Raw genomic sequence first — 57,671 nt, 5'->3', positions numbered from 1 at the left:
TTCACCCCGAGGACCTCGGTGCGGTACGCGCCCACCTTGGCGTGCTCCCCGATCCGCGACAGCAGCGCGCCGAGGTTCTGCGCGTCGAGGCCCGGGTCCAGGATCTGGCCCATGCTCTCCACCGTCGTCGCGGCGGACTTCGGGTCGCCCGGGATCTTGCGCAGGACGGCGTAGAGCACCCGGCCGGTGCGCTCCAGCTGCTTGGTCTCCGGTTCCCCCGGTGCGCGGTGGGTGGCGTAGGCGACGGCCATCGCGCCGGTGAGGCTCTGCTTGGGGCCCTGGCCGACGGCCGGGGTCTTGGCCTGGTCGTCGGCCGGGACCGCGGTGTCGGTGTCCGTCTCGATGCCGCCGACCAGCTCGACGAGGCGTTCCAGGAAGGGGGTGTCCAGGCGCCAGGTTCCGCCGATGTGGGTGCCGAGCACCGTGTCGAGGGATTCGCGGGTGCCGAGGGCGCCCTCCTCGACCGCCTTGCCGAGGGCGGTGCCGGTGCCGTCCTGCTTCGGGACGGCGAGGGTATTGGGCAGCAGGACGGTGGCGCCCCGGCGGGTGGTGACGTTGTCCACGAGGAGGGCGGTGGAGGTGCCGCCGCGCTTGGTGTTGTGCAGGTGGACGACGATCATGTCGCGTTTCTGTTCGCCGGCGGCCGCGGCGGCGGTCTTCTCCCCGCCCGGGCCGTCGAAGAACGGGAGCCTGCCCGCGTACCAGAGGTACCCGATGCCGCCGACGACGAACAGGGCGAGGGCGACGGTCAGCGCGACCACCCGGTTGCGGCCCTTGCGGCGGGCCTCCTCGCGGCGTTCGGTGCGGCTCTCGGTGAAGGCGAGCCAGTCGATGACGTCCTCGGAGTCCTCGTCCGGCTGGTCGATGAAGGCGAACTGCTCGGTGCGGTAGTCCGGGGCCCCGGCGTCCGGCTCGCGGCGCGGCTCGGGGACCTGAGCCGCCTCGTGCCCCGGCCGCGGCTGCTGCTGTGACTGTGGCTGCGGCTGGGCCTGGGCCGGGAACGGGGGCTGGGCCTGGAACTGCGGCTCGGGGGCGGTCTGCTGCGGGATCCACTGCTGCGCCTGCTGGGTGTCGTACCCGTAGCCGGGGGCCTGCGGGTACTGCTGCCCCTGCTGGTAGGCCTGCTGCGGCTGCCCGCCGTAGTCGTACGGCTGCTGGTGCTGCTGCGCGTACGGCTGCTCGTACTGCTGTTGCCCGTACACGGGAGCGGGCGGAGGGGCGGGCCGCGCGGAGGCCGGCCCGTACACGGGCCTGCCGTACGGGTCGTAGCCGATGAGCTGCTGCTCCTGGGCGGCGTACGGGTCGTACGGATCCTGTGGGTCGTTCACCGCGGGCCCCTCTCTTCCGGAAGCTCAGGCTCCCCGGTACAGCTCACGCTTGTCGATGTAGCGCACCACACCGTCGGGAACGAGATACCAGACCGGATCGCCCTGGGCGACCCGCGCGCGGCAGTCCGTGGAGGAGATGGCCAGCGCGGGCACCTCGACCAGGGAGACGCCGCCCTCGGGCAGCCCGTCGTCGGTGAGCACGTGGCCGGGGCGGGTCACTCCGATGAAGTGCGCGAGGGCGAAGAGCTCCTCGGCGTTCCGCCAGGTCAGGATCTGCGCGAGGGCATCGGCGCCGGTGATGAAGAACAGGTCGGCGTCGTCGTTGAGCGCGCTCAGGTCCCGCAGGGTGTCGATCGTGTACGTCGGGCCGCCGCGGTCGATGTCGATGCGGCTCACCGAGAACTGGGGGTTGGACGCCGTCGCGATGACCGTCATGAGGTAGCGGTCCTCGGCGGGGGACACGGCCCGCTGCGACTTCTGCCACGGTTCGCCGGTCGGTACGAACATCACCTCGTCGAGGTGGAACAGCGCGGCCACTTCACTGGCGGCCACCAGGTGTCCGTGGTGGATCGGGTCGAATGTCCCGCCCATCACGCCGAGCCGGCGCTTGACCGGGCCCGTAGGCATTTCCTGCTCTCCCATGAGCGCAGAGCCTACTGGCCCGGTGCCACGTCCACGGAAGGGCTTAGCGGTCGCGGTTCAGGCGCGTGGTCACCCAGAGCATCAGCAGCAGGATGACGAGCGCAGCGCCACCGGTCAGGTACGGGTTCAGGCTGTCGTGGTTGCCGCCGTGCTCGGCGCCCCCCGATGCGAGAACGACCATGTTGTGGGTGGTGGTGGAGAGGCTCATCAGGCAGGTACCTATCGAGTCGGGGAGCTGTGGAGACTTCGCTCACATCGTATGCGGGGCCCCTGGGCACGCTCACGCCGACTCAGGCGTTGGAGAGGATGGACACCGGACAGACAGGCCGATCGAGGGGGAGGCGCTATGACGGACACAGGATTCGAGAAGGCACCGGCACGCGCTCGCAGGAGGTTCCCCGGAATCTCCTCACGGGCGTACGAGCACCCCGCCGACCGTTCCGCGCTGGTGGCGCTGCGGAAGCTGAGCGGGTTCGACACGGTGTTCAAGACGCTCAGCGGGCTGCTTCCGGAGCGCAGTCTGCGGCTGCTGTTCCTGTCGGAGTCGGTGCGGGTGGGCGAGACGCAGTTCGCGCACCTGCACGAGATGCTCCGCGACGCGTGTTACATCCTGGACCTGGAGAAGGTCCCGCAGATGTACGTGCAGCAGGACCCGAAGCCCAATGCCATGTGCATCGGGCTGGACGAGCCGATCATCGTGGTGACGACGGGCCTGGTGGAGCTCCTCGACGAGGAGGAGATGCGGGCGGTCGTGGGCCACGAGGTGGGTCACGCGCTGTCCGGGCACGCGGTGTACCGCACGATCCTGCTGTTCCTGACGGGGCTGGCGCTGAAGGTGGCGTGGATCCCGCTGGGCAACGTGGCGATCATGGCGCTGGTCACCGCGCTGCGCGAGTGGTTCCGCAAGTCGGAGCTGTCCGCGGACCGGGCCGGTCTGCTGGTGGGGCAGGACGTGAACGCCTCGATGCGCGGTCTCATGAAGATCGCGGGCGGCAACCACCTCCACGAGATGAACGTCGACGCGTTCTTGGAGCAGGCGGACGAGTACGAGAAGAGCGGTGACCTGCGCGACTCCGTGCTGAAGATCCTCAACGTGCTGCCGCGGACGCACCCCTTCACGACGGTGCGGGCGGCCGAGCTGAAGAAGTGGTCCCAGAACCGGGACTACCAGCGGATCATGGACGGCCACTACCCGCGGCGGGAGGACGACAAGGACACCTCGGTGTCCGACTCCTTCCGGCAGTCCGCGACGCACTACGCGGACTCGGTGCGCACGAGCAAGGATCCGCTGATGAAGCTGGTCGGCGACATCGCCGGCGGTGCGGGTGACCTGGGCGGCAAGCTCCGCGACAAGTTCACCGGGGCGGGCGCCGGTTCGGGCAGCGGCGGCGCCGAGGGCAAGGGCTCCGGGGGCGCTACGGAACGGGGCTGACGGAGGCCGCCGCGCCCGGCGGGGCGGGCGTGACGGGTGCCGGGGCGGTCGGCGGCGCGGGCGCCGTGGCCGTGGGCGTGCCCGTCGGCGCGAGTACGCCGCACAGCCCGGCCGTGCGGCGGGGCTGACCGCTGGCGTACGGGTCGCTCGCGGGCGGGCCCACCGTGGTGGGCGGTGTCCCGGCCGTCAGGGGGCGGAAGCCCGTCGCGGGGTCGGTGGCGCAGTCCTGCGGGCCGGCCATCACGTAGGCGGAGGTCAGCTCGGTGCGGCGGGCCGTGAGGTCGTCCTTGTCGAAGCGCATGCGCAGCTCGCGCCGGACGGTGAAGAGCGAGGCCCCGTCGGCGGCCGAGGGGTGGGCCACCGGGCGCACGGCGTACACGAAAGTGTGGTCGGTGGTCACTTCCAGTACCTCCGGGGTGACCTCCCTGAAGGCGAGGGTGCCTTTGACCCGGACCCTGGAGTCGGCCACGAGGACCACGGCGGGGTCGAAGCGGACCAGCCAGCCGGTGGCGGCGTGCCGGCCGTCTCCGGAGGGCGCGGCCATGCTCTCGTCGAACTGGGTGAGCTGTCCGGGGTCGAGCAGGACCCGTACGGGCCGTGAGGCGGCCCCGGAGAGCACGTCGGGGTCCAGTGAGGACTGGACGAGGTAGTCCTTGGCGATGGACAGCGCGGCGACGACCTGTCCCTCGGTGAAGTGGTGGGTGCGGCGCAGGGCCGGAAGGGTGATTCCGGCCGCGCCGATCCGGTAGGTGTCCGCCGGGCTCTTCTCGTAGAGGTCGGCCGGTTTCCCGCCGGGCACGGTCTCGCTCGGGGCGAGGGGTACGACGACGGCGGCCAGTGGCTCGGCGGTGCCGCCGGGCGGGGGCACGTACGGGTTGCGCAGGCCCATGTAGACGGCGACCGCGAAGGCGGTGGCGATGAGCAGGACGAGGAGCATGCCCTGGCGGGCCCCGCGGCCGGGGGTGCCCGTGCCGTGGCCGGAGGAGGTGCCGCCGGCCGACCAGAGGGAGCGGCTGCGGACTGCGCGGGCGTGCTCGCCCATGCGTTCCTCGGCGGAGTACTCCTGGAGGCGGGCAGCACGGACGAAGTCCTCGTCGAACACCACGGACCGGTACTCGTCCGGACGCAGCTCGTCGTCACCCTCGCCGATGCCGTCGGGGGTGCCGCCTGGTGGATCTCCTGGAACGGCCATCGCTTCTCCCCGCTGTCCCCGCTTCAGAGAAGCCCCCGGCTCCGGTTCGCGCGAGCGGGGTCGTACCTTCAGGGTTGGCGGCCGACCGGGTACGTAAACGCGCCGACGCCTCCGACTTCCCTGAGCGGAGTACTGGCGGGCGCCGGGGCGGGTTCCGCCTCGCCGGAGGCGCTGCGGTAGACGGCGCTGAAGGCGAGGGCGACCATGCCGAGTCCCATGACGAAGGCGAGCACCCAGGCGACCGGGCGCAGCCAGGGCGAGCGGCCGCGGTAGGGGCGCAGGCTGCCGCCGTAGGCGCCGTACGGGCCCTCGGCGTAGCCGTAGCCGTAGTGGCCGGGCTCCCAGCCGGGGTCGTCGAGCCCGTACCCGTCGGGATGGCCGTAGCCGTAGTCGTCGTCGCCGTTCCAGCCGCCGGCCACGCGGGCGGCCTCGGCGTCGGCGCGGGCCCGGTCGGCGGCCCGCTGGCGCTCGGCGGCGCTCGGTTCATGGATCTCGGCGTTCCGGACGAAGGCCTCGTCGAACACCACGGAGGCGAAGTCCTGATCCGCGCCTCCGCGGTCGTCGTCGGGCTCCCCGTCGTCCGGGAACGGCTTGCCCCCCACGTCGTCCGGCACGGCTACAGCGTAGACCTGGGGGGCCGCTTTGGGCAGGGTGTAAGCCGAGATCCGGCCACCCCGTGTTCGTGGGGCGGTTACCGGATGTGACCGTCGCCGGTGACGATGTACTTGGTGGAGGTCAGCTCGGGAAGGCCCATGGGGCCCCTGGCGTGCAGCTTCTGGGTGGAGATGCCGATCTCGGCGCCGAAGCCGAACTGGCCACCGTCCGTGAAGCGGGTGGAGGCGTTCACGGCGACCGTGGTCGAGTCGACCAGCTGGGTGAAGCGCCGTGCCGCGGCCTGGGAGGTGGTGACGATCGCCTCGGTGTGGCCGGAGGTCCAGCGGCGGATGTGGGCGACGGCGTCGTCGAGGGAGTCCACGACGGCGGCGGCGATGTCGTAGGACAGGTACTCGGCGGCCCAGTCCTCGTCGGTGGCGGGCAGGGCGGTGGCCTTGGTGCCCTCGGCGGCGGCCAGGACCCGCGGGTCGCCGTGGACGGTCACGCCGGCGTCGGCGAGGGCGTCGAGGGCGCGCGGGAGGAAGGCGGCGGCGATGTCGCGGTGCACGAGGAGGGTCTCGGCGGAGTTGCAGACGGAGGGCCGCTGCGCCTTGGAGTTGACGAGGATGTCCACGGCCATGCCGAGGTCCGCCTGGGCGTCGACGTAGACGTGGCAGTTGCCGGTACCGGTCTCGATGACCGGGACGGTGGACTCCTCGACGACGGTCTTGATGAGGGAGGCGCCGCCGCGCGGGATGAGGACGTCGACGAGGCCGCGGGCGCGCATCAGCTCGCGGACGGAGTCGCGGGACTCGCCGGGGACGAGCTGGATCGCGTCGGCGGGCAGGCCTGCGCTCTCGACGGCGTCCCGCAGGATGGCGACGAGGGCGGTGTTGGAGGCGTAGGCGGAGGAGCTGCCGCGCAGGAGGACGGCGTTGCCGGACTTCAGGCAGAGGGCGGCGGCGTCGACGGTGACGTTGGGGCGGGCCTCGTAGATGATGCCGACGACGCCGAGGGGGACGCGGATCTGGCGGAGGTCGATGCCGTTGGGGAGGGTGGAGCCACGGACGACCTCGCCGACGGGGTCGGGGAGGGCGGCGACGTCCCGCACGTCGGAGGCGATGGCCTTGACCCGGTCCGGGGTGAGGGTGAGGCGGTCGATGACCGTCTCGCTCGTGCCGGCCTCGCGCGCCTTGGCCGTGTCCACGGCGTTGGCGGTGACGATCTCGGCCGTACGGGCCTCCAGCGCGTCCGCGATGGCCAGCAGGGCCGTGTCCTTGGCGGACCGCGGGAGGGGGGCGATGGCGGCGGCGGCCGTGCGGGACCGCTGCGCGGTGGCGAGGACGGGCGAGGTGGCGGTGGCGTCGTCGAGCGTGGTCATGCGGCCAGGGTAAGCCCCGGCCCGGCGGGCCCCGAAGGGGTTCCACCCCGCGAGACGGCTGCCGCGGGGTGGGTGTGCGGGGCCGTGCCGCTGGCCAGGGCGTGCCGCTGCGGGTGGCCGTACCCCTGGCCAGGGCCGTGGCGCTGCGGGTGGCCGTACCCGTGGCCGTGGCGCGCTGCTGCGGGGTGCCGTGCCGCCGGCCGCTGCCGTGGCGCTGCGGGTGGCCGTGGCGCTGCGGCCGTGCCGCGCTGGGAGGCGTACCCCTGCGGGTGATTCGTACCGCTGCGCGGGGCTGTGCCGCCGCCCGGAGGCCGTGTGCGTCGTGAGCGGGTGGTCGCCGGTGCCGCTGCGCGGAGCTGCTCCCCGCCCCGCCCTTTCTCCGTTTCCCGGGCTCCGCCCGGACCCCGTGGGCCCGGGGCTTCGCCCCAGACCCTTCCGGGGCTCCGCCCCGGACCCCGCGCCTCAAACGCCGGCGAGGCTGGATTTCCCCTGACCGCGCCGAACGCCCCGGCGGGCTGGACCCACGCCCGCGCCGAGCGCCCCGCGGGCTGGCCCGGCCGGCCGGGTTTCCCCCGCACGGCCCAGCGCCGCGCGGCCTGACCCGGCCTGCCGGGTCCCCTGTCAGCGCCGAACGCCCGGCGGGCTGGGTTTCCCCGCACGGGCCGAGCAGGCGCGCGGGCTGGCCCCGCCGGCTGGCCCGGCCGGCCGGGTTTCCCCCGCACGGGCCCAGCGCCGCGCGGGCTGGCCCGCGGGGGGCTGGGTTTCGCCCACCCGCGCCGGGCGCCCGGGGGGCTGGGGCCCCGCTCGGGATGAGCGCCGCGTGGGGTGACCCCTGCCGGGGGCCGGGCTCGCCTGGAGGTTAGTACGGGTGTACTCCTACCGGGTGGGCCGGGGGTGGGCCGTAGCCCTCTGCCACGCGTTGGTGGTAGGTGGCGCGGTCGATGACCTCCAGGCCGACGATCTCCCACGGCGGCAGCTGCGCGGAGGAGCGGTGTTCGCCCCAGAGCCGCAGGGCGACGGCCGCCGCGTCGTGGAGGTCGCGGGCCTCTTCCCAGTACCGGATCTCCGCGTGGTCGTCGGCGTACCGGCTGGTCAGCAGGAAGGGGTGGTCGTGCGCGAGCTGTTCCAGCCCGCGCCGGACCTCCGAGAGGGGCGCGGGCTTGCCGGAGACGCTCAGGGTGATGTGCCACAGACGGGACTCGTCCCGGTCCCCGCGGCCGTCGTCCCCGTTTCCGTGCCCGGTCCCCTGCCCGTGGCCGTCCCCGGTGCCGACGCTGGTCAGCGCTCGTCTCACCAGCCGCCTCCTGTCTGCGCTACGCGTGTCCGCCCCTCACAGTTGACCAGTCCCCGGCCCCCCGCGCGGCGGTTTTGCCGAACCTCAGCCCTGGAGCAGCACCAGATCGTCACGGTGTACGACCTCCCGCTCGTACGCGGGTCCGAGCTCCCGGGCAAGCTCGCGGGTGGAGCGGCCGAGGAGCTGCGGGAGTTCCTTGGCGTCGAAGTTGACCAGTCCCCTGGCGACGGCGCGGCCGTCGGCGGAGCGCAGTTCCACGGGGTCCCCGGCGACGAACTCGCCCTCGACGGCGGCGATCCCGGCGGGCAGCAGGGAGCTGCCGCGTTCGGTGACGGCGCGGACCGCGCCGTCGTCCAGGACGAGGTGGCCCTGCGGGGTCGAGGCGTGCTGGAGCCACAGGAGCCGGTCGGCGGAGCGGCGGCCGGTGGCGTGGAAGTGCGTGCCGGTCGGGCCGCCGGACAGGGCGTCGGCGGCCTGGCTGGCGGAGGTCAGGACGACGGGGATGCCCGCGGCCGCGGCGATGCGGGCGGCTTCGACCTTGGTGACCATGCCGCCGGTGCCGACCCCGGCCTTCCCGGCGCTGCCGATGGAGACGTGGGCGATGTCCTGCGGTCCGTGGACCTCGTCGATGCGGGTGGTGCCGGGCTGCGAGGGGTCGCCGTCGTAGAGGCCGTCGACGTCGGAGAGGAGCACCAGCAGGTCGGCGCGGACCAGGTGGGCGACGAGGGCGGCCAGCCGGTCGTTGTCACCGAAGCGGATCTCGTCCGTGGCGACGGTGTCGTTCTCGTTGACGACGGGCAGCGCGCCCATGGCCAGCAGCTGGTCCAGGGTCCGGTAGGCGTTGCGGTAGTGCGCGCGGCGGCTGGTGTCGTCGGTGGTGAGCAGGACCTGGCCGACGCGGATGCCGTAGCGGGCGAAGGAGGCGGTGTACCGGGCGACGAGCAGGCCCTGGCCGACGCTGGCGGCGGCCTGCTGCCGGGCGAGGTCCTTGGGGCGGCGGCGCAGTCCGAGGGGTGAGAGTCCGGCGGCGATGGCTCCGGAGGAGACGAGGACGATCTCCTTCTCGCCGCCGCTGCGGGCCTTGGCCAGTACGTCGACCAGTGCGTCCACCCGGTCGGCGTCGAGTCCGCCCGCCGCGGTGGTCAGGGAGGAGGAGCCGACCTTGACCACGATCCTGCGGGCGTCCCGCACGCCCTGCCTTGCCGCTGACACGTCTTTCCCCTTGCCCCTTGCCGACCGGCCGGCCGGAGATCCGGCCGGACCTCCTCAATCTACGGGGTGGCCGGGAGCGCGCGCTCGGCGGTTTCAGACCCTGGACCGCCCGGCGGTTTCAGACCCTGGACGACGACGGCTGCGGTTCGGGCTCCGCCGCCCCGGCGGCCGCGCCGGGGACGAGGATCTTGCGGGACAGCAGGAAGGTGAAGGGGATGGCGACGACGGCGGCGACGAGCGGTGCGATCCGGGTGTCGAGGCCGGCCCAGGTGACCAGGGCGTAGAGGCCGACGGACTGGATCACGTAGTTGGTGACGTTCGTCAGCGGGAAGAGCAGGAACTTCTTCCAGGTGGGCCGGGTGCGGTAGGTGAAGTAGGTGTTCATGAAGAACGACCCGATCATCGACAGCACGAAGGCCAGGGTGTAGGCGGCGAAGTACGGCATCCACGGGTGGAGCAGCAGGTACAGGGCGAAGAAGGTGCCGGTGTTGACGCCGCCCACCAGGGCGAACCGGAATATCTGGCCGAGCTGGTCCTTCTTGGTCATCAGCGGCTGCGCTCCGCGATCACTGCGTCGGACACTCCGGGCACTCCTTCGGCGCCGTGCGCTTCCTTGACGAGGAAGTGGGGGCGGCGCTTGGTCTCGTAGTAGATGCGTCCGATGTACTCGCCGATCAGGCCCAGCATGATCATCTGGACGCCTCCGATTCCGGCGATCATCGCGACAATGGTGACGTAGCCCGGGGAGTCGATGCCGTTGGTGATCGCCATGATGGTGATCCACAGGGCGTACAGGCCGGTCAGGCCGACCAGCGACACGCCGAGCCAGATCCCGATCCGCAGCGGGCGGTTGTTGAAGGAGATCAGCCCGTCCATGCCGTAGTTCAGCAGGGAACCGAACTTCCACTTCGTCTCGCCGGCCTCGCGCTGGGCGTTGCGGTAGTCGAAGTGGACGGTGTCGAAGCCGATCCAGGAGAAGAGGCCCTTGGAGAAGCGGTTGTACTCGGGCAGCGCGAGGAGGGCGTCCACGGCCGGCCGGGACAGCATGCGGAAGTCTCCGACGCCGTCGGCGAGCTCGACGTCGACCCAGCGGTTGACGCCCCGGTAGTAGAGGCGGCTGAGGGCCGAGCGGAGCTTCTTGTCGCCCTCGCGGGTGCGGCGGGCGATGATCTGGTCGTGGCCCTGCCGGTAGTGCTCCAGCATGGTGGCGATCAGCTCCGGCGGGTGCTGGAGGTCCGCGTCCATGATGACGACGGCGTCGCCGGTGGCCTCGCGCAGCCCGGCGAGCATGCCGGCCTCCTTGCCGAAGTTCCGGCTGAAGGAGACGTACCGCGTCCGGTCCGCGTGTTCGGAGGCGATCTTGCGGAGCTTTCCGAGGGTGCCGTCCCGACTGCCGTCGTCGACGTAGCAGACCTCGTACTCGACGGGCAGGGCGTCCAGGACCCGGCGGATCTCCACGTCGAAGCTGTCGATCACCGCTTCTTCGTTGTAGCAAGGGACAACTACCGACAGCTTGGTCATGAGCACTTCCTGCTGGGTCCGAACGGGTGATTGTCGGCGACCGGACCCGCCACTCACCTCTTCCTTAGAAGTATGCACGCCGGTGGCCGGCCTGCCCGAGTCGCGTGCGGCACACGGTAGCTTTGACGGGATAAGCGGAATGGAACGAAGGGATCGAGGTGCACGTGCCTGACGTCTCCGTGGTCGTCATCGTCTACAACGACGCAGAGCGTCTGCCGACAGCCGTCCAGTCGGTTTTGGACCAGACCCTGCGCGGGGTCGAAGTCGTGATCGTGGACGACTGCAGCAAGGACGGGTCGTTCTCGGTCGCCAAGGAGCTCGAAGCGGCGCACCCGGGACGGGTGCGCGCCTTCCAGCTGCCCGAGAACAGCGGCGGCTGCGGCGCGCCCCGCAACCACGGCATCAAGCAGGCCACGGGCACGTACGTCATGTTCCTGGACAGTGACGACGTGCTGGAGCGCAACGCCTGCCGGAACATGCTGGCCGCCGCCGAGCGGACCGGCTCCGACCTGGTGTCGGGCCTGTGCGTGCGCGTGCACCTCGACAACCGGTGGAACAAGACCACCGAGTGGTACCCGTGGATCTACGCGCGGACCCGCACGCTGGAGTCGATCACCGAGTACCCGGACCTGCTGGTCTACGACACCCTCTCCACGAACAAGTGCTACCGGCGCGCGTTCCTGCTGGAGCAGGGCCTGGAGTTCCCGGTCGGCATCCACTACGAGGACCTGCTGTTCTCCGCGCAGGCCTACGTGGCCGCCCGCCGGATCACCCTGATCCCCAACCGCGTCTACTTCTGGAACGTGGTCGAGAAGGCCTCGGCGAAGTCGATCAGCAACCGGCGGCACGAGATCGCGAACTTCGTCCACCGGATGGAGATCCACCGCCGCGTCGACGAGCTGCTGGCCTCCAAGGGCCACACCGCGATCAAGTCCGCGAAGGACGCCAAGTTCCTCAAGCACGACCTGGTGCTGCACCTGCGCGACCTGCCGCTCCTCGGCGACGCCTACCGCCAGCAGTTCGCCCGGCTCGCGAACGGCTACCTCGCGGGCATCGACCCGGCCGCGTACGAGAACGTCACCCACCTCCAGGCCATCTGCGCCTACCTGCTGGGCAAGGAGGACTGGGACAACCTCCTGCCCGCCGCCGACGCCATGACCAACAAGGGCCGGCTGTCCTCCCCGCTCGCGGAGCGCGACGGCCGTGTCTACTGGTGTGCGCGGCACCTCGACGACGCCGAGGGCCGCCGCATACTGGACGTCACCGAGCAGGGCTTCCACACCACCCCGCTCGCCTCGCTGTCCCTCGGCAACCGGCTGTCCTCGTACGAGGACGACGGACGCGGCACGGTCACCCTGTCCGGCTCCGTCGTGAACCCCCTGGGCCGCATCGAGCCCGGTACCGAGCTGAAGGCGACGCTCGAATTCCGGGCCCGCCGCCAGATCGGGGTGCGCTCCTTCAGCTTCCCGGTGGCAACCGTGCGCCACGCCGGTGACACGATCGAGTGGTCCACCACGGCCGACATCGGCAGCACCGTCCGCCCGCTCGGCATCATCGACGCCGTCTGGGACGTCCGCCTGAAGCTGACGGCGGGCGCCGACCGGATGACCACCCGCGTCTCCGTCGGCGGCGTCGACCTGGACTCGGCCGCCCGGCTGCGCGTACGCCCCCGCCTGACCCGGCTGGTCTCCGACCGCTTCGAGCCGGAGATGACCAAGAAGGGCAACCTCTCCTACGTCCTGACCGCCGAGGGTCCCGCCGCCGTCCGCACCCAGACGCTGATCAGCAGCGCCATGCACGGCAAGGCCGCCGGAGTCGTCAAGCGCGGCCTGCGCCGCGCGCTGAAGGCCCGCCGCAACCTCGGCTCGGGCGAGCAGAAGGTGAAGGTCTACCACGAGGTCTTCTCGAAGCTGCCCGTCAAGAAGGGCACGGTCGTCTTCGAGAGCCACATGGGCAAGCAGTACAGCGACAGCCCCCGGGCCATCTACGAGGAGCTGGTCCGCCAGGGCGCGCCCTTCGAGGCGATCTGGTCGTACGCGGGCGGCAAGCCCACCGGCTTCCCCAAGGAGGCCACCCTGGTGCGGCGCTGGAGCTGGCCGTACCTGCGCGCGCTCGCGCAGGCCGAGTACTGGGTCGACAACCAGGGCTTCCCGCTGGCGCTGGCCAAGCGCCCGGGGACCACGTACATCCAGACGTGGCACGGCTCCGCGCTGAAGCGGATGGGCTTCCACGAACCGCGCACCAAGGCGCAGGGCAAGGCCGGACAGGACCGTTTCCAGGCGGCCGTCGACCGCTTCGACCACTTCCTGATCCGCTCCGAGCACGACACCCGCACCCTCGCCAAGGGCTTCCGGCTGCGCGACGAGGTACTGCTGCGCACCGGCTACCCGCGCAACGACGCGCTGGTCGAGGCGCACCGCGCCGAGGCGCAGAGCGGGGAGCGGGTCCGCGGGCCGCTCGCCGCCGAGCTGGGCATCGACCCGGACAAGAAGGTGCTGCTGTACGCGCCGACCTTCCGGGCGAACGCGGACGGCACGGTGGAGAACTTCGAGTTCCCCTTCGACGTGGAGGAGTTCGCCGACCGGCTCGGGGACCGCTTCACGCTGCTGGTGCGCACGCACTACCTCAACAGCGTCTCGCTGCCGCCGTCGGTCGCGGGCCGGGTCGTCGACGTGTCCCGGCACCACGACGTGACGCCGCTGCTGGCCCTCGCCGACGGGCTGATCACCGACTACTCGTCCGTGATGTTCGACTACGCGGTACTGGACCGGCCGATGCTGTTCTTCGCGTACGACTACGACGCGTACCGCACGGACATCCGCGGCACGTACTTCGACCTGAAGGAGAAGGCTCCGGGCCCGGTCGTCGGCACGGCGGACGAGCTGATGCAGGCCGTCGCCGCGTTCGACGAGGCGGACGCCAAGTACGCCGAGGCCCGCCAGCGTTTCCTCACCGAGTTCGGCGAGTACGACCGCGGGGACGCCGCCCGTCGGATCGTCGAGAAGTTCTTCACCAGGAGCGGCAAGTGAGCCAGCAGCCAGGCGCGACCACGGCACCGGGCGGCCGCGACGTCTTCCTCGTCTCCAACAGCGTGGACGAGCTCGGCGGGGTGACCACCTGGTCGCACCAGATGGCCCGGCTGTTCACCGACCGCGGTCACCGGGTCCACATCGTCGGCATCGCCCCCGTCGCCGACGAGATCCGGCAGAAGCTGCCCGCCGGCCTCCCGTACGCGACGACGACGCTCTACGACACCCACCCGCCGAAGGCGCGCCGCCTACAGGGCCTCAAGGGCCGGCTCAACGCCCCCGAGCGCCGCCGCCAGGCGGCCCGGCGGGCGGGGATGCGGGAGAAGGCGGAGACGCTGAGCGGGCTCTTCCGCGCGGCCCGGCCCGGCGCCGTGGTCATCGTCACGCAGGTCTGGGCGATGGAGTGGGTGGCCCTCGCCGACACCAAGGGGCTCTCGGTGATCGGCATGAGCCACGAGTCCTTCGAGGCCAGCCAGAAGTCGACCCGGGGAGAGCGGGTCCGCCGCAACTACGCGGAGGTCGACCGGCTGCTGGTGCTGACGCCGGAGGACGCCGACCTGTGGATCCGGGCCGGCATGGAGAACGTCGACAGCATGCCGAACCCGCTGCCGTTCATGCCCGGCTCCCCCGCCCCGCGCACCGCGAAGGTCGTCGCGAGCGTCGGCCGCCTCGCCTTCGAGAAGGGCATGGACCTGCTGCTCGACGCGTGGGCGGACGCCGCCCCGCACCACCCCGACTGGACCCTGCGGATCTACGGGGCCGGTGTCGAGGAGGACGCCCTGCGGGCGCACTGCTCCTCGCTCGGGCTCGACGACTCCGTGGAGTGGATGGGCAGCACCGACGACGTGCTGGGCGCACTGCGGGACGCCTCGGTCTTCGCCCAGGCCTCGCGCGCCGAGGGCTTCCCGATCACCCTGCTGGAGGCGATGGCGGCGGGCCTGCCGGTCGCCGCGTTCGACTGCGCGCCGGGCGTGCGGGAGATCGTGGACCACGGCGAGGACGGCCTGCTGGCCCGCCTCGGCAACACGATGGAACTCGCCCAGCACCTGGACGCGCTGATGTCGGACGCCGCGCTGCGCGACCGGCTCGGCGACGCCGGTTTCCGCAACGTGCGCCGCTACTCCAGCGGTGAGATCGCCGACCGGTGGGAAGCCCTGTTCGCGTTCCTGGAGCGCTGAGCCTCCGGGCCCCTACGAAGCCGCCCGCCCCGGACGCGTTCCGGGGCGGGCGGCTTCGTGTGCGGCGGACGGTCAGACCGTGCGGACGTCCTTGTGCGGGTCCCGGTGGGCGCCCGCCCTGTTCGCCTCCCAGCCCGCCCAGGCCGAGGTGATCATCTCGCGGACGTCGTGCCGTGCCTTCCAGCCCAGCTCGGCGGCGATCAGGTCGGCCGAGGCCACGACCTTCGCCGGGTCGCCGGGCCGGCGCGGGGTCACGACCGGCGCGTAGGTGTGCCCGGTGCCCTCGTTGAGCAGCTCCACCATCTCCTTGACGGAGACGCCCTCGCCCCGGCCGATGTTGACGGTGAGGTCCTTGTACTCCCCCGCCGCGCCCCATTCGGCGAGCCGGCGCGCGGCCACCACGTGGGCCTCCGCGAGGTCCTCGACGTGGATGTAGTCGCGGATGCAGGTGCCGTCCGGCGTCGGGTAGTCGTCGCCGAAGATCCGCGCACCCTCACCGGCGTCGTAGCGCTCGAAGACCATCGGGACCAGGTTGAAGACCCCGGTGTCCGCGAGCTCGGGGGCGGCCGCCCCCGCCACGTTGAAGTAGCGCAGACAGGCGGTGGAGATGCCGTGGGCCTTGCCGGCGGCGCGGACCAGCCACTCGCCGGCCAGCTTGGTCTCGCCGTACGGGCTCAGCGGGCGGCAGGGGGTCTCCTCGGTGACCGAGTCCACGTCGGGCATCCCGTACACGGAGGCGGAGGAGGAGAAGAGGAAGTTGCGGATGCCGGCCTCGGCCACGGCTTCGAGCAGCACCGTCAGGCCCTGCACGTTCTCGCGGTAGTAGTACAGCGGCTTCTCCACGGACTCGCCGACCTGCTTCTTGCCCGCCAGGTGCACGACGCCCGTGATGTGGTGGCGGCGCAGCGTGTCGTCGAGCACCAGCCGGTCCAGGACCGAGCCGACGACCAGGCCGACGCCCTCCGGGACGCGGTCCTCGTTGCCCGTGGAGAGGTCGTCGAGAACCACGACCTCTTCCCCGGCCCGCAGCATCGCGCGAACGACGTGCGCGCCGATGTATCCGGCGCCACCGGTGATCAGAAATGTCATGCGTATCTCCCGAGCTCTAGCGTGACCGGCGCGTGCGGGCGCGGTCGAGGCGGTTGCGTACGAAGGTCAGGGCGCCCCCGGCGCCGGGCGCGAGGCGCAGGGCCAGGGCTCCGGCCGCCGTCCGGTAGGGCTGCGCCAGCAGAACACCGTACCGGCTGCTGGGCAGGGCGCGGCGGCGGAGCAGTCCGCCCAGGGGGCGCAGGGAGGTGATCAGGGAGCTCCCGTCGGCGCACCGCACGCCGGCCCGGACGTCCCAGGCCTGCAGGCCGCGCAGTCCCCGGCGGCGCCCGAGGGCCGCCAGCGCGGCGACCTTGAAGGGGACCACGGCGGTCCAGCCGTCACCGTCGGCGGCGGGCTCCAGCTCCACGGGGTGCCCCTGGACGGGCTCCGTACCGGTGCGGGGGTGGAAGGTCAGCCGTACCGTCTGCGGCCCCGCACCGGCGAGGCGGCCGTACAGGTCGCGGACGCGGACGCGGACGGCGCCGCTCCCGGCGGGTTCCGCGTCGACGGTGACGGGCAGTTCCGCGACGGGCAGGGCGTCCAGGCCGTCGAGCGGGACGGGCAGCTCCGCGCTCCACACGGGCAGCCCGTCCGGGTCCGCGGCGTACGGGGGCGGCAGCCGGGGCGGCTCGGCGGCGAGGCCGGCCAGCCGTTCGACGTCGGCCGGCGGGGCCTCGGTGGCGAGCAGGACCCGCGCGATCCACCGGGCGCGGGCGGGGGCGGCCCGGATGTCGGCGTCGGCGAAGCCGGCCACGTAGTCGCGGGTCAGGGTCCACCAGGCGGAGCGGTAGCCGGGGTCCTTGCCGAGCTCGCGCAGGTACATGCGCAGGTCGTAGTCGAGGAACTTGGCCTGGCAGGCGCGGCCCAGCTCCGGGGAGGCGCCGGCGAGGGCCGCGGATGCCGCGCGGTGGGCCTCGACGCGGGAGCGCCAGTTGCCCACGTCCGCGCGGGCCAGCGAGATCGACTTCTGGGCGGCGCTGCGGCGCACGTGCCACACGTAGACGAGGTCGCCGATGACGGCGATGCGGGGGGCGGCGGCCAGGACGCGGGCGGTGAAGAGGAAGTCCTCGTAGACGAAGCGGCCGTCGGGGAAGCGGATGCCGTGCTCGTCGAGGAAGGCCCGCTCGTACAGCTTGTTGACGCAGAGCGTGTCGCGGACCAGTTCGGGCCGGTCGGCGGGCCGTTCGATGACCTCGCCCGGCGTGTGGAGGCCGGGCATCCACGGCACGTCGCGGCCCTCGGGCAGCTCGCGGCGCACGCACGCGCCGACGGTGACCGGCGCGCGGTGCTCCTCGGCGGCCGCCAGCAGGGCCGCGGCGGCGCCGGGCGGCAGGACGTCGTCGCTGTCGAGGAAGAGGACGTACCGGGAGCTCGCGGCCGCGATCCCGTCGTTGCGCGGGGTGCCGCAGCCCCCGCTGTTCTCCGTGCGGTGCACGACCTTCAGCCGGGGGTGGGCGGCGGCCAGTTCGTCCAGCACCCGCCCGGTCCCGTCCGAGGAGGCGTCGTCGACGGCGATGACCTCGGCGACCACCGGGCCCTGGGCGAGGGCCGAGGAAACGGCCTCGCCCACGAGCGCGGCGTCGTTGTACGCGATCACCACCACGGAGACGGCGGGGTCCGTGGTGGCGTCACTGCCGGAATTGCTGCTGTTCACCCGCAGGATCCTAGGCGAACGGCATAAGGCCGGCTTCAAGTCCCCGGGCCACCCGGATCAGAACGGGCGGAACTCGTCGTACTCCTGCTGCGCGGAGTCGCCGCGCTTGGCGTCCTTCTCCTTGCGGCGCTGGGTGGCCGGGCGCGGGGCGTCCATGCGGTGGTCCTCGCCGCGGCGGCCCAGCATCTCGGCGCCGGCCATCATGGTCGGCTCCCAGTCGAAGACGACGGCGTTCTCGTCGGAGCCGATGGCGACGCCGTCACCCGCACGGGCACCGGCCTTCTTCAGCGCGTCCTCGACACCGAGGCGGCTGAGGCGGTCCGCGAGGTAGCCGACGGCCTCGTCGTTGTTGAAGTCGGTCTGGCGCACCCAGCGTTCGGGCTTCTCGCCGCGCACCTGGTAGACGTCCTCGACCTCGTCGTAGGCGACGGTGAAGCCGGAGTCGTCCACGGCCTTCGGGCGGATGACGATGCGGGTCGCCTCCTCCTTCGGCTTGCGGGAGCGGGCCTTGGCGATGACCTCGGCCAGGAAGTACGAGAGCTCCTTGAGGCCCGTACGGGCGACCGCGGAGACCTCGAAGACCTTGTAGCCGCGGGCCTCCAGGTCCGGGCGGACCATGTCGGCGAGCTCCTGGCCGTCCGGGATGTCGACCTTGTTCAGGACGACGAGGCGCGGGCGCTTCTCCAGGCCGCCGCCGTAGAGCCGGAGCTCCTCCTCGATGACGTCGAGGTCCGCGATCGGGTCGCGGTCCGACTCCAGGGTGGCGGTGTCCAGCACGTGCACGAGCACCGAGCAGCGCTCGACGTGGCGCAGGAACTCCAGGCCGAGGCCGCGGCCCTGGCTGGCGCCGGGGATCAGGCCCGGGACGTCGGCGATGGTGTAGACGGTCGAGCCGGCGGTGACCACGCCCAGGTTCGGGACCAGGGTGGTGAAGGGGTAGTCCGCGATCTTCGGCTTGGCCGAGGAGAGGACCGAGATCAGCGAGGACTTGCCGGCGCTCGGGAAGCCGACCAGCGCCACGTCGGCGACGGTCTTGAGCTCCAGGACGATGTCGCCGGTGGTGCCGGGGACGCCGAGGAGCGCGAAGCCGGGGGCCTTGCGGCGGGCCGAGGAGAGCGCGGCGTTGCCGAGGCCGCCGCGGCCGCCCTCGGCGGCGACGTAGGTGGTGCCCTGGCCGACGAGGTCGGCGAGGACGTTGCCCTCCTTGTCGAGGACGACGGTGCCGTCCGGTACGGGCAGGACCAGGTCCTGGCCGTCCTTGCCGGAGCGGTTGCCGCCCTCGCCGGGCTTGCCGTTGGTGGCCTTGCGGTGGGGGCTGTGGTGGTAGTCCAGCAGGGTGGTGATCGCCTGCTCGACGACCAGGATCACGTCGCCGCCACGGCCGCCGTTTCCGCCGTCGGGGCCGCCGAGCGGCTTGAACTTCTCCCGGTGAACGGAGGCGCAGCCGTGGCCCCCGTTACCCGCGGCGACGTGCAGCTCGACGCGGTCCACGAAGGTGGTCATGGTTGTTCCTCCAGATACATGCGGGAATGTCCCGGGCAGGCCTTGCTGCCCATTAAACGTGTCTATGTGACAACGCGCCGAGGGCGGACCTCTCTTCCCGGCCTGCGCCGGGAAGAGCTGAGATCCGCCCTCGGGGAGTTCAGTACGCCTTGATCAGCAGGAAGCTGGATCAGGCGGCCGGAACGATGTTGACGACCTTGCGGCCACGGTGCGTGCCGAACTCGACCGAACCGGCCTGCAGCGCGAACAGCGTGTCGTCGCCGCCACGGCCCACACCCGAACCCGGGTGGAAGTGGGTGCCGCGCTGGCGGACGAGGATCTCACCAGCGGAGACGACCTGACCGCCGAAGCGCTTCACGCCGAGCCGCTGAGCATTGGAATCGCGCCCGTTCCGGGTGGACGATGCGCCCTTCTTGTGTGCCATGTCTCAGTCCCTCTTACTTCGCAGCCGTGGGGATACCGGTGACCTTGATCGCCGTGTACTGCTGGCGGTGACCCTGGCGACGGCGGTAGCCGGTCTTGTTCTTGTAGCGCAGGATGTCGATCTTGGCGCCCTTGTGGTGGTCCACGATCTCGGCCTGAACCTTGATCCCGGCCAGCACCCACGGGTCGCTGGTCACGGCGTCGCCGTCGACAACGAGCAGGGTCGAGAGCTCGACCGTGTCGCCAACCTTGGCAGTGGAAATCTTGTCAACCTCAACGATGTCGCCGACAGCAACCTTGTGCTGGCGACCACCGCTGCGCACGATGGCGTACACGCGGATCTCTCTCTCACTCGGGACGGATGCTCCTGAAGCCAGCCGCTCACGCGGGCCGGGGCCCACGGTGATCCGGAATTGGACGAGCGGCCTCTCCCGTGACCCGGCCGCTTGCGCGGACGATGCGGGAGGAAGGTGCTCAGGAGCGCGACGCACGTTGAACGGTAATCGTTCAAGACACGCCGACGGTCTAGGTTACGGGGCTGGTTCCGGGGGGTCAAACCGGGCCCCGCACGGCCGTGGGCCCCGCCTCTCGGCGGGGCCCACGGCCGTCGGTACGGGTCAGGCTTCGGTGGGAGCCGAGACGGACGGGAGCGTCTGCTCCGCCGCCGCGGTCTTCTTCGTCGCCCTCTTCGCCACGGTCTTCTTGACCGTCGTCTTCTTCGCGACGGTCTTCTTCGCGGCCGCCGCCTTCTTGGCCGGGGCCTTCTTCGCCGTGGTCGCCGCCTTCTTGGCCGGAGCCTTGCGGGCGGCCTTCTTGGCGGGGACCTCGGGCTCGGCCGCGGCCTCGGGCTCGGCCGGGGCCGGCTCGGACTCCACCGGGGCGGCCTCGACGACCACCACGGCCGCCTCCGCCGCTCCCGCCGGCGAACCGGCGGGTGCGGTGGCCTTGCGGGTGGCACGGCGGCGCGGACGGGCCGGAGCGGCCTCCACCACGGGCTCGGGCTCCGCGACCGGCTCGGCCGGGGCGACCGCCGGGGCCTCCTCGGCCACGGCTTCCGCGGCCTCGGCCGCGACCGGGGCGACGGGCTCCGGCTCGACGACGGCCGGCGCGGCCGCCTCGGTGGCCGGGGCGCCCGCCGGAGCGGTCGCCTTACGGGTCGCACGGCGACGGGTCCGGCCCTTCGGCGCGGCCTCCTCGACGGGGGCCTCGGGGGCGGCCGGAGCCGCTTCCACGGCCTCCGGCACCGGGGCGGCCTCGGGGGCCGGCTCCAGGACCGTGTCGGCGGGCTCCAGGACCGGCTCGTCCTCGGCGACCGGGGCCGCCGGGGCCTCGGCGGCCCGCACCGCACCGCGCGGGGCGCCCGCCGGAGCGGTCGCCTTGCGGGTGGCACGGCGACGGTTGCGCCGGCCGCTGACACCGGCGGCCGCCTCCGCCTCGGCGGGGCTGCTGTACAGCTCCTCGTCGGCGACGAACTCCGGCTCCGGCAGGGCCCGCGGCGCGGCGGCCTCGGCGGCCACCTCGGCCTCGGTCTCCGCGTCGGCCTCGAACACGTCGGTCTCGACGGTCTCGATCGCCTCGGCCTCGTGGTCGTGCTCCAGGCCACGGCCGCCACGGCGCTTGGAACGCTTGCCGTTGCCACCGCCGCCGACCACGGTCGGGGTCTCCATGTGCACGATGACACCGCGGCCGTTGCAGTGGACGCAGGTCTCGGAGAAGGACTCCAGCAGCCCCTGGCCCACCCGCTTGCGGGTCATCTGGACCAGGCCCAGCGAGGTGACCTCGGCCACCTGGTGCTTGGTCCGGTCGCGGCCCAGGCACTCCAGCATGCGCCGCAGGACCAGGTCGCGGTTGGACTCCAGGACCATGTCGATGAAGTCGATGACGACGATGCCGCCGAGGTCGCGCAGCCGCAACTGGCGCACGATCTCCTCGGCCGCCTCCAGGTTGTTCCTGGTGACGGTCTCCTCGAGGTTGCCGCCCTGACCGGTGAACTTGCCGGTGTTGACGTCGATGACGATCATCGCCTCGGTCTTGTCGATCACGAGGGAACCGCCCGAGGGCAGCCACACCTTGCGGTCGAGCGCCTTGGCGAGCTGCTCGTCGATCCGGTACGTCGCGAAGACGTCGACCTCGGAGGTCCAGCGCGAGAGCCGGTCGGCCAGGTCCGGGGCCACGTGGTTCACGTAGCCGTGGATGGTCTCCCAGGCGCTGTCACCGCTGACGATGACCTTCGAGAAGTCCTCGTTGAAGATGTCGCGGACGACGCGGACGGTCATGTCCGGCTCGCCGTACAGCAGGCTCGGCGAAGAGGTCGAGATCTGCTTCGACTTCTTCTGGATGTCCTCCCACTGGGCCTGCAGACGCTCGACGTCGCGGCGCAGCTCGTCCTCGCTGGCACCCTCGGCGGCGGTGCGCACGATGACGCCCGCGTCCTCGGGGACGATCTTCTTGAGGATGGTCTTCAGGCGCGCGCGCTCGGTGTCGGGCAGCTTGCGGCTGATGCCGGTCATCGAGCCCTCGGGCACGTAGACCAGGTAGCGGCCGGGCAGCGAGACCTGGCTGGTCAGGCGGGCGCCCTTGTGGCCGATCGGGTCCTTGGTGACCTGTACCAGGACCGACTGGCCGGACTTGAGGGCGGACTCGATGCGGCGCGGCCCGTTGGCCATGCCGAGCGCCTCGAAGTTGACCTCACCGGCGTACAGGACGGCGTTGCGGCCCTTGCCGATGTCGATGAACGCGGCCTCCATGGACGGCAGCACGTTCTGGACCTTGCCCAGGTAGACGTTGCCGACGTACGAGGTGGCTTCTTCCTTGTTGACGTAGTGCTCGACGAGCACGTTGTCCTCGAGGACGCCGATCTGGGTGCGCTCGCCGGCCTGGCGGACGACCATGACGCGCTCGACGGCCTCGCGGCGGGCCAGGAACTCGGCCTCGGTGATGATCGGGACGCGGCGGCGGCCCTGCTCGCGGCCTTCGCGGCGGCGCTGCTTCTTCGCCTCCAGGCGGGTCGAGCCCTTGATGGACTGGACCTCGTCGGAGGAGGTGGACTCGCTGCGCTCGCGGGCCGGACGGGGCTCGCGGACCTTGACGACGGTGCGTACGCCGTCCTCGTCGGCCGCGTCGGCGTCGGCGGCGCCGTCACCACTGCGGCGACGACGGCGACGGCGGCGACGGCTGGAGGAGGAACCGAGCTCGGCCTCCTCGGCCTCGTCGGCCTCGTCCTCTTCCGCCTCTTCGGCGGACTCGGTCTCTTCCTCGGCGGACTCGTCGAGGTCGGCGGCCTCACCGCGGCGACGGCGACGGCCACCACGACGGCGACGGCGCGAGGGACGCTCGCCCGACTCGTCGGCCTCGTCCTCGTCCAGGTCGGAGGCCTCCGGCTCCTGCTCCTCGTCCACCAGCTCTACGTCGGCCAGCGACACGGGGGCGGTGGGGGCGGGCGCGGCGACGGGCGCGGCGACCGGCTCGGCGGCCGCGCCACGGCGACGGCGGCGACGGCCGGACGGCTGCTCGACGGGGGCGGGGGCCGGGGCCTGTACCTCGGCCTCCAGCTCGTCCTCTTCCTCCTCGGCCTCTTCGGCCTGGGAGGCGGCGGCGGCCGCGGCGGCCATGGCCGCGGTCTCCGGGGTCTGGAACATCGGCTCGGCGAAGACCGGGGCCTGGAAGACGGCCACGGCGGGACGCGCGGCGCGGCGGGCGGCACGGTTCGGCGCCGGGGCGGCGGGCGCCTCGGGCTCGGCGGCCGCGGCCACGGGCTGCGCGGGGGCGGCCGGGGCGGTGGCCCGGGTGGCGCGGCGGCGGCCGCCGCGCTTCGGGGAGTCGACGGCGTCGGCGACGGTGACGGAGCGGGCGGCCCTGGGGGCCTCCTGCGCGGCCGCCGGGGCCTCCTCGGCGGCGGGCGCCTCGACGGCGGCCGGGGCGGTCACGGCGCGGGTGGCACGACGACGGGCACGCGGAGCGGGAGCCGCGGCAGGCTCCTCCTCCACGACCGGAGCGGCGGCCGGGGCGGCCTCCACCACGGACTCGGCGGCAGACGCCTCCACGGCAGCCGGAGCCGCCACGGCACGGGTCGCACGACGACGGGCACGCGGAGCCGGAGCCGCAGCAGGCTCCTCCGCCACCACCGGGGCGGCGACCGGAGCGGCCTCCACCACGGACTCGGCGGCAGACGCCTCCACGGCGGCCGGGGCGGTCACGGCGCGGGTGGCACGACGACGGGCACGCGGCGCCGGAGCCGCAGCAGGCTCCTCCGCCACGACCGGGGCGGCGACCGGTACGGCCTCCACCACGGACTCGGCGGCGGGCGCCTCCGGGGCGGCGACGGCGCGGGTGGCCCGGCGACGGGCACGCGGGGCGGGAGCGGCCGGAGCCTCCTCCTCGACCGCGGGGGCCGCGACCGGAGCGGTCTCGGCGACGGCCTCGACGGCGGCCGGGGCGGTCACGGCGCGGGTGGCACGGCGACGGGCACGCGGCGCCGGAGCGGCGGCGGGCTCCTCGGTCACCGGCGCGGGGGCCGCGGCGACGGGCGTTTCGGGGGCGGCGGCGACGCCGCCGGGCGGGCCGGCGGGCCGGGAAGCGGCGCGGCGACGCCTGCGCGGGGGCAGGTTGTCGCTGGGGCTGCCGTTCTCGGCGGCGGGGGTGTTCTCGTTTTCGGTGTGGGGCATGCGGGCGGTTCTCCCGTCACGCTCCCGGGCGCCGCGGCTGACGTCCGGTCCGGCACGGCCCCGCGTAATGAGCGCGGAGCCGGCCTCCGGGGCGCGTTCGCCACACGGGAGCTGTAGTCCATGGCCGCCGGTTCCGTACGTGTTGTCCGTACGGCCTGGCGGAAGTCTTCAGGTCAGTGCGCTGCCCGACCCAGGTGGCTCCCGAGTGCCAGGGCGGCGCGACGACGACGATCCCTACGCGGCGGGACCTTCCGGCGCCTTCGCGTCGGCCGTTACGGCGGCCGTGGGTGGGGCGGCCGTGACGGCCTCGCGGTCGGGCGCGAGCGGGTCGGTCACCGTGCCGGACTCCTCGTCGAAGAGCCCCTGCGCCAGCCTGGTCACCGCTGCGGGGACCGGCGGCGCCAGGTCGGCCACAGCGTGGAGACCGGACAGGACGTCGTCGGGTCGCACGGCAGGTGTCAAATGCCGAACAACCAGCCGCAGTATCGCACAGGCATTGTCCAGCGGCCTATCAGCCGGAGCCGGAAGTGCTTCGAGAGTGACCACCGCGGATCGGGTGTCGAAGGTTCGCATGCCGTTCTTGGTACGTCGCTGCACCTCCACGGTCTCGGCGGCGAGGAACGCCGTCACGGCCCGCTCGGCCTCCGCGGGCTCCACGCCCTCCAGGCGCAGCTCCCACACGGACGCGGTCAGCCGGTCCGCGAGCCCCGACGTACGGGCCTCGACGGCTTCGGTGATGTCCAGGCCGACGGGCATCGACTCGTCGAGCAGCTCGCGGAGCTTCTCGGGGTCGCGGGCCGCGGCGAGGGCGATCTCCAGGTACTCGGCCTCGCTGCCCGTCCCGGTCGGGGCGGCGTTCGCGTACGAGACCCGGGGGTGCGGGGTGAAGCCCGCCGAGTACGCCATGGGCACCTCGGCGCGGCGCAGGGCCCGCTCGAAGGCGCGCTGGAAGTCTCGGTGGCTGGTGAACCGGAGGCGGCCACGCTTGGTGTAGCGCAGTCGGATGCGCTGCACCACCGGTGCGGGAGGCGGGCCTTCGGGCTGTCGCTTGCCCAGTGGTTCTTCTCCTTGTGCGGGGCGTCGCGGCTCGCACGTCGCCCTGAGTGTCTGTGGAGCCTGCCGGCCGCGCCCTGCCTCCGGCTCACCCCCGCGTCTTGTGCGGGGAGATCTCGGGGGCGGGCGTGTTGCCTGCGGCTGTCGTACTACCCAGAGTACGCGCCCGTGACCTCGCCGGTTCCCCGGGAGGAGCACCGAACAGCAGGCGTCGTACCTCGGCACGGGCCTCCCGGACCGAGGCGCGGGCGGTGCGCCACACCCTGCGGACGGCGTGCCCGGCCGGTGTGGCGATCCGCCGGTGGGCCCAGGCGCAGGGCCGGGCGACGCAGCCGCGCCAGAGCCAGAGGAGGCCCCGGCCGAGGGCCCGGCTGACCCGGCCCGCGAGGTGCCAGGCGCCGACGAGGAGGTGTCCGAGGGGGGTGAGCGCGTACCGGTACAGCCCCCGGCCGAGCGGGGCCAGTAGGAACCGGTACGCCCCGGCGGCGATCGGAACCACCAGATACCGCCACAGACCCACCCACGGCCAGTAGAAGAGGCCCAGCGCCAGCCACCTCAGCACCAGCCCGGCGCCCCGCGCCAGCCAGGCGATCCCCTGCCCGGCCGGGCGCAGGACGTACCGGTGGGCGGCGGTCGCGACCGGGACGAGCACGTACCGCCACAGGGCCGCCCAGGGCCACACGAAGACGGCGGCGAACGCCCTCGGCAGGAACCACCGCAGCCCGTGCCCGACCGGGGTCAGCGCGTACCGGTACAGCCGCCGCGCCAGCCAGGCCAGGCCGGCGGCGGGCGGAACCAGCAGGTGGCGGTACGCGGCCACGGTCAGCCATACGAGTCCGGCGCCGACGGGCACGAGCACGTGCCGGCCGAGGGCGAGGACGGCCAGTTCGACGCCGCGCCCGAGCGGGACCAGCAGGTACCGGTACACGGCGCCGCCGACCGGAACCACGAGATGGCGCCACAGCCCCACCCACGGCCAGTAGAAGACACCCAGCGCCAGCCACCTCAGCACCAGCCCGACCCCCCGCCCGAGCCACGCCAGGGCCTGCCCGACGGGTGCCAGGACGCGGCGGTGCACGGTGCGCGCGGCGAGCACGAGCAGGTCCCAGACGAGCCGTACGGGCAGGACGACCAGCACGGCCACGACCTTCACGGGCACCCCGACGACCCCCACCAGGCACCCTTCACCCCCACGCCCGCCCCGTACCTCCTCGGTTTCCATACCCCTAAGGACACCCCCCGCCCCCAACCCGTTGCGGCCGGCGCAGACAAACGCGTCCCCCACCGTGCACGGTGGGGGACGCGTCGCGGGATCAGCGGCCGGTACGGCCGGAGGTCACTTCACGACCGACAGCGGCAGCAGCTTCTTGCCGGTCGGGCCGATCTGGATGCTCGTGTCCATCTGAGGACACACGCCGCAGTCGAAGCACGGGGTCCAGCGGCAGTCTTCGACCTCGGTCTCGTCGAGGGCGTCCTGCCAGTCCTCCCAGAGCCAGTCCTTGTCGAGGCCGGAGTCCAGGTGGTCCCAGGGCAGGACTTCCTCGTACGTCCGTTCGCGGGTCGTGTACCAGGCCACGTCCACGCCGTAGGCGGGCAGCGCCTTCTCGGCGGCTTCCATCCAGCGGTCGTACGAGAAGTGCTCGCGCCAGCCGTCGAAGCGGCCGCCGGACTCGTACACGGCGCGGATGACGTCACCGATGCGGCGGTCACCGCGGGAGAGCAGGCCCTCGACGATGCCCGGCTTGCCGTCGTGGTAGCGGAAGCCGATGGAGCGGCCGTACTTCTTGTCGCCGCGGATCTTGTCGCGGAGCTTGGTGAGGCGCGCGTCCGTCTCCTCGGCCGACAGCTGCGGGGCCCACTGGAAGGGGGTGTGCGGCTTGGGCACGAACCCGCCGATGGAGACGGTGCAGCGGATGTCGTTCTGCCCGGAGACCTCGCGGCCCTTGGCGATGACGTTGACCGCCATGTCACCGATCTGGAGGACGTCCTCGTCGGTCTCGGTCGGCAGGCCGCACATGAAGTACAGCTTCACCTGGCGCCAGCCGTTGCCGTAGGCGGTGGCGACGGTGCGGATCAGGTCCTCTTCCGAGACCATCTTGTTGATGACCTTGCGCATGCGCTCGGAGCCGCCCTCGGGGGCGAAGGTGAGGCCCGAGCGGCGGCCGTTGCGGGTCAGCTCGTTGGCCAGGTCCACGTTGAACGCGTCCACGCGGGTCGACGGCAGGGACAGGCCCACCTTGTCGTCCGAGTAGCGGTCCGCGAGGCCCTTGGCGATGTCGGCGATCTCGGTGTGGTCCGCGGAGGACAGCGAGAGGAGGCCGACCTCCTCGAAGCCGGTCGCCTTGAGACCCTTCTCCACCATCTCGCCGATGCCGGTGATGCTTCGCTCCCGCACGGGGCGCGTGATCATGCCGGCCTGGCAGAAACGGCAGCCGCGGGTGCAGCCGCGGAAGATCTCCACGGACATGCGCTCGTGGACGGTCTCGGCGAGCGGGACCAGGGGCTGCTTGGGGTACGGCCACTCGTCGAGGTCCATGACGGTGTGCTTGGACACGCGCCACGGCACGCCGGAGCGGTTCGGCACGACACGGCCGATGCGGCCGTCCGGCAGGTACTCGACGTCGTAGAAACCGGGGACGTAGACGCCGCCGGTCTTGGCGAGGCGGAGCAGGACCTCCTCGCGCCCGCCGGGCCGGCCTTCGGCCTTCCACGCGCGGATGATCTCGGTCATGTCGAGGACGGCCTGCTCGCCGTCGCCGATGACGGCGCAGTCGATGAACTCCGCGATCGGCTCGGGGTTGAAGGCCGCGTGGCCGCCCGCGAGGACGATGGGGTGGTCGACGGTACGGTTCCTGGCTTCCAGCGGGATGCCCGCGAGGTCCAGGGCCGTCAGCATGTTCGTGTAGCCGAGCTCGGTGGAGAACGACAGTCCGAACACGTCGAAGGAGCCGACCGGGCGGTGGCTGTCGACGGTGAACTGCGGGACCTGGTGCTCGCGCATCAGCTCTTCGAGGTCCGGCCACACCGAGTACGTGCGCTCGGCGAGCACTCCCTCGCGCTCGTTCAGCACCTCGTAGAGGATCATGACGCCCTGGTTGGGCAGCCCGACCTCGTACGCGTCCGGGTACATCAGCGCCCAGCGGACGTCGCAGGAGTCCCACGGCTTGACGGTGGAGTTGAGCTCACCACCGACGTACTGGATGGGCTTCTGCACATGCGGGAGCAGAGCTTCGAGCTGTGGGAAGACCGACTCGGACATCACGCGACTTTCGTGAAGCGGGCAGGGGGCGACTCTCAAGCGTACCCCGAGGCCCACTGGCCCCTGCCCACATGATCACTTGAGGGCGGCCCGCAGGCGTGGGTCCGCGGCCTTCGCCCAGACGCCCGGGAGCTCGTCCTCCTGCCGCCGCGCCAGGGCCTCCTCCCGGGCGTACAGGACGCCCCAGGTGAAGGAGGGCTCGCCGGCGCCCGCGGCCTGGTCGGCGAGGCCGCGCAGGGCGGCCCGGGCCACCACGCTGTCCTGGTGGCCGCCGAGCAGGGTCTGGACCTTCTTCATGGCCTTCGCCTGGTGTTTCGCCGGTTTGCCGAGGGCCGGTACGGCCGCTTCCGCCGCGTAGCGGGCCCGTTTGGCGGCTTTGCGCGCCTCGTGGAGGGCGAGGTCGCGTTCGTGGCCGGGGGCGAGTTCGAGCGCGTGTCCGACGCGCTCGGCGAGCCGGTCGTAGTCGTGGAGGACGGCCTTGGGCAGGACGCTCTCCGCGGGGCGGTCCGCGGCCTTGAGCAGCGGCGGTCCGGCGAGCAGGGCGTCGAGCGCGTCGAGGAGGCTGATGTGGCGCGGGCTGTCCAGGGCGGCCAGGGCGCGGCGCCGGGAGTCGCGGCGGCGGGTCTCGTTCCAGGTGCGCAGCCGGCCTCGGACGGGTCCGACGACGAGGTCGCGGGGCAGTTCCCGGATGTGGGTCCGGAACCTCTCCCGCAGGACCTCCCGGTCGCGGTCGACGCCGAGTTCGCCGCCGAGCCACTTCAGTTCCTCGCCGAGGGGGTCCGTGACGGTCCGGTCGAGGACCTTGCGGTGGGTCTTGAAGGCGCTGCGGGTGCGGCGGACGGCGACGCGCATCTGGTGGACGGAGTCGGGCAGGTCGCGGCGGACCGCGGGGTCGAGGGCGACGATCACGTCGCGCTGTTCGCGCAGGTAGGCGAGCACGTACGCGGCCGCCGTGCCCTCCGGGGGCTCGGCGTCGGTCTCGGCCCCGGTCCCGGCCCCGGCCCCGGCCCCGGCGTCGGTCTCGGCGAGGGCGCGGGCGAGTTTCGAGGGGGCGTCGGAGGCGCGGAGTCCGGCCTTGAGGAACTTCTTGCCGATGGTGTCGAGGAGGGCGGTGCCGGCCTCATCCCCGGCCGGGTCGCCGTCCGCTCCCGCGGTCCCGTCGGCGAGTTCCACCTCGACCTCGGTCCAGGTGGCGACGGCTTCGCCGCGCTCGGCCCGTACGGCGTCGGTGCACAGTTCCGCGAGGGGGTTCCCGTCGCCGTCGAGGAGGTCGCGGAGGTGGCGCTCGGAGCGCAGCCGGACCAGCGGTTCGAGTGCGGCCCCGCGGACCCGGGAGCGGACCAGGGCGGCGAGGTCGTGCGGGACGGCGTCGGAGAGGGGGGCGTGGACCTCTTCGCGGATTCCCGGGGAGACGGGCAGTTTGAGGTGCCAGCCCGCGTCGTCGCCGCCGGTCCTGCGCCGCAGCGTCAGCCCGTCGGCGGCGAGGCGCCGATCGGGGGTGTCGTAGTAGACGGCGTCGAGGTGGACGGTGCCGCGGTCGCGGACCTCCGCGATCCCGGCGGTGCCGGTGAGGTCCGGCAGGGGTAGGGAGCCGGCCCCGGCCTTCGCGCGCTTCCCGGGTTTTTCGCCCTTGCCGGCCTTTCCGGGCGCGAACTCGAATTTCCGCTCGATCTCACGCTTGCTGTCCGCCATGAACCGAATCTAGACCGGTTCGGCGCGCGGCGGCAGTACGCCCGGTCGTGGCGGAGGCGGGCCGGGAACGTCCCGGCCCGCCTCCGTCGCACGTCCGGGCGGCGCCGGACCCGTGTCAGGCCGACATGGGCCGCTGCACCCGGATGGACTGGAGCAGGCCGACCGCGATCCACACGGCGAACATCGAGGATCCGCCGTAGGACACGAAGGGCAGGGGCAGTCCGGCCACCGGCATGATGCCGAGGGTCATGCCGATGTTCTCGAAGGACTGGAAGGCGAACCAGGCGATGATCCCGGCGCAGACGACGGTGCCGTAGAGCTCGGTGGTCTCCCGGGCGATCATGCAGGCGCGCCACAGCACGACGGCCAGCAGGAACAGGATCAGGCCCGCTCCGATGAAGCCCAGTTCCTCGCCCGCGACGGTGAACACGAAGTCGGTCTGCTGCTCGGGGACGAACTGCCCGGTGGTCTGGGAGCCCTTGAAGAGCCCTGAGCCGGTGAGGCCGCCGGAGCCGATCGCGATGCGCGCCTGGTTGGTGTTGTAGCCGACGCCCGCCGGGTCGAGCTCGGGGTTGGCGAAGGCGGCGAAGCGGTTGATCTGGTACTCGTCGAGGACGCCGAGCTGCCAGATGAGGATGGCGCCGGCGGCGCCCGAGCCGAGGAGTCCGAGGACCCAGCGGTTGGAGGCGCCGGAGGCCAGCAGGACGCCGAGCACGATGACGACCATCACCATGACGGAGCCGAGGTCGGGCATCAGCATGACGATGCCCATCGGGGCGGCGGCCAGGCAGAGCGCCTTCACCACGGTGCGGTGGTCGGGGTGGTCGAGGTCGCCCGCGTCGACCCGGGACGCCAGCAGCATCGCCATGCCCAGGATGATCGTGATCTTCACGAACTCGGAGGGCTGGAGCGAGAAGCCGCCGCCGATCACGATCCACGCGTGGGCGCCGTTGATGGTGGCGCCCAGCGGGGTGAGGACCGCGATGATGAGGACCAGGGAGAGCCCGTACAGGATGGGCACGGCGCCGCGCAGGGTGCGGTGCCCGAGCCAGACGGTGCCGATCATCAGCACGAGGCCGATGCCGGTGTTCATGGCGTGCCGGAAGAGGAAGTAGTACGGGTCCCCCTGGTTCAGGGAGGTCCGGTTGCGGGTCGCCGACCACACCAGCAGGGCCCCGATGAAGGACAGTGCCAGCGCGGAGAGCAGTATCGGCCAGTCGAGCCGGCGCAGCACGGAGTCCCGTGCGGTGAGCCGGGCCACCGGTCCGCGCTGGGGCGCGTACCGGGAGACGGAGAACTTGTTCGCGGTCTGCATGTCGGTGTGTTCTGTCCTCAGTCGTGCCAGGCGGGAGGCGCAGCGGGAGGCCCGGCGAGTACGGCCGGCGCCAGGTCCTCCGGAGACGGTGGCACGTACGGCCGGATCTCGGGGGAGTCGATGGATCCGTCGGGCCGGATCCTGGGGAGTTTCGCCTCGGGCCTCGGCAGCAGGGCCTTCTTCGGGTCCTGGTTGCCGGCCATGTCGAGGCCGTAGATGGCGTTGTAGAGGTTGCGGACGGCGGGTCCGGAGGCTCCGGAGCCGGTGCCGCCCTGGGAGATGGTCATGACGATGGCGAAGTCGTCGGTGTAGGTCGCCAGCCACGAGGTGGTCTGCTTGCCGTACACCTGGGCGGTGCCGGTCTTGGCGCGCATCGGGATCTTGTCGAGCGGCCAGCCGCCGAACCGCCAGGCGGCGGTGCCGCCGGGTGCGACGACGGAGCGCAGGCCCTTGTCGAGGTCGTTGACGGTCTTGGCGTCGATGGGCAGCCGGCCGTGCGACGCGGGCTTGATCATGTCGATGTGCTTGCCGTCGGGGCTGATCACGGCCTTGCCGACGGTGGGGTTGAAGAGGGTGCCGCCGTTGCTGATGGCCGAGTAGGCGGTGGCCATCTGGATGGGGGTGACGAGGACGTCGCCCTGGCCGATGGCGAAGTTGATGCTGTCGAACGCCTTCAGCTGGTTGCCTTCGAGGCAGCTCTCGTAGGCGATCTGCTCGACGTAGGTGCCGCCCTTCTTGCCCTGCTTGCACCAGGAGTCCTTGTTGGCCGCCCAGAAGCTCTTCTTCCAGCCGCGGTCGGGGATGCGGCCGGTGACCTCGTTGGGCAGGTCGACCCCGGTCTCCGCGCCGAGTCCGAATTCGCGGGCGGTGCGGTAGAACCAGTCGTGGGCGTCCTTCTTGGGCTTGAGGCCGCCGTCGCGCTGCCACTCCTTGTGCCCGAGCGCGTAGAAGACGGTGTTGCAGGAGAACTTGAGTGCGTCGCCGAGGGTGATGGGGCCGTGGCCCTTGGACTCGAAGTTCGCGAAGCTCCGGCCGCCGAGGCTGTAGGAGCTGCTGCAGTTGTACTTGTCGTCGAAGTCGTAGCCGGCGCGCACGGCCGCGCTCGCCGAGACCACCTTGAAGATGGAGCCCGCGGGGGCCTGGCCCTGGATGGCCCGGTTGAGCAGCGGGTAGTTGGAGCTCTTGGTGGTGAGTTTGGCGTAGTCGGCGCCGGAGATGCCGCCGACCCAGGCGTTGGGGTCGTAGTCGGGCTGGGAGGCCATCGCGACGATGCGGCCGGTCTTGGTCTCCATGACGACGACGGCGCCCGAGTCGGCCTCGTACTTGCGGCCGGTGATCTTGTCGGTCTCCTGGCGGACGGTCTTCATCGCGGCCTGGAGTTCGAACTCGGCGACGGCCTGGACCCTGGCGTCGATGCTGGTGACGAGGGTGGATCCGGGGACGCCGGGGTCGGACTTGGTCTGTCCCATGACGCGGCCGAGGTTGTCGACCTCGTAGGAGGTGACTTCGGCCTTGCCGCGCAGCTGCCTGTCGTAGGTGCGTTCGATGCCGGACCGGCCGACCTGGTCGGAGCGCAGGTGGGGCGAGTCGGTGTCCTTGGCCTTCTGGATCTCTTCGTCGGTGACGGGCGAGAGGTAGCCGAGGACCTGCGAGGTACGGGCGCCGCCCGGGGCCGGGTAGCGGCGGACGGCGGTGGGCTCCGCGGTGATGCCGGGGAAGTCGGCGGGTCGTTCGCGGATCTGCAGCGCCTGTTGCGTGGTGGCTTCGAGGGTGACGGGGATCGGCTGGTACGGGGAGCCGTTCCAGCAGGGCTTGGGGGTTTCGGAGTCGCAGAGGCGGACCTTGTCCATGACCTCCTTGGGACCCATGTCCAGGACTCCGGCGAGGCGGGTCATGACGGCCTTGCCCCTGTCCTTCATCTTCATCAGCTGGGTGCGGCTGGCGGACACGACCAGGCGCGTCTCGTTGTCGGCGAGCGGGACGCCGCGGGCGTCGAGGATCGAACCGCGGACGGCGGGCTGGACGACGCGCTGGACGTGGTTGCTCTTGGCCTCGTGGTAGTACTCCGCGCCGTTGCGGATCTGGAGGTACCACAGACGTCCGCCGAGGGTGACGAACATCGAGAGGACGAGTACCTGGATCATGACCAGGCGGATCCGCACCCGGGGGGTGCGGCCGGTGTCGGGGGTGTTGGTCACGTCCGCTCCCTCCTCACAGTTTCTTCACGCTCTTCACCGCCTTGACGCCCTTTATCCGGCCGGCCCGGTTGGCGCGGACGCGCGAGCCCCGCAGGCGCAGGCCGCCGCGCTGGCTGCCGATGCGCAGTCCCGTGCCGCCGGCCAGCCAGCCGGAGGACACGTCGTTGCCCTGGGCCGGTCCGCCGGCGGCGTCGACGGCCATCGGGTCGTTCTCGGCGCGCCGGGCCAGGGCCATGATGAAGGGCACCGTGAAGGGCGCGAGGAGCAGGTCGTAGAGGGTCGCGGTGAACAGCAGGCCGGTGAGGCCCACGTGCCGGGCGGCGGTGTCGCCGACGAGGGCGCCCACTCCGGCGTAGAGGAGGGTGGAGCCGATCGCGGCGGCGACGACGGTGAGCATCGGGCCCCAGGCCGAGCGGAACCGCCCGCTGTCGGGCCGGGCGAGGCCGACGAGGTAGCCGATCAGGCACAGCACGAGCGCGTACCGCCCGGCGGCGTGGTCGGCGGGCGGGGCCAGGTCGGCGAGGAGTCCGGCGCCGAAGCCGATGAGGGCGCCGCTGAGGTGCCCGTAGACCAGGGCGAGGGCGACGACGGTCAGCAGCACGAGGTCGGGGACGGCGCCGGGCAGCTGGAGCCGGCCGAGGACGCTGACCTGGATGACGAGGGCGACCACGATGAGTGTGGCCGAGAGCAGGATCCGGTTGAAGCGCATGACGGTCAGCTCCTACTCGTCGGCCGGCTTGCCGGACACGCCGGCGGACGGGGTGACGGTGACCGTGACGGTCGGGGTGGGCTTGGGTGCCTCGGGCTTGGGCGGCAGGACCGCGTCGCGCGGGTCCTCGCGCGGGGGCATCACCACGACGCCGACGATGTCGAGGCGGGAGAAGCCGACGAACGGACGGATCCAGACGGTGCGGGTCAGGTCGCCGCGCGAGGGGTCGACCTTGACGACCTCGCCGATCGGGACTCCGGGCACGAAGGGCTTGTTGCCGCGCGAGCCGAAGGTGACGAGGCGGTCGCCGGGGTTGATCTTGGCTTTGCCGTTGAGCATCTGGACGGACAGGGCGCGGTCCCCCTGGCCGGTGGCGAAGCCGAGCTCGCCGGTCTTCTCCAGGCGGGTGCCGACGGTGAAGTCCGGGTCGTTGGCGAGGACGACGGTGGCGGTGTCGGGGCCGACGGTGGCGACCCGGCCGACGAGCCCGTCCCCGTTGAGGACGGTCATGTCGCGCTCGATGCCGTCCTTGCTGCCCGCGTCGATGGTGACGGTCCAGGAGAAGCCCTGGGCCGCTCCTATGGCGATGACCTCGGCGCCCTTGATGCCGTACTGTCCGGCGCCGGCCCGCTTGAGCATCTCGTCGAGCTCGCGGATCCGGCTGCGGGTCTGGTCCTCGCTGCCGAGCTTGGCCTTCAGCATGCTGTTCTCGCGTTCGAGCGTCGCGATCCGGTTGTGGCGCTCACCGGAGTCGCGGACGGCCCCTATGGCGTTGGCGACCGGGTCCACCGCGGTCGCGACGCCCTTCTCGACCGGGCCGAAGACCGCTGCGGCGGCCTGCCGGGCACCGTCGACCGGCGACTCCTCGCCCGCCCTGATGTCCACCGTGATCAACGCGAACGCGATGGCGATCAGAAGCACCAGGAGCAGCCGGCTTTCTCGTGTGTCCCTCACGTGCGGCGGCCGTGCCTTCCTCGTAGATACCCGTGCGGCGGAGCCGCTCCGGCGGAACCGGGACTCCGACCGGACTGTGCCTGTATATCAACGATCCGCCGCACGGGCGCGGTAGCACCCGTACGGCGGATCCTTGTGTTCCGCTTGCCCCTTCGACGGGGATCCGGTCATCGTCGGGGCTGGGCGTCCAGGACCTGCTGGAGGGCCTCGAACTCCTCCACGCACTTGCCGGAGCCGAGTGCGACGGAGTCGAGGGGATCCTCGGCGATGTGGATCGGCATGCCCGTCTCGCGGCGCAGCCGCTCGTCCAGGCCGCGCAGCAGGGCTCCGCCACCGGTCAGGACGATGCCGCGGTCCATGATGTCGCCGGAGAGTTCCGGCGGGCACTTGTCGAGGGTCGTCTTGACCGCGTCGACGATGGCGTTGACGGGCTCCTCGATGGCCTTGCGCACCTCGGCCGCGGAGATGACCACGGTCTTGGGCAGGCCCGAGACGAGGTCGCGGCCGCGGATCTCGGTGTGCTCGTCCTTGTCGAGGTCGTACGCCGACCCGATGGTGATCTTGATCTGCTCGGCGGTGCGCTCGCCGAGGAGGAGCGAGTACTCCTTCTTGATGTGCTGGATGATCGCGTTGTCCAGCTCGTCGCCGGCGACCCGGATGGACTGCGCCGTGACGATTCCGCCGAGGGAGATGACGGCGACCTCGGTGGTGCCACCGCCGATGTCCACGACCATGTTGCCGGTGGCCTCGTGGACGGGCAGGCCCGAGCCGATGGCGGCGGCCATGGGCTCCTCGATGATGTGCACCTGACGGGCGCCGGCCTGCGTGGACGCCTCGATGACGGCGCGCCGCTCCACTCCCGTGATGCCGGAGGGTACGCAGACCACCACGCGGGGGCGGGCCAGGTAGCGGCGCTTGTGGATCTTGAGGATGAAGTACCGGAGCATGCGCTCGGTGATCTCGAAGTCGGCGATCACGCCGTCCTTGAGGGGGCGTACGGCGACGATGTTGCCGGGCGTCCGGCCGATCATCTTCTTCGCCTCGGAGCCGACCGCCAGGATGCCACCGGTGTTCGTGTTGATGGCGACCACGGACGGCTCGTTCAGGACGATTCCCCGGCCCCTCACGTACACCAGCGTGTTGGCGGTCCCGAGGTCGATCGCCATGTCACGGCCGATGAACGACATGTTGTTCCCCTTGTTCCCCATGAGGAGCGTCTGGCCTTCCAGTTGATAGCGGCTGCTGTCAGGTCGGCGAGGTGGGTGTGTGGGTGGAGGCCCCATCGTAGTGCCGCAAGTACGGACACCGCGCGACGGGACTCCGGCAATCCCGCCGGAACGGATACCCGCCCCCTTAGTGGTGACGTCGCGTCCTGCCCATGCGTTCCCGGTGGGGCCCGGTAATACCGAAGGGCGACCGAAATTACTTCGGTCGCCCCAGGTCATGAGCGCTATTCGGCTGATGTCGCGTCAGGAAAGAGTAATCAGAGCGCGGGGAAGAACAGCTTCAGCTCGCGCTCCGCGGACTCCTCGGAATCCGAGGCGTGGATCAGGTTCTCCCGGGTGATGGTCCCGAAATCCCCCCGGATGGAGCCGGGCGCCGCGGCGATCGGGTCGGTGGGTCCGGCCAGCTGGCGGACACCCTCGATCACGCGTTCCCCTTCGACCACCAGGGCGACGACCGGACCGCTGGACATGAAGCCCATGAGCGGCTCGTAGAAGGGCTTGCCCTTGTGCTCGCCGTAGTGGGTCTCCAGCGTCTCCGCGTCCAGCGTGCGCAGCTCCAGCGCGGGAACGGTCCAGCCGGCCTTCCGCTCGATGCGACCGATGATCTCGCCGATCAGGCCGCGCCTGACGGCGTCCGGCTTGAGCAGGACGAGGGTGCGCTGGGTCATGGTGGCAACTCCTTGCGGCATACGGGTGCGGTAGGGCGAATCTACAGGGCCGTCACGGTGAACCGTCACGCAGCGTCAGGAGCAGCGGCTTCCGCCTGCTCGGCCCAGCGGGCCTTGATGGCGTCGATCCGCCGGCCGTAGTGCACCGAGCACCACCACAGGGCGGCGAAGACCGCGCCCAGGAAGAACATCGTCGGCACCACGAAGCCGCTCGCGATCAGCCCGACCTGGAGCGCCCAGCCGAGCTGCACCGCGCCCGGGCGGGAGAGCATCCCGCACAGCAGTACCGAGAGCAGCATCGTCACGCCGCAGACCGTCCACACCTGGGCCTGGGTCAGGTCCGGGTTCTTCATGGCCACCAGGCCCGCGAAGCCGACGATGAAGAACTCACCGATCAGCGTGCTCGCGCAGAGCGTGCGCATCGATCCCTCAGCCTCTCTTGAACAGCAGGCGGGCCTCGCCCACCGTGATCACGGAACCGGTCACCAGGACCCCGGCCCCTCCGTACTCCGCCTCTTCCTCCGCCAGGGTGACGGCCGCCTCCAGCGCGTCGTCCAGCCGGGGCTCCACCTGCACCCGGTCGGTGCCGAAGACCTCGACGGCCACGGCCGCCAGCTCGTCGGCGCCCATCGCCCGGTGGCTGGTGTTCTCCGTGACGACGACCTCCGCGAAGATCGGCTCGAAGGCCTCCAGCACCCCCTTGACGTCCTTGCCCTCGCTGGCCGCCACGACCCCGATCAGCCGGCTGAAGCCGAAGGCCTCGGTGACGGCCTCGGCGGTCACCCGCGCTCCCGCCGGGTTGTGGGCGGCGTCCAGCACCACGGTCGGGCTGCGGCGCACGACCTCCATGCGGCCCGGCGAGGTCACCGAGGCGAAGGCCTTCCGCACGGTGTCCGCATCGAGCTCGCGGGCGTGCTCCCCGCCGATCCCGAAGAAGGCCTCGACGGCCGCCAGCGCGACGGCCGCGTTGTGCGCCATGTGGGCCCCGTACAGCGGCAGGAAGATGCCGTCGTACTCGCCGCCCACCCCGCGCAGGGTCAGCATCTGGCCGCCGACCGCCACCTCGCGGGAGACGACTCCGAACTCCATGCCCTCGCGGGCCACCGTCGCGTCGACCTCGACGGCCTTCTTCAGCAGCACCTGCGCCGCGTCCACCGGCTGCTGCGCCAGGATCACCGTCGCGTCCTGCTTGATGATGCCGCCCTTCTCCAGGGCGATCTCACCGGGCGTCGTGCCGAGCCGGTCGGTGTGGTCGAGGCTGATCGGGGTGATCACCGCGACCGTGCCGTCGATGACGTTCGTGGCGTCCCAGCTGCCGCCCATGCCGACCTCGACGACGGCCACGTCCACGGGCGCGTCCGCGAAGGCCGCGTACGCCATGCCCGTGAGCACCTCGAAGAAGGACAGCCGGTACTCCTCGGCGGCGTCGACCATCTCCACGTACGGCTTGACGTCGTGATAGGTCTCGACGAAGCGCTCGGCGCTGATCGGTGCGCCGTCCAGGCTGATCCGCTCGGTGACCGACTGCACGTGCGGGCTGGTGTAGCGGCCCGTGCGCAGCTCGAAGGCGTTCAGCAGGGCCTCGATCATGCGGGCGGTGCTGGTCTTGCCGTTGGTGCCGGTCACGTGGATCGACGGGTACGCGCGCTGCGGCTCGCCCAGGACGTCCATCAGGGCGGAGATCCGGCTGACGGAGGGCTCCAGCTTGGTCTCGCCCCAGCGGGTGGCCAGCTCCTGCTCCACCTCCAGCAGCGCCTTCGCCACCTCCGGGTCCTCCGGACGGGACGGCACCGGGTCGCCCTGCGGCGGTCCGGCCTGCGCGCGCAGGGTACGGCTGCCGGCCTCGATCACCGCCAGGTCGGGGTCGCGGTCGGCCTCCTCCGCGACTATCTGGTCGAACTCGTCGGAGGCGTGGTCTCGGTCGTGGCTCTCGGGCTGCTGCTCACTCACGGGACCCAGTCTACGGACGGGGACCCCGGGGACTTTCGGCCCGGCCGTTTCGGGACCTTCGGCGGCGATTGCGACCGGATCGTTATGCAAGCCTTGCGGGCAGGAGATTGGGGAACAAATGCCGCAGGCCAGCACCGAAAAGACCGCTTCCAGCCGCGACATAGGAATGGACCTGGGGACCGCCAACACCCTCGTCTACGCCCGGGGACACGGGATCGTCCTCAATGAGCCGTCCGTGGTGGCGGTCAGGGCGGGCACGACCACCGCGCTCGCCGTGGGGACGGAAGCCAAGGAGACCATCGGCCGCACCCCGGGCTCCATCACCGCGATCCGCCCCCTGAAGGACGGGGTGATCTGCGACTACGAGGCCGCCGAGGAGATGATCCGGCACTTCGTGCGCAAGGCCGTCCCCGGCCGCCGGACGCGCACCCGGATGGTGATCTGCGTGCCGTCCGGAGTGACCCCGGTCGAACGGCGGGCCATCGTGCACGCCTCCACCCGCGCCGGGGCGAAGTCCGTCCACCTGATCGAGGAACCCATGGCCGCGGCCATCGGCGCCGGGCTGCCGGTGGCCGAAGCCCGCGGATCGATGGTCGTCGACATCGGCGGCGGCACCACCGAGGTGGCCGTCATCTCGCTCGGCGGCATCGTCACCGCCCAGTCCCTGCGGATCGGCGGCGACCGGCTCGACGCGGCGATCACGGACCACGTGCGCAAGGAACACTCCCTGCTCATCGGCGAGCGGACCGCGGAGGACGTCAAGGTCGGCATCGGCTCCGCCTGGCCCGTCCCGGACCGGCCCGAACTGGAGACCCGCACCTTCACCGTGCGCGGCCGCGAGCGCGTCGGCGGCATGCCCAAAACGCTCGAACTGACCGCCCTCGACGTACGGGCCGCGCTCGACGAGCCGGTCGAGGCCGTCATCGCCGCCGTCCGCACCACCTTGGAGGAGTGCCCGCCGGAGCTCTCCGGCGACGTGATGGAACACGGCATCGTCCTCACCGGCGGAGGCGCGCTCCTGCCCGGCCTGGACCTGCGCATCGCCTCCGCGACCGGCATTCCCGTCTTCGTGGCGGACAACCCCCTGGACTGCGTCGCCCTCGGCTCGGGCCGCTGCGTCGAGGACCTCGACACGCTGAACGGCCTGCTGGCCCCGGCCAGGGCCTGAGCGGGCCCGGCGCCGCCCGTCAGGCGCGCGGCAGGACGGCCACCACCAGGTACGAGCCGTCCGTACGGGTGGCCGTCAGGCTGCCGCCCAGGCTCCGCACGCGTTCGGACATGCTCGCCGTGCCGGAGCCCGCCGAGACGGGGGCGCGGCCTGGGGCGCCGTCCGGGAGGCCGTTGCGGACGGCGATCCGCAGCTGCGGCCCGTCCGTCGCGATCGACACCTCGATGGTCTCCCCCCGCGCGTGCTTGGCCGCGTTCGTCAGGCACTCCTGCACCACCCGGTACACCGCCGCCTGCCGCAGCGGCGACAGCCCGTGCACGTCGGGGTCGAGCGTGAGCCGCACCGGCGAACCCGCCCGGTCGCTCTCCCGGGCCAGCGCGGCGAGCCCCTCCACGCCCGGCGTCGAGTCCCGCTCCCCGCGCTGCACGATGATCTCGTTCAGCACCAGGTGCGCGCGCCGCGCGGTGTCGGCGAGCTCCTCGAAGTCCTTCGCGTACGCCGTCTCCCGCGCCCGGACGGACAGCACCTCGGAGCGCACGGTCAGCAGCGTCAGCTCCCGCCCGACGAAGTCGTGGACGTCCCGGGCGACCGAGGTCCGCTCCTGCTGGACGGCGTTCTGCACCGCCGACTCCGCCCGCCTCGCCTCCAGCTCCCGCACCAGGTCGCTCCGGTAGGCGGCGATGCCCACGGCCGAGGCGAGCACCCCGATCGGCACGACCAGGCTGAGGAAGGAGCTCAGCGTCTGGATCCTGGGCTCGGGCCAGCCCGGCACGCTGAACACCGCGAACGCGAAGGCGACGTAGCCGACGGTGGCCAGGACCCCGGCCCGGCGGCCCCGGTAGCGGCCGACCGAGTAGAGCGCGAACTGGATGAGGGTGAGCTCGTGCAGCCAGCCGACGAACAGCAGGGCCGTCACGTACGCCACCCACGGCGCCCGGCGCCGCACCAGCAGGCTCGAACAGCCCGCGGCGAGCACGAGGGCGGCCATCCAGCCGTTGAGGGAGTTGTCGGCAGCGGCGAGGCCGGGCAGGTCCAGCGCCATCAGGGCCAGGCAGCTCAGCGCCGTGATGACGTCCAGCGCCCGGGGCGAGGCCGCCCAGCCGTCGGCCCGCCGGCGGCCCGAGGCCGCGGCCCGGTGGAGTGCCGCGAGGACGACGGGCTTGACGCGCATGTCCCCCATCATCCGTGGTCGCCGCCCCGGGATCGGATCGAGCCGGGGGACATATGAAGTGATATGCGGCACTCCGGTTGGCTCCGGGCAGGGGCCGGACGACCCGCCACACCCGTGACCTTCCGCCCTGGGGGACCGCCCCGCGCCCTCGTAGCGTCGGGGGAATGACCACCCCGAAGGCCGCCGCGCGGACCACCCGGCAGATCACCGAGGACCACCGCACCGGACTGCTCCTCCTGATCGGCGGCATCGTCGGCACCCTCGCCTCCGGGGTCCTCGCCCACGACCGCGTCCGCACCCTGGAGGACCCCCTCTTCACCCCGGGCTGCAACGTCAACGCGGTACTGAGCTGCGGCGACGTGATGACCACCTGGCAGGGCAACCTGCTCGGCTTCCCCAACATGCTCCTCGGCCTCGCCGGCTTCGGGGCGCTCGCGGCCCTCGGCGCGGCGCTCGTCGCCGGGGCCCGGTTCCCGCGCCGGCTGTGGTGGCTCCTGTGGGCGGGCACCGCGGCCGGCTTCGCCCTCACCGTGTGGCTGATCGGCCAGTGCCTGTACGTGATCGGCGCGCTCTGCCCGTGGTGCGCGGCCGTCTGGGCGGTGGTGATCCCGCTGTTCTGGTACGTCACCCGGTACCTGTCCCGCCCCGGCTCCCCGCTGCGCGCCCTCCCCCACTGGCTGGTCCCGGTGACGCTGTACGGGGTCGTCGCCGTCCTCGTCCTGGAACGCTTCGGCACCCGGCTGCTCTGAGGCCCGGGTACGCGGAAGGCCCCCGTACGGCCGGACAGCCGTACGGGGGCCCCTCGCTCGCGGTTACGCCGCGGGCAGCGCGTCCAGCTGGGCCTGGAGCCGGGCGATGTCGGCCTCGGCCTTGGCCAGCCGGCCCTTGATCTTGTCCACGACGTTGTCGGGGGCCTTGGCGATGAACGCCTCGTTCCCGAGCTTCGCCTCGGCCTGCTGCTTCTCCTTCTCGGCGGCGCCCAGGTCCTTCGTCAGGCGCTTGCGCTCGGCGGGCACGTCGATGGTGCCCGACAGGTCCAGCGCGACGGTGGCACCGGCGACGGGGAGGGTCGCGGTGGCGCTGAAGGAGTCGCCCTCCGGCTGGAGGCGCAGCAGCTGCCGGATGGCGCCCTCGTGCGCGGCGAGCGCGGTACCGGACAGGTCCAGGCGGGCCGGAACCTTCTGGCCGTCCTGGAGGCCCTGCTCCTTGCGGAACCGGCGGACCTCGGTGACCACGGCCTGGACCTGGAGGATCTCGGCCTCGGCGGCCTCGTCGCGGAAGCCGCTGTCCGTCGGCCAGTCGGCGATGACGAGGGACTCGCGCCCGGTGAGCGTGGTCCACAGCGTCTCGGTGACGAAGGGGACCACCGGGTGCAGCAGCCGCAGCATGACGTCGAGGACCTCGCCCAGGACCCGGCCGGAAACCTTGGCCTGGTCGCCGCCCGCGAAGAAGGTCGTCTTCGACAGCTCGACGTACCAGCTGAAGACCTCGTCCCACGCGAAGTGGTAGAGCGAGTCCGACAGCTTCGAGAACTGGTAGTCCTCGTAGTACGCGTCGACCTCGGCCACGGTCTTGTTGAGCCGCGACAGGATCCAGCGGTCGGTCGCCGACATCGCCTCGGGGGCCGGCAGCTCGCCCTCGATGGTGGCGCCGTTCATCAGCGCGAAGCGCGTGGCGTTCCAGATCTTGTTGGCGAAGTTGCGGGAGGCCTGGACCCAGTCCTCACCGATCGGGACGTCGACGCCAGGGTTGGCGCCGCGGGCCAGGGTGAAGCGGACGGCGTCGGAGCCGTACTTGTCCATCCACTCCAGCGGGTCCACGACGTTGCCGAAGGACTTCGACATCTTCTTGCCGCGCTCGTCGCGGACCAGGCCCGTCAGGGCGATCGTCTTGAACGGGGGCTCGCCGTCCATGGCGTACAGGCCGAACATCATCATCCGGGCGACCCAGAAGAAGATGATGTCGTGGCCGGTGACCAGGACATCGGTGGAGTAGAACTTTTCCAGGTCCGGCGTCTTCTCGGGCCAGCCGAGCGTCGAGAACGGCCACAGGCCGGACGAGAACCAGGTGTCGAGGACGTCGGTGTCCTGCGTCCACCCCTCGCCCGTCGGCGCCTCGTCGTCGGGTCCGACGCAGACGACCTCGCCATCCGGGCCGTGCCAGACGGGGATGCGGTGGCCCCACCACAGCTGGCGCGAGATGCACCAGTCGTTGAGGTTGTCGACCCAGTCGAAGTAGCGCTTCGACATCTCCTCGGGGTGGATCTCGACCCGGCCGTCGCGGACCGCGTCACCGGCGGCCTTGGCGAGGGTCTCGACCTTGACCCACCACTGCAGCGACAGACGGGGCTCGATGGTCGCGCGGCAGCGCGAGCAGTGCCCCACGGAGTGCAGGTAGGGGCGCTTCTCGGCGACGATCCGGCCCTGCTCGCGCAGGGCGCCGACGACCGCGGACCGCGCTTCGAACCGGTCGAGACCGAGGAAGGGGCCGTGGACGGTGATGACACCGCGCTCGTCCATGATCGTCATGTTGGGCAGGCCGTGGCGCTGCCCGATGGCGAAGTCGTTCGGGTCGTGGGCCGGGGTCACCTTGACGCAGCCGGTGCCGAACTCCGGGTCGACGTGCGTGTCGGCGACAACCGGGATCGAGCGGTCGGTCAGCGGCAGCTTGATCAGCTTGCCGACCAGGTGCTTGTACCGCTCGTCATCCGGGTGGACGGCGATGGCCGTGTCACCGAGCATCGTTTCGGCACGCGTGGTGGCGACGACCAGGGTGTCCTCGCCCTCGCCGTACTTGATCGAGACGAGCTCGCCCGCATCCTCCTGGTGCTCCACCTCTATGTCGGAGATGGCCGTCAGACAACGGGGGCACCAGTTGATGATGCGCTCGGCGCGGTAGATCAGCTCGTCGTCGTAGAGCTTCTTGAAGATCGTCTGGACGGCCTTGGACAGGCCCTCGTCCATGGTGAAGCGCTCACGGCTCCAGTCGACGCCGTCGCCGAGACGGCGCATCTGGCCGAGGATCTTGCCGCCGCACTCGTCCTTCCACTGCCAGACCCGCTCGACGAACTCCTCGCGGCCCAGGTCGTGGCGGGACTTGCCCTCCTCGCCGAGCTGCTGCTCGACCTTGATCTGGGTGGCGATGCCCGCGTGGTCCATGCCGGGCAGCCACAGCGACTCGAAGCCCTGCATCCGCTTGCGGCGGGTCAGGGCATCCATGAGCGTGTGCTGGAATGCGTGCCCCAGGTGCAGGGAACCCGTGACATTCGGCGGGGGGATGACGATGGTGTACGACGGCTTCTCGCTCGCCGCGTCCGCCGTGAAGTAACCGCGCTCCACCCAGCGCTCGTACAGCTTCCCCTCTACCTCGGCCGGCGCGTACTGGGTCGGCAGTTCGGAGTTGGGGGCACTGGGTGTCTGCGTGGTCTCAGTCACGGGGCACAGGATAAGGGGGCCACCGCCCGCGTCACGAATCCATTCCACAATGGGGCACCGCCGTTGACCCCGGTCCCCGCGGGCCCGCCTGATGCCCCTCATGAACGAGATCACGCAGCCGCCCGCCCAGGGGCAGCCCACGCCGTACCCGCCGACCGGCCGGGCCGCCCCGTCCAAGGGCAGGCGCCTCCTGTTCGCCGTGGGCGGGCTGTTGGCCACCGTCGCGGCGGTGACCGCCGGCCGGGCGGCGATGGGGGCGCTGCTCGACGACGGCCCCGCCGAAGCCGGGCGCTACCGGCTGGTCCCGCCGGCCTCCTTCCAGGGCCTGGCGCTGCAGGAGTCCGGCCCGCGCGTGGACGCCGTCAAGCAGGGGCAGGGGACGCCGAGGAAGGGCACGGTGCCGGTGTCCGTGGTGTACGCCGACCAGGCGGGCACCGCCCAGCTGGTCGTCAGCGGCGCGGCCGGGAGCTTCGCCGACGAGGACCCAGGGGCGGCGCTCACGACCGGGCTCACCTCCATGGGTGTCAAGGAGGCGGACGTCACGGAGCACGACGCCGGCAAGCCCGAGGGCGGTGCGCTGCGCTGCGGGCCGCTGACACTTGAGGGCGCCGCGCTGTCGCTGTGCATGTGGGCCGACCACAGTTCCCTGGTCACGGTCACCGTCACGGTGGAGAACGGGCCCGTCACGATCGCGGCCCTGGCGGAACGCGCGCATGCGCTGCGGGAGGCCGTGGAGGTCCCGGCGGCGTCGTAGTTCGGTAACGCCTGGGACCCCGATGCCCCGGCCGGGCCCCGCTTCAGACAGGATGTGAGGAACGGATAAGCAAACCTCACAGGGGGACGCGGGATGAGTTTCAACCAGCCGGGGCCGTACGGCCAGCAGCCTCAGCAGCCGGGGCCCTACGGGCAGCAGCCCCCGCCGCCGCCCGGCCCGTACGGCCAGCCCGCCCCGCAGCCGGGCTACGGCTACCCGCAGCAGGCCCCGCCCCCGCCGGGCTACCCGCAGCAGCCCCCGGCCTACGGCCAGCAGCCCGGCTACCCCCAGCAGCCCCCCGCGTACGGCTACCAGCAGCCCCAGGGCCAGCCCCCGTACGGCGGCATGCCCCCGCAGAACCCCCCGAAGAAGTCCAAGGCCGGCGTCATCATCGGCGTCGTCGTGGCAGTGGCGGTCATCGCGGGCGGCGGCTGGTACTTCCTGGGCAGCGGCTCGAGCGGCTCGGTCTCCGACGCCACCAAGGGCTACAAGCTGGTCGCGCCGGAGACGGTGAACGACTTCAAGAAGGATCCGAAGTACCAGCAGAAGGACATGACCGACAAGGACCGCCAGGAGGCGGAGGCCGCCGGCATCAAGAACGCCACTTCGGTGGGCATGAACTACCAGTCGGGTGACCCGACGAACCCCATGTCGGCCAAGGCCCTCAACTTCTCCGGCCTCTACGGCGACATCGCGGACCCCGAGAAGACGGTCGACGGGTACTTCGCCATGGCGAAGCTGAACATGGGCAAGGACGGCAAGTCGTCGGCCGAACTCATCGGCAGCCCCAAGTCGGTGACCCCGGCAGGCTTCGAGGGCGCCGTCATGAAGTGCCAGGAGGTCAAGTTCGTCTCGAAGGACACGACCACCAAGGGCCCCAAGGAGGCGACCCTCCCGATCTGCATCTGGGGGGACTACAGCACCCTGGGCGTGGTCACGGCGAGCGACGTGGCCGCCCTGTTCGCGGGAAAGCCGGGCTACACCCTGGAGCAGAACGGCGAACTGGCCGCGAAGCTCTACAACACCGCCCGCGTCAAGAAGTAGCGGGCCCGCGGGACATCGGAAAGGGGGCGCTCCCCACGGGAGCGCCCCCTTTCACGTGCGGACCGCGGCAGCGGCTACGCCGACTTCTCGTGCGGGCCCTGGTCCTTCGGGACGATGCGCGGCACCAGCGTCGGGTTGACGTTGGAGCGGACCACGTCGGAGGTGATGACCACGCGGGCCACGTCCTTGCGGGACGGGACCTCGTACATCACCGACATCAGGACCTCTTCCATGATGGCGCGCAGGCCGCGCGCGCCGGTCTGGCGGAGGATCGCCTGGTCCGCGATGGCTTCGAGGGCTTCGCGCTCGAAGTCCAGCTCGACACCGTCGAGTTCGAACAGCCGCTGGTACTGCTTCACCAGCGCGTTCCGCGGCTCGACGAGGATCTGGAGCAGCGCCTCGCGGTCCAGGTTGTGCACCGAGGTCAGCACGGGCAGGCGGCCGATGAACTCGGGGATCATCCCGAACTTCACCAGGTCCTCCGGCATGACCTCCTGGAACTGGTCGCTCGCCTCGATCTCCCGCTTCGAGCGGATCGTCGCCCCGAAGCCGATGCCCTTGGCACCCGCACGCGACTCGATGATCTTCTCCAGGCCGGCGAAGGCGCCGCCCACGATGAAGAGCACGTTCGTCGTGTCGATCTGGATGAACTCCTGGTGCGGGTGCTTGCGCCCGCCCTGCGGCGGCACCGAGGCCGTCGTGCCTTCCAGGATCTTCAGCAGGGCCTGCTGCACGCCCTCGCCGCTGACGTCGCGCGTGATCGACGGGTTCTCGCTCTTGCGGGCGACCTTGTCGATCTCGTCGATGTAGATGATCCCGGTCTCGGCCTTCTTGACGTCGTAGTCCGCCGCCTGGATCAGCTTCAGCAGGATGTTCTCGACGTCCTCGCCGACGTACCCGGCCTCCGTCAGCGCCGTCGCGTCGGCGATGGCGAACGGGACGTTCAGCATGCGCGCGAGCGTCTGCGCGAGGAGGGTCTTGCCGGAGCCCGTGGGGCCCAGCAGCAGGATGTTGGACTTCGCGAGCTCGATCGCGTCGTCCCGGCCCTGCGCGCCGCCGTTCTCGCCGGCCTGGACCCGCTTGTAGTGGTTGTAGACCGCTACCGAGAGCGCCTTCTTCGCCGGCTCCTGGCCGACGACGTAGCTCTCCAGGAACTCGTAGATCTCACGGGGCTTGGGGAGTTCCTCCCACCGGACCTCGGAGGTCTCCGCGAGTTCCTCTTCGATGATCTCGTTGCAGAGGTCGATGCACTCGTCGCAGATGTACACACCGGGTCCTGCGATGAGCTTCTTCACCTGCTTCTGGCTCTTTCCGCAGAACGAGCACTTGAGCAGGTCGCCGCCGTCACCGATGCGTGCCACGAGGTGCTTCCCCTTCGCCTGGGAGACGCCTGGTTCAGCGCTCCTGGTGCCTCATATCCGACGGTACCTTGCCGGGGGCCCCGTGCGGGGCCCCCTTGACGTGGTTCACATCGCCGAATGCGACGACGCTGCCACGCCAACTGGCGGCAAGGATCAGGCCGAGCTCTTGCGGGTCGAGATGATCTGGTCGATCAGCCCGTACGCGAGAGCGTCCTCGGCCGTGAGGATCTTGTCGCGCTCGATGTCCTCGCGGATCTTCTCCAGCGGGGTGGTCGAGTGCTTGGCCAGCATGGACTCCAGCTGGTCGCGCATGCGCAGGATCTCGTTGGCCGCGATCTCCAGGTCGGAGAGCTGCTCGCGGCCGGTGCCGCCCGAGGGCTGGTGGATCAGCACGCGGGCGTTCGGCAGCGCCATGCGCTTGCCGGGGGTGCCGGCGGCGAGCAGGACCGCGGCGGCGGACGCCGCCTGGCCCATGCAGACCGTCTGGATGTCCGGCTTCACGAACTGCATCGTGTCGTAGATCGCGGTCAGCGCGGTGAAGGAACCACCCGGGCTGTTGATGTAGATCGAGATGTCGCGGTCCGGGTCCATCGACTCCAGGCACAGCAGCTGCGCCATGACGTCGTTCGCGGACGCGTCGTCGATCTGCACGCCGAGGAAGATCACGCGCTCCTCGAAGAGCTTCGCGTACGGGTCGTACTCGCGCACGCCCTGCGAGGTGCGCTCGACGAAGCGCGGGATGACGTAGCGGTTGTCCACCTGCGGACCGTTGTGGAGGCCGCTCGCGGGAGAGAGGTTGTTCATGTACATCGAGGTTTTCACCATCCTGGTGGCGTTCTGCGGGCTGTCGACTGCTGGCTGGTGACGGTGGTGCGGGGATCAGGCCCCGGTGCCGCCGCCGCCCGGAACGTTGGACGCGGCCGAGATGATCTCGTCGATGAGGCCGTACTCCTTGGCCTCTTCGGAGGTGAACCAACGGTCGCGGTCACCGTCGCGGATGATCGCCTCGACAGTCTGACCCGAGTGGAACGCGGTGATCTCGGCCATGCGCTGCTTGGTGCGCAGCAGGTACTGGGCCTGGATCTTGATGTCGGACGCGGTGCCGCCGATGCCGGCGGAACCCTGGTGCATCAGGATGTCGGTGTTCGGCAGGGCGAAGCGCTTGCCCTTGGCGCCGCCGGTGAGCAGGAACTGGCCCATGGAGGCCGCCATGCCCATACCGATGGTGACGACGTCGTTCGGGATGTACTGCATGGTGTCGTAGACGGCCATGCCGGCCGTCACCGAGCCACCGGGGCTGTTGATGTACAGGTAGATGTCCTTCTCCGGCTCGGCGGCCAGGAGCAGGAGCTGCGCCGTGATCTTGTTCGCGATGTCGTCGTCGACCTGCTGGCCGAGGAAGATGATGCGCTCGCCGAGCAGCCGGTTGTAGACATGGTCGCCGAGGCCGCCACCGATGGACGGCTCACCCGCGGCGTAAGGCTTCAGATTCGTCACGTATCCACCTGCTCGTCTCCGACGGCCACATGCCGTCTCAGCGTCTCGTTCTGGGGCGCGGACCTACCGGCGGGGCGATGCCCTCCGGCTTCGGGTACTCCCGTGCCCTCGTATTCATGGACCCTAACGCGCAGGTAGGACAACGCCATCCCGCTTCCCGAACTGTTCGCTCGGAGCGCAAGGTCCGGCCCCCTCTTGGCGGGTGTGCGGAAGGGCCCGGACGCGGCTGCGTCCGGGCCCTTCACGGCACTGCTCAATGGGCTGCGCCCAAGGTGTTACTTGGCCTCGTCGGCCGCCGGCTCGGCATCCGCCGCGACGTCGGCGTCGGCCGCGGCCGGGGCGGCCTCGGTCTCGTCCTCGTCGTCGGAGAGGTCGATGACCTCACCGTTGGTGTCGGTGACCTTGGCGGCCTCGACGACGACCGCGAGGGCCTTGCCGCGGGCGACCTCGCCGACCAGCATCGGGACCTGGCCGCCCTCGACGACCGCCTGGGCGAACTGGTCGGGGGACATGCCGGAGGACTGCGCGCGGCGCATGAGGTGCTCGGTGAGCTCCTCCTGGTTGACGCCCAGCTTCTCCTTGTTGACCAGGGCGTCCAGGACGAACTGGGTCTTGATGCCCTTGACGGCCTGCTCGCTGGTCTCGGCGTCGAACTCCTCGACCGTCTTGCCCTGGAACTCCAGGTACTTCTCGATGGTCAGACCCATCTGGCCGAGCTGGTGGTGCTCCAGGTTGTGCTTGCGGGTCTGGACCTCGTCCGCGAGGAGCTTCTCGGGGATCGGGACCTCGACGAGCTCCAGCAGCTTCTCCAGGACGCGCTCCTGGGCCTGCGTGGCCTGGTCGTACTGCTTCATGTTCTCGAGGCGCTTGCGGCTGTCCGCCTTGAGCTCGTCGAGGGTGTCGAACTCGCTCGCCATCTGGGCGAACTCGTCGTCCAGCTCCGGCAGCTCGCGGGCGGAGACCTTGGTGACCTTGACGGTGACCTCGGCGTCCTTGCCCTCGGCGGAGCCGCCCTTCAGCTGGGAGGTGAAGGTGGCCTCGCCACCGGCCTCCAGGCCCTTGACGGCCTCGTCGATGCCGTCGAGGAGCTCGCCGGAGCCGATGGTGTAGGAGACGTCGCTGGCGACGCCGTCCTCCAGCACCTCACCGTCGACCTTGGCCTCAAGGTCGATCGTGACGACGTCGCCGTCCTGGGCGGCGCGCTCGACGTCCTTGGTGGACGCGAAACGGCCGCGCAGCTGCTCGACCGACTTCTCGACGTCCTCGTCGGACACCTCTACGGCGTCGACCTCGACCTCGATGCCGGAGTAGTCCGGGATCTCGATCTCGGGGCGGACGTCCACCTCGGCGGTGAAGGACAGCAGCTCGCCGTCCTTCAGCTCCTTGATGTCGACCTCGGGCTGGCCCAGCGGGTTCAGGTCGGCCTCGTTGACCGCCTCGGTGTAGAACTTCGGGAGGGCGTCGTTGACGGCCTCCTCCAGCACCGCACCGCGGCCGAAGCGCTGGTCGATGACGCGGGCGGGGATCTTGCCCTTGCGGAAGCCCTTCACCGTGACCTGCTGGTTGATCTTCTTGTACGCCGCGTCGAGGCTGTCCTTGAGCTCCTCGAAGGGCACCTCAACAGTGAGCCGAACCCGAGTCGGGTTCAGGGTCTCCACGGCGCTCTTCACGGTTCGGTCTCCTTGTGGCTGACTGCTGGGGGTTCTGCCGTCTCGCTGCGATTCAGCGGTTCGGCGGACTTCGGCCCGGTACATCAGACACACGGGCACGCAGCTTGCATAGTAACCGCAAGCGGCAATCAGCCCACAACGCGATCATCACCGCGATCATCGCGGAGGCGGTACTCGTGGTCGGGGTGGCCGGATTCGAACCGACGACCTTCCGCTCCCAAAGCGGACGCGCTACCAAGCTGCGCCACACCCCGTCGGTGCGACACGTAGGGTACATGCCCGGAGACCCTCCGACACGCGCGTTTTCCCTGCGGGCGGACGCGCGCGCGACGCGGGACTCCCGACCCGGCCGCGAAAGCGGTGTGACTCCCCCGGTGCGACCCGCTAGGATGCTGTCCGTGCCGCGGTCCCCGGACCTGCGGCGCACGCGTTGCGGGTGTAGCTCAATGGTAGAGCCCTAGTCTTCCAAACTAGCTACGCGGGTTCGATTCCCGTCACCCGCTCTTCATGGCTCAGGGCCAGGTCGAAGGATGTTTCCTCCGACCTGGCCCTGAGTCGTTTCCGGGGTTCCGGAGTCCTACAGCTTGATGCCGGCGATGGTGTCGGCGAGGGAGTTCAGGAAGCGGTTGACGTCCGGGGCGATGGAGCTGGACGCGAGGAAGAAGCCGAAGAGGACCGCGACGATCGCGGGGCCGGCCTTCATGTGCTTGCCGCGGATCAGGATCACCAGGATGATCGCCAACAGAACCACGACTGACAGCGAAATGGCCACTACTGATCACACCTTCGGTCGTCCCCTGGTCGGCCCGGGGTGCACGGCCGGGCGCGCCCCCACACGCACCATCCTCCCACCAACCGGCCCCTGCTACCCGTCTCGTGACGAATCGCCATCGCATCTTTGCCGCCAGGTGGGCGTGTTGCGGCGCTCAAGGCGTGGTGATGCCGAGGAGAGAGCGGACATACGCGTACTTCGCGGACAGCCGGTCGCGGGTGGGGCCGTCCAGGACGGAGAGACGGACGGGGTCCGCGTTGTGCGCGAGGTCGGCCTCCTTCACCAGGACGGCGCCGGGGGTGGCCAGGATGCGGGCGGCGTGCTCCTCCAGCGGCTCCCCGGGGCGTTTGGTGAGGGCCAGGACCATGGCCTTGACCGGGTCCGGGAGGGCCGCGGAGGCGAGCCACTCGGCGCTGAGGGCGTCGTCCTCGACGGAGTCGTGGAGCCAGGCCGCCGCCTGCTGTTCGGAGCTGCCGCCGCGCAGGCGGACCCCCTCGGCGACGGCCGCCAGGTGCTCGGCGTAAGGCCTGCCGGCCTTGTCGGTCTGGCCCTCGTGCGCCTCGCGGGCCAGGGCCTCGACCTCGATGAGGGTCAGCGGCTCCCGGGTCATGCGATCTCCTTCGCTGCCGTACGGAGGGCCTCGGCGGCCCGGCGCACATCGGCCTGCGTGGTACGCCAGTTGGAGAACGCGGCGCGGAGCGCGGGGGTTCCCTCGTAGACGGTGGGGGTGACGAACACCTCGGCGGCGACGGCCTCCCGCAGGGCGGTGAGGCGGTCCGGGGTGGGGTCCTGGGCGAGGGTGAAGCAGACGACGTTGAGGCGGACCGGGGCGAGGAGCCGGAACGCCGGGTCGTGGTCGAGGCGTTCGCCGAGGGCGCGGGCGCAGGCGATGTCGCGTTCGACGATCTCGCGGTGGCCGCGGCGGCCGTAGGCGCGCAGGGTGAACCAGGCGGCGAGGGCGCGCAGCCGGTGGGAGTTCTCGGGGGTGAGGTGGACCAGGTCGGGGTGGTCGCCGAGGGGGCCGAGGTAGGCGGCGGCGTTCTGGAAGACGCGGGCCTGGAGGTCGCGGCGGCGCGTGAACTGGACGGCGCTGTCGTAGGGGACGTTGAGCCACTTGTGGAGGTCGACGCAGAGGGAGTCGGAGGCGTCGAGGCCGTCGGTGAGGTGGGCGTGTTCCGGGGAGAGGGCAGCGAAGGCGCCGAAGGCGGCGTCGGTGTGGAGCCAGAAGTCGTGGCGGTCCTTGAGCGCGGCGAGGGCCCGGAGGTCGTCGAAGTCGACGGTGTTGACGGTTCCGGCGTTGGCGACGACCACGGCCGGGCCGGGGGTGTCGGCGAGGGCCCGTTCCAGGGCGGCGGGGTCGACGGCCTCGCGGCCGGGCAGCGTGGGGACCCGTACGAGGGCGGACCGGCCGAGGCCGAGGACGGAGAGGGCCTTGGCGATGGAGGAGTGCGGGGCGCCGGAGAGCACCCGGACGGGGCCGAGCGCGGCGGCGCCGTCCTCGGCCGGGGAGACGCCGAGGCGTTCGCCGAGCCATTCGCGGGCGATCGCGAGGCCGGTGGTGTTGGACATGGTGGCGCCGCTGACGAAGGTGCCGGTGTGGGCGTCGGAGAGGCCGAAGAGCTCGCGGAGCCAGCCGACGGTCTCGCGTTCGAGGTGCTGGCCGGCGCCGTCGTAGGAGGAGTTGGAGTTCTGGTCGTGGGCGGCGGTGAGCCAGTCCCCGGCGAGCGCGGCGGGGGTGGCCCCGCCGGTGACGAAGCCGAGGTAGCGGGGTCCGGCGGAGGCGGACAGGCGCGGGGCCCAGCGGTCCTGGAACGCGGCGAGGGCCTGCTCGGTGCCGTCGCCGTGCTCGGGGAGCGGTTCGGGGGCGGGCGGGGCGGGGGCGGCCGGTACGACGGGCCGCGCGTCCAGGGTCGCGAGGGCCTCGGCGGCGGCGCGGCGGGTGGCGTCGAGGAGGTCGGGGAGGCGGGCGAGGTCGCCGGCGAGACTGCGGTCCATGCGCGCACGGTAGCCCCGGCCGGCGGTCGGAAAACGTGCCAATCCCGACCGATTGGCCCAGCTGGGCGCCTTCGCCCCGGGCGGTCCGTGGCCGGGCCTGCGACCCGGCGGGACGGGGGCGCGGGGCCCGCTTCGTCAGGGGGAGCGGCGGATGAGGAGGAGGGCGCGGTCGTCGTTGACGTCCTTGGCGACCTTTTCGATCAGGTGCCAGGCGGCGCCCTCCCAGCCGGAGGCGACGTAGCGGTCGGCTTCGCCGGTGAGGCGGTCGATGCCCTCGCTGATCTCGCGTTCGGAGGTCTCGACGAGGCCGTCGGTGAAGAGCATGAGGACGTCGCCGCGGCGCAGGTTGCCGCGGGCGGGCTCGAAATCGGCTCCGTCGTAGACGCCGAGGAGGGGGCCCTCGCCGGAGACCTCCCGCCAGCGGCCGGTGCCGGCGGAGAGCTGGAGGGCGGGGAGGTGGCCGGCGGAGAGGAGTTCGTAGTCCCCGGTCTCCAGGTCGAGGACGAGGTGGATGGACGTGGCGAAGCCCTCGTCCCAGTCCTGGCGCAGCAGGTAGCCGTTGGCGGCGGGCAGGAAGCCGTGCGGGGGCAGGGCGCCGAGGAGGCCGCCGAACGCGCCGGAGAGCAGCAGGGCGCGGGAGCCGGCTTCCATGCCCTTGCCGGAGACGTCGGTGAGGACGATCTCCAGGGTGCGGCCGCCGTTCGTCCTGGCCGCGACGACGAAGTCCCCGGAGAAGGACTGGCCGCCGGCCGGGCGCAGGGCCATCTCGCGGTGCCAGCCGCGCGGCAGGGCGGGCAGTTTGCTCTGGACGCGGATGCGTTCGCGCAGGTCGAAGAGCATGGTGCCGCCGCGTCTCCAGGGCACGCCGACGCGGCTGCGGAACTGGGCGATGACCAGTCCGAAGAATCCGCAGGCGGCGACGACGAGGACGGTGCCGGGGGTGACGCGGGCGGGTCCCTGGGTATAGGGGCCGAGGACGAGGGCCTCGACGATCAGGGCGGCGGCGGACGCGGCGTACAGGGCGAGGAGGCTCGCGGGGCGCAGCAGCAGGCCGCCGGCGACGATGGGCAGGACGAGCGCGGAGGGCGAGAACCAGACCGGCAGCATGATGGTGCCGCAGGCGATGGCGGGGACGGTCAGGAGCAGTCCGCCGAAGGCGAGCCAGTCGGATCCGTCGCCGCGGAAGTAGTCGACGGCGGATTTGCGCAGGGCGGTGCGGGCCCGGTGCGACAGCATGCGCGTCCGGGCCATGAGCGTCTCCACACGTGCTCCGGCCATTGTCCGGGACCCTATCCATCCTGGCTGTGTGCGCGCAGGGGTACCCCCGCACGGTGGTCACGTTCCGGGGGAAAATCGCTTCGTGCGGGCCGGAACGCCCTGGTAGGGATGGCCTCATGGCTCTTGTTACGCGCGTATTGCAGTCTGATGAGTGGGATGTCTGGTACGACCACCTGGAACTGGCGTTCGGTGGCGTGCCGGAGACCCCGGAGGAGCGCGACCTGTACCGGTCCCTGACCGAGCCCCGGCGTTCGCTGGGGGTGTGGGACGGCGCGACGTGCGTGGGCTCGGCCGGGGCGTTCAGCTTCCGGCTGTCGGTGCCGGGCGGCGCGGTGGTGCCGGCGGCCGGGGTGACGATGGTCGGGGTCGCGCCGACGCACCGCCGGCGCGGGGTGCTGACCTCGCTGATGCGCCGCCAGCTGGACGATGTCCGTGCGGGTGGTGAACCGATCGCCGTGCTGACGGCGTCGGAGCCGGAGATCTACGGGCGGTTCGGCTACGGGACGGCCGTGTACTCCCTCGCGGTGGACGTGGACACGACCCGGGTACGGCTCTCCGTGCCGCCGGGGACGGACGGGGTGCGGCTGCGGCTGGTGGATCCGGAGAGGGCGCTGGCCGACTGCGAGCGGGTCTACGCGGCGCTGGTCGCGGCCCGGCCGGGGATGCCGGCCCGGCAGCCGGGCTGGGAGCGGCAGGCGCTGCTGGATCCGCCGGGGCGGCGCGACGGCGCGTCCCCGCTGAAGTGCGTGGTGGCGGAGGCGGCGGACGGCGAGGTCGTCGGGTACGCGCGCTACCGGGTCAGGCCGGACTGGGAGCTGACCGGTTCGGACGGCAAGGTCGAGGTCTACGACGTCGACGCGACGGACCCGACGGCGTACGCGGCGCTGTGGCGCTACCTCTTCGAGATCGACCTGACCTGGCACGTGCGGGCGTACGGGCGGCCCGTGGACGATCCGCTGCTGCACCTGGTCAGCGACATCCGACGGACCCGGACCCGGACCCGGGACGCGCTGCACCTGCGGCTGGTGGACCTGGGGGCGGCGCTGGAGGCGCGGACGTACGGGGCTCCGCTGGACGTGGTCGTGGAGGTCGAGGACGCGTTCTGCCCGTGGAACGCGGGCCGGTGGCGGCTGACGGCCGACGCGCGGGGTGCGGTGCGGTGCGTCCGGACCGGGGACGCGGCGGAGCTGGAGCTGTCCGTGCGGGAGCTGGGCTCGGCGTACCTGGGCGGGGTGACCCTGACCTCCCTGGCGGCGGCGGGCCGGGTGCGCGAGCTGCGCCCGGGCGCGCTGCGGGAGGCCTCGCGGGCCTTCGCCGGGGACGTGGCGCCCTGGCTGTCGCACCGGTTCTAGTGGGACGGCGCTCCCCGGCGCTCCCTGGCGCTGAAGCTGGCGCTGTCGGCTAGCGCTGCTGGCAGGAAGGGCACCAGAAGAGGTTGCGGGCGGCGAGGCCGGCGGTGCGGATCTCGCCCCCGCAGATGTGGCAGGGCATGTTCGCCCTGCGGTAGACGTACACCTCGCCGCCGTGGTCGTCCACCCTCGGGGGGCGGCCCATGGCCTCGGGGAGGTGTTCGTCGCGGACGGTGTCGATGCGGTTGTGGCGTACGCCCTCGCGCATCAGGGCGGCGAGGTCCGTCCACATCGCGTCCCATTCGGCGCGGGTGAGGTCCTTGCCGAGCCGGTAGGGGTCGATGCCGTGCCGGAAGAGGACCTCGGCGCGGTAGACGTTGCCGACTCCGGCGACGACCTTCTGGTCCATGAGCAGGGCCGCGATGGTGGTGCGGGAGCGGGAGATCCGGGCCCAGGCGCGGCCGGGGTCGTCGGCCGGGCGCAGCGGGTCGGGGCCGAGCCGGTCGTGTATCGCCTTCTTCTCGCCCTCGCCGATCAGCGCGCAGGCGGTGGGGCCGCGCAGGTCGGCGTGGTGGTCGGCGTTCAGCAGGCGCAGCCGGACGGTGTCGGTGGCCGGCGGGGCGGGGGCGGGGCCGAAGCCGAGCTTGCCGAAGAGGCCGAGGTGGATGTGGATCCAGGCGTCGCCGAGTTCGAGGAAGAGGTGCTTGCCGTGTGCCTCGGCGCTTTCGAGGGTGCGCCCGTCGAGCAGGGCGGCGCTGTCGGCGAAGCGGCCCTGGGGGCTGCTGACCCGGACCGGGCGGGCGGCGAACCGTTCCGTGTGGTCCTGGGCGAGGCGGTGGATCGTATGCCCTTCGGGCACGGCTGTTCTCCTCGGCGTGAACTCGGCCGTGGGGGGGGGGGGGGGGGGGGGGGGGGGGGGGGGGGGGGGGGGGGTTGTGGGGGGGGGCGGGCGGGGGGGGGGGGGGGGGCGGGGGGGGCCCCAAAACACAGAGTTTTCAGACCCCCCCCCCCCCCCCCC

The 57,671-nt window shown here is 71.7% G+C and carries 47 protein-coding genes and 2 tRNA genes (1 of these 49 cut by a window edge); 9 read left to right on the top strand and 40 right to left on the bottom strand.

Features of this window, described 5'->3' with window-relative positions; all coding sequences use genetic code 11:
• The 3 genes in view from AC07B0_RS31350 to AC07B0_RS31340 are tightly spaced (at most 43 nt apart) and all read right to left on the bottom strand, a layout consistent with a single transcriptional unit that may run on beyond the window.
• Window positions 1-1,328 carry the 5' portion of a LytR C-terminal domain-containing protein gene (locus tag AC07B0_RS31350; protein ID WP_478864520.1) on the bottom strand. 367 nt of this gene lie to the left of the window's left edge, so only the first 1,328 of its 1,695 coding nucleotides appear in the window; its start codon is at window positions 1,326-1,328; the stop codon falls past the left edge of the window.
• Between the two features lie 24 nt (window positions 1,329-1,352).
• Window positions 1,353-1,970, bottom strand: a complete 618-nt coding sequence (gene nadD, locus AC07B0_RS31345) for a nicotinate-nucleotide adenylyltransferase (RefSeq protein ID WP_356873997.1) — start codon at window positions 1,968-1,970, stop codon at window positions 1,353-1,355.
• A 43-nt stretch (window positions 1,971-2,013) separates the two neighbouring features.
• The gene (locus AC07B0_RS31340) at window positions 2,014-2,178 is read right to left on the bottom strand and encodes a hypothetical protein (RefSeq protein ID WP_356873995.1); all 165 of its coding nucleotides are present in this window, start codon (window positions 2,176-2,178) and stop codon (window positions 2,014-2,016) included.
• 138 nt (window positions 2,179-2,316) lie between these two features.
• Between AC07B0_RS31340 and AC07B0_RS31335 the strand changes: the two genes are divergently transcribed.
• Window positions 2,317-3,402, top strand: coding sequence for a M48 family metallopeptidase (locus tag AC07B0_RS31335; protein ID WP_478899440.1), 1,086 nt, complete (start codon window positions 2,317-2,319; stop codon window positions 3,400-3,402).
• Here AC07B0_RS31335 and AC07B0_RS31330 read toward each other — a convergent pair.
• The 7 genes from AC07B0_RS31330 to AC07B0_RS31300 all read right to left on the bottom strand — a co-directional run bounded on the left by AC07B0_RS31330 (window position 3,386) and on the right by AC07B0_RS31300 (window position 10,596).
• On the bottom strand, window positions 3,386-4,594 hold the full coding sequence (locus AC07B0_RS31330; protein ID WP_469380775.1) for an SCO2583 family membrane protein: 1,209 nt from the start codon (window positions 4,592-4,594) through the stop codon (window positions 3,386-3,388). The two genes, AC07B0_RS31335 and AC07B0_RS31330, sit on opposite strands and share 17 nt — an antisense overlap.
• Window positions 4,595-4,662: 68 nt before the next feature.
• The gene (locus AC07B0_RS31325) at window positions 4,663-5,208 is read right to left on the bottom strand and encodes an SCO2584 family spore wall biosynthesis protein (RefSeq protein WP_356873989.1); all 546 of its coding nucleotides are present in this window, start codon (window positions 5,206-5,208) and stop codon (window positions 4,663-4,665) included.
• A 77-nt stretch (window positions 5,209-5,285) separates the two neighbouring features.
• A complete protein-coding gene (locus AC07B0_RS31320) occupies window positions 5,286-6,569 on the bottom strand; it encodes a glutamate-5-semialdehyde dehydrogenase (protein ID WP_356873987.1) in 1,284 nt (427 codons plus the stop codon).
• An 859-nt stretch (window positions 6,570-7,428) separates the two neighbouring features.
• The gene (locus tag AC07B0_RS31315) at window positions 7,429-7,863 is read right to left on the bottom strand and encodes a hypothetical protein (protein ID WP_356873985.1); all 435 of its coding nucleotides are present in this window, start codon (window positions 7,861-7,863) and stop codon (window positions 7,429-7,431) included.
• Window positions 7,864-7,947: 84 nt separating this feature from the next.
• Window positions 7,948-9,075 (bottom strand): glutamate 5-kinase, encoded by a 1,128-nt coding sequence (gene proB / locus AC07B0_RS31310; protein ID WP_356873983.1) that lies wholly within the window; start codon window positions 9,073-9,075, stop codon window positions 7,948-7,950.
• Between the two features lie 118 nt (window positions 9,076-9,193).
• Window positions 9,194-9,622: a GtrA family protein gene (locus tag AC07B0_RS31305; RefSeq protein WP_356873981.1), complete on the bottom strand. Its 429-nt coding sequence runs from the start codon at window positions 9,620-9,622 to the stop codon at window positions 9,194-9,196.
• Window positions 9,622-10,596, bottom strand: coding sequence for a glycosyltransferase family 2 protein (locus AC07B0_RS31300; protein ID WP_356873979.1), 975 nt, complete (start codon window positions 10,594-10,596; stop codon window positions 9,622-9,624). Before AC07B0_RS31300 ends, AC07B0_RS31305 begins: the two co-directional genes overlap by 1 nt.
• A 158-nt stretch (window positions 10,597-10,754) precedes the next feature.
• Between AC07B0_RS31300 and AC07B0_RS31295 the strand changes: the two genes are divergently transcribed.
• Complete coding sequence (locus tag AC07B0_RS31295; RefSeq protein WP_469380767.1) at window positions 10,755-13,625, top strand: bifunctional glycosyltransferase/CDP-glycerol:glycerophosphate glycerophosphotransferase; 2,871 nt, start codon at window positions 10,755-10,757, stop codon at window positions 13,623-13,625.
• The gene (locus AC07B0_RS31290) at window positions 13,622-14,803 is read left to right on the top strand and encodes a glycosyltransferase (protein ID WP_478899438.1); all 1,182 of its coding nucleotides are present in this window, start codon (window positions 13,622-13,624) and stop codon (window positions 14,801-14,803) included. The genes AC07B0_RS31295 and AC07B0_RS31290 overlap by 4 nt, the downstream gene beginning before the upstream one ends.
• Window positions 14,804-14,875: 72 nt before the next feature.
• Here AC07B0_RS31290 and galE read toward each other — a convergent pair whose 3' ends face one another.
• From galE to folC, 18 genes are all read right to left on the bottom strand, one after another.
• Entirely contained in the window at window positions 14,876-15,892 is a 1,017-nt protein-coding gene (gene galE, locus AC07B0_RS31285; RefSeq protein WP_478899437.1) for a UDP-glucose 4-epimerase GalE, read from the bottom strand.
• Window positions 15,893-15,908: 16 nt separating this feature from the next.
• The gene (locus AC07B0_RS31280) at window positions 15,909-17,546 is read right to left on the bottom strand and encodes a glycosyltransferase family 2 protein (RefSeq protein ID WP_469380764.1); all 1,638 of its coding nucleotides are present in this window, start codon (window positions 17,544-17,546) and stop codon (window positions 15,909-15,911) included.
• Window positions 17,547-17,603: 57 nt separating this feature from the next.
• Window positions 17,604-19,049, bottom strand: a complete 1,446-nt coding sequence (gene obgE, locus AC07B0_RS31275; protein WP_356873969.1) for a GTPase ObgE — start codon at window positions 19,047-19,049, stop codon at window positions 17,604-17,606.
• Window positions 19,050-19,218: 169 nt separating this feature from the next.
• A complete protein-coding gene (rpmA, locus tag AC07B0_RS31270) occupies window positions 19,219-19,473 on the bottom strand; it encodes a 50S ribosomal protein L27 (protein WP_030013081.1) in 255 nt (84 codons plus the stop codon).
• Window positions 19,474-19,486: 13 nt separating this feature from the next.
• Window positions 19,487-19,807: a 50S ribosomal protein L21 gene (rplU, locus tag AC07B0_RS31265; RefSeq protein WP_030159347.1), complete on the bottom strand. Its 321-nt coding sequence runs from the start codon at window positions 19,805-19,807 to the stop codon at window positions 19,487-19,489.
• Between the two features lie 282 nt (window positions 19,808-20,089).
• Window positions 20,090-24,136, bottom strand: coding sequence for an Rne/Rng family ribonuclease (locus tag AC07B0_RS31260; RefSeq protein WP_469380760.1), 4,047 nt, complete (start codon window positions 24,134-24,136; stop codon window positions 20,090-20,092).
• Window positions 24,137-24,370: 234 nt separating this feature from the next.
• Window positions 24,371-25,150 (bottom strand): TIGR03936 family radical SAM-associated protein, encoded by a 780-nt coding sequence (locus AC07B0_RS31255; protein ID WP_356873964.1) that lies wholly within the window; start codon window positions 25,148-25,150, stop codon window positions 24,371-24,373.
• Between the two features lie 127 nt (window positions 25,151-25,277).
• A complete protein-coding gene (locus AC07B0_RS31250; RefSeq protein WP_478899434.1) occupies window positions 25,278-26,411 on the bottom strand; it encodes a hypothetical protein in 1,134 nt (377 codons plus the stop codon).
• A 114-nt stretch (window positions 26,412-26,525) separates the two neighbouring features.
• Window positions 26,526-28,451 carry a TIGR03960 family B12-binding radical SAM protein gene (locus tag AC07B0_RS31245; protein WP_356873960.1) on the bottom strand — a complete coding sequence of 642 codons (1,926 nt, stop codon included), beginning with the start codon at window positions 28,449-28,451 and terminating at the stop codon, window positions 26,526-26,528.
• A gap of 72 nt (window positions 28,452-28,523) precedes the next feature.
• Window positions 28,524-30,140 carry a CYTH and CHAD domain-containing protein gene (locus AC07B0_RS31240; protein ID WP_478864514.1) on the bottom strand — a complete coding sequence of 539 codons (1,617 nt, stop codon included), beginning with the start codon at window positions 30,138-30,140 and terminating at the stop codon, window positions 28,524-28,526.
• A 115-nt stretch (window positions 30,141-30,255) separates the two neighbouring features.
• A complete protein-coding gene (rodA, locus tag AC07B0_RS31235) occupies window positions 30,256-31,455 on the bottom strand; it encodes a rod shape-determining protein RodA (RefSeq protein WP_356873956.1) in 1,200 nt (399 codons plus the stop codon).
• A 17-nt stretch (window positions 31,456-31,472) separates the two neighbouring features.
• Entirely contained in the window at window positions 31,473-33,653 is a 2,181-nt protein-coding gene (gene mrdA / locus AC07B0_RS31230; RefSeq protein ID WP_356873954.1) for a penicillin-binding protein 2, read from the bottom strand.
• Window positions 33,654-33,666: 13 nt separating this feature from the next.
• Complete coding sequence (gene mreD, locus AC07B0_RS31225) at window positions 33,667-34,362, bottom strand: rod shape-determining protein MreD (RefSeq protein ID WP_356873952.1); 696 nt, start codon at window positions 34,360-34,362, stop codon at window positions 33,667-33,669.
• A gap of 12 nt (window positions 34,363-34,374) precedes the next feature.
• A complete protein-coding gene (mreC, locus tag AC07B0_RS31220) occupies window positions 34,375-35,316 on the bottom strand; it encodes a rod shape-determining protein MreC (protein WP_356873950.1) in 942 nt (313 codons plus the stop codon).
• A gap of 167 nt (window positions 35,317-35,483) precedes the next feature.
• Entirely contained in the window at window positions 35,484-36,503 is a 1,020-nt protein-coding gene (locus tag AC07B0_RS31215; RefSeq protein WP_008738981.1) for a rod shape-determining protein, read from the bottom strand.
• A gap of 296 nt (window positions 36,504-36,799) precedes the next feature.
• Window positions 36,800-37,210 carry a nucleoside-diphosphate kinase gene (gene ndk, locus AC07B0_RS31210; protein ID WP_356873948.1) on the bottom strand — a complete coding sequence of 137 codons (411 nt, stop codon included), beginning with the start codon at window positions 37,208-37,210 and terminating at the stop codon, window positions 36,800-36,802.
• Window positions 37,211-37,275: 65 nt separating this feature from the next.
• Window positions 37,276-37,632 carry a DUF4233 domain-containing protein gene (locus AC07B0_RS31205; protein ID WP_356873946.1) on the bottom strand — a complete coding sequence of 119 codons (357 nt, stop codon included), beginning with the start codon at window positions 37,630-37,632 and terminating at the stop codon, window positions 37,276-37,278.
• Between the two features lie 7 nt (window positions 37,633-37,639).
• Window positions 37,640-39,160 carry a bifunctional tetrahydrofolate synthase/dihydrofolate synthase gene (gene folC, locus AC07B0_RS31200; RefSeq protein ID WP_356873944.1) on the bottom strand — a complete coding sequence of 507 codons (1,521 nt, stop codon included), beginning with the start codon at window positions 39,158-39,160 and terminating at the stop codon, window positions 37,640-37,642.
• Between the two features lie 118 nt (window positions 39,161-39,278).
• Between folC and AC07B0_RS31195 the strand changes: the two genes are divergently transcribed.
• A complete protein-coding gene (locus tag AC07B0_RS31195; RefSeq protein ID WP_356873942.1) occupies window positions 39,279-40,328 on the top strand; it encodes a rod shape-determining protein in 1,050 nt (349 codons plus the stop codon).
• A gap of 19 nt (window positions 40,329-40,347) precedes the next feature.
• Here the strand turns inward: AC07B0_RS31195 and AC07B0_RS31190 are convergent, their stop codons facing one another.
• Window positions 40,348-41,499, bottom strand: a complete 1,152-nt coding sequence (locus AC07B0_RS31190) for a sensor histidine kinase (RefSeq protein WP_469380752.1) — start codon at window positions 41,497-41,499, stop codon at window positions 40,348-40,350.
• 164 nt (window positions 41,500-41,663) lie between these two features.
• Here AC07B0_RS31190 and AC07B0_RS31185 point away from each other — a divergent pair, with 164 nt between their 5' ends.
• On the top strand, window positions 41,664-42,248 hold the full coding sequence (locus AC07B0_RS31185) for a vitamin K epoxide reductase family protein (protein ID WP_478899432.1): 585 nt from the start codon (window positions 41,664-41,666) through the stop codon (window positions 42,246-42,248).
• A gap of 63 nt (window positions 42,249-42,311) precedes the next feature.
• Here the strand turns inward: AC07B0_RS31185 and AC07B0_RS31180 are convergent, their stop codons facing one another.
• On the bottom strand, window positions 42,312-44,933 hold the full coding sequence (locus tag AC07B0_RS31180) for a valine--tRNA ligase (RefSeq protein ID WP_478899431.1): 2,622 nt from the start codon (window positions 44,931-44,933) through the stop codon (window positions 42,312-42,314).
• Between the two features lie 100 nt (window positions 44,934-45,033).
• Between AC07B0_RS31180 and AC07B0_RS31175 the strand changes: the two genes are divergently transcribed.
• Window positions 45,034-45,687, top strand: coding sequence for a hypothetical protein (locus AC07B0_RS31175; protein ID WP_478899429.1), 654 nt, complete (start codon window positions 45,034-45,036; stop codon window positions 45,685-45,687).
• Window positions 45,688-45,780: 93 nt separating this feature from the next.
• Entirely contained in the window at window positions 45,781-46,731 is a 951-nt protein-coding gene (locus tag AC07B0_RS31170; protein WP_356873934.1) for a hypothetical protein, read from the top strand.
• 74 nt (window positions 46,732-46,805) lie between these two features.
• Here AC07B0_RS31170 and clpX read toward each other — a convergent pair whose 3' ends face one another.
• The 5 genes from clpX to AC07B0_RS31145 all read right to left on the bottom strand — a co-directional run bounded on the left by clpX (window position 46,806) and on the right by AC07B0_RS31145 (window position 51,513).
• A complete protein-coding gene (gene clpX, locus AC07B0_RS31165) occupies window positions 46,806-48,092 on the bottom strand; it encodes an ATP-dependent Clp protease ATP-binding subunit ClpX (protein WP_031145485.1) in 1,287 nt (428 codons plus the stop codon).
• A gap of 153 nt (window positions 48,093-48,245) precedes the next feature.
• Complete coding sequence (locus AC07B0_RS31160) at window positions 48,246-48,917, bottom strand: ATP-dependent Clp protease proteolytic subunit (RefSeq protein WP_356873932.1); 672 nt, start codon at window positions 48,915-48,917, stop codon at window positions 48,246-48,248.
• A gap of 54 nt (window positions 48,918-48,971) precedes the next feature.
• Entirely contained in the window at window positions 48,972-49,589 is a 618-nt protein-coding gene (locus tag AC07B0_RS31155) for an ATP-dependent Clp protease proteolytic subunit (RefSeq protein WP_030649990.1), read from the bottom strand.
• 275 nt (window positions 49,590-49,864) lie between these two features.
• Window positions 49,865-51,259 carry a trigger factor gene (gene tig / locus AC07B0_RS31150; RefSeq protein WP_356873930.1) on the bottom strand — a complete coding sequence of 465 codons (1,395 nt, stop codon included), beginning with the start codon at window positions 51,257-51,259 and terminating at the stop codon, window positions 49,865-49,867.
• Window positions 51,260-51,436: 177 nt separating this feature from the next.
• Window positions 51,437-51,513, bottom strand: a tRNA-Pro gene (locus AC07B0_RS31145).
• A 178-nt stretch (window positions 51,514-51,691) separates the two neighbouring features.
• Between AC07B0_RS31145 and AC07B0_RS31140 the strand changes: the two genes are divergently transcribed.
• A tRNA-Gly gene (locus AC07B0_RS31140) sits at window positions 51,692-51,762 on the top strand.
• A gap of 74 nt (window positions 51,763-51,836) precedes the next feature.
• Here the strand turns inward: AC07B0_RS31140 and AC07B0_RS31135 are convergent.
• The 4 genes from AC07B0_RS31135 to AC07B0_RS31120 all read right to left on the bottom strand — a co-directional run bounded on the left by AC07B0_RS31135 (window position 51,837) and on the right by AC07B0_RS31120 (window position 55,304).
• Window positions 51,837-52,031, bottom strand: a complete 195-nt coding sequence (locus AC07B0_RS31135; RefSeq protein ID WP_079426944.1) for a hypothetical protein — start codon at window positions 52,029-52,031, stop codon at window positions 51,837-51,839.
• Window positions 52,032-52,185: 154 nt separating this feature from the next.
• Window positions 52,186-52,641 (bottom strand): HD domain-containing protein, encoded by a 456-nt coding sequence (locus AC07B0_RS31130; protein ID WP_469380745.1) that lies wholly within the window; start codon window positions 52,639-52,641, stop codon window positions 52,186-52,188.
• Window positions 52,638-54,026: a pyridoxal phosphate-dependent decarboxylase family protein gene (locus AC07B0_RS31125; RefSeq protein WP_469380743.1), complete on the bottom strand. Its 1,389-nt coding sequence runs from the start codon at window positions 54,024-54,026 to the stop codon at window positions 52,638-52,640. Before AC07B0_RS31125 ends, AC07B0_RS31130 begins: the two co-directional genes overlap by 4 nt.
• Before the next feature lie 135 nt (window positions 54,027-54,161).
• Complete coding sequence (locus AC07B0_RS31120) at window positions 54,162-55,304, bottom strand: SpoIIE family protein phosphatase (protein WP_469380741.1); 1,143 nt, start codon at window positions 55,302-55,304, stop codon at window positions 54,162-54,164.
• A 116-nt stretch (window positions 55,305-55,420) separates the two neighbouring features.
• Between AC07B0_RS31120 and AC07B0_RS31115 the strand changes: the two genes are divergently transcribed.
• Window positions 55,421-56,656, top strand: coding sequence for a GNAT family N-acetyltransferase (locus tag AC07B0_RS31115; RefSeq protein WP_478899427.1), 1,236 nt, complete (start codon window positions 55,421-55,423; stop codon window positions 56,654-56,656).
• 49 nt (window positions 56,657-56,705) lie between these two features.
• Here AC07B0_RS31115 and AC07B0_RS31110 read toward each other — a convergent pair whose 3' ends face one another.
• Window positions 56,706-57,512, bottom strand: a complete 807-nt coding sequence (locus AC07B0_RS31110) for an Fpg/Nei family DNA glycosylase (RefSeq protein WP_356873919.1) — start codon at window positions 57,510-57,512, stop codon at window positions 56,706-56,708.
• Window positions 57,513-57,671: the final 159 nt, after the last annotated feature.

This window comes from Streptomyces sp. NPDC044704, assembly GCF_056433525.1.
The sequence above is the reverse complement of the archived record's forward strand: the minus strand, read 5'-3'. Positions and strand labels throughout refer to the sequence as shown.

Bases quoted from the DNA above. Each gene is read 5' to 3' on its own strand.
- nadD (WP_356873997.1), bottom strand. From the start codon at position 1,970: ATGGGAGAGCAGGAAATGCCTACGGGCCCGGTCAAGCGCCGGCTCGGC.
- AC07B0_RS31340 (WP_356873995.1), bottom strand. From the start codon at position 2,178: ATGAGCCTCTCCACCACCACCCACAACATGGTCGTTCTCGCATCGGGG.
- AC07B0_RS31335 (WP_478899440.1), top strand. From the start codon at position 2,317: ATGACGGACACAGGATTCGAGAAGGCACCGGCACGCGCTCGCAGGAGG.
- AC07B0_RS31330 (WP_469380775.1), bottom strand. From the start codon at position 4,594: ATGGCCGTTCCAGGAGATCCACCAGGCGGCACCCCCGACGGCATCGGC.
- AC07B0_RS31320 (WP_356873987.1), bottom strand. From the start codon at position 6,569: ATGACCACGCTCGACGACGCCACCGCCACCTCGCCCGTCCTCGCCACC.
- AC07B0_RS31305 (WP_356873981.1), bottom strand. From the start codon at position 9,622: ATGACCAAGAAGGACCAGCTCGGCCAGATATTCCGGTTCGCCCTGGTG.
- AC07B0_RS31300 (WP_356873979.1), bottom strand. From the start codon at position 10,596: ATGACCAAGCTGTCGGTAGTTGTCCCTTGCTACAACGAAGAAGCGGTG.
- galE (WP_478899437.1), bottom strand. From the start codon at position 15,892: ATGACATTTCTGATCACCGGTGGCGCCGGATACATCGGCGCGCACGTC.
- obgE (WP_356873969.1), bottom strand. From the start codon at position 19,049: ATGACCACCTTCGTGGACCGCGTCGAGCTGCACGTCGCCGCGGGTAAC.
- rpmA (WP_030013081.1), bottom strand. From the start codon at position 19,473: ATGGCACACAAGAAGGGCGCATCGTCCACCCGGAACGGGCGCGATTCC.
- AC07B0_RS31260 (WP_469380760.1), bottom strand. From the start codon at position 24,136: ATGCCCCACACCGAAAACGAGAACACCCCCGCCGCCGAGAACGGCAGC.
- AC07B0_RS31250 (WP_478899434.1), bottom strand. From the start codon at position 26,411: ATGGAAACCGAGGAGGTACGGGGCGGGCGTGGGGGTGAAGGGTGCCTG.
- AC07B0_RS31240 (WP_478864514.1), bottom strand. From the start codon at position 30,140: ATGGCGGACAGCAAGCGTGAGATCGAGCGGAAATTCGAGTTCGCGCCC.
- rodA (WP_356873956.1), bottom strand. From the start codon at position 31,455: ATGCAGACCGCGAACAAGTTCTCCGTCTCCCGGTACGCGCCCCAGCGC.
- mreD (WP_356873952.1), bottom strand. From the start codon at position 34,362: ATGCGCTTCAACCGGATCCTGCTCTCGGCCACACTCATCGTGGTCGCC.
- AC07B0_RS31215 (WP_008738981.1), bottom strand. From the start codon at position 36,503: ATGTCGTTCATCGGCCGTGACATGGCGATCGACCTCGGGACCGCCAAC.
- ndk (WP_356873948.1), bottom strand. From the start codon at position 37,210: ATGACCCAGCGCACCCTCGTCCTGCTCAAGCCGGACGCCGTCAGGCGC.
- AC07B0_RS31205 (WP_356873946.1), bottom strand. From the start codon at position 37,632: ATGCGCACGCTCTGCGCGAGCACGCTGATCGGTGAGTTCTTCATCGTC.
- AC07B0_RS31195 (WP_356873942.1), top strand. From the start codon at position 39,279: ATGCCGCAGGCCAGCACCGAAAAGACCGCTTCCAGCCGCGACATAGGA.
- AC07B0_RS31190 (WP_469380752.1), bottom strand. From the start codon at position 41,499: ATGCGCGTCAAGCCCGTCGTCCTCGCGGCACTCCACCGGGCCGCGGCC.
- AC07B0_RS31185 (WP_478899432.1), top strand. From the start codon at position 41,664: ATGACCACCCCGAAGGCCGCCGCGCGGACCACCCGGCAGATCACCGAG.
- AC07B0_RS31175 (WP_478899429.1), top strand. From the start codon at position 45,034: ATGAACGAGATCACGCAGCCGCCCGCCCAGGGGCAGCCCACGCCGTAC.
- AC07B0_RS31170 (WP_356873934.1), top strand. From the start codon at position 45,781: ATGAGTTTCAACCAGCCGGGGCCGTACGGCCAGCAGCCTCAGCAGCCG.
- AC07B0_RS31160 (WP_356873932.1), bottom strand. From the start codon at position 48,917: ATGGTGAAAACCTCGATGTACATGAACAACCTCTCTCCCGCGAGCGGC.
- AC07B0_RS31130 (WP_469380745.1), bottom strand. From the start codon at position 52,641: ATGACCCGGGAGCCGCTGACCCTCATCGAGGTCGAGGCCCTGGCCCGC.
- AC07B0_RS31125 (WP_469380743.1), bottom strand. From the start codon at position 54,026: ATGGACCGCAGTCTCGCCGGCGACCTCGCCCGCCTCCCCGACCTCCTC.
- AC07B0_RS31120 (WP_469380741.1), bottom strand. From the start codon at position 55,304: ATGGCCGGAGCACGTGTGGAGACGCTCATGGCCCGGACGCGCATGCTG.
- AC07B0_RS31115 (WP_478899427.1), top strand. From the start codon at position 55,421: ATGGCTCTTGTTACGCGCGTATTGCAGTCTGATGAGTGGGATGTCTGG.